Origin of the sequence: Silvimonas amylolytica, from assembly GCF_014645555.1 — a bacterium.
GTDB classification, from domain to species: domain Bacteria; phylum Pseudomonadota; class Gammaproteobacteria; order Burkholderiales; family Chitinibacteraceae; genus Silvimonas; species Silvimonas amylolytica.
Genome location: NZ_BMLY01000004.1, coordinates 1 through 57671 on the forward strand (window position 1 = coordinate 1; position 57671 = coordinate 57671).

Here is a 57671-nt window from a genome sequence, read left to right on the forward strand (position 1 = left end):
CCAGACACCCCATAGAAAGCGCCCGTACAGACACCTGTACGGGCGTTTTGCTTTGTGCGCCCCGGACAACGCGCGTTCCCCGACATCTCCACGCTCTTCCTTGTTAAGCTTGGCAGCAATCAAAACAATATCCGGATTGCTCCGTGACTTTGACTTTTGTTGTTTCTCTCTTGTGGGCAGTCTACCTGGTGGTGTTGTCGGTGATGATCATCTGGCAGCGCCGGGCACCCGTTGCTACGCTGAGCTGGATTTTGTCGCTGGCCGCCTTGCCTTGGGTGGGTTTGATCATCTTTCTGGTGTTCGGTCCGCAGAAAATCAAGCGCAAACGTCTTCGCCGTGCAGCCAGTAAACAGAGACTTGGTATCCGCAAGCAAAGCGGCGTCAACAAGGCGCCGCCCGTTTACGCCGCGCAAATGGCCAAAATGAGCCTGGCCACCACCGAGATGCCGACAGTCACCTGCACACGGTTTGATTTGCTGGTAGACGGCGGTGCGACCTATGAGGCGATCTTTGCCGCCATTGAGGCTGCTACCCATCAAGTTCACCTTGAGTACTACATTTACGAGCCGGATCGCATTGGTACCGCGTTGCGTGATTTATTGATCCGCAAAGCCGGGCAGGGAGTACAAGTGCGCCTGTTGATTGATGCGCTGGGCTCAAAGCGCTGCGGTCGCAAATTTCTGAGGCCACTCATAGCGGCTGGGGCTGAAGTGGCTTTTTTTCACGAAACTTCATTTCGGCGGCTGCGTCCTGTGATCAATATGCGGACTCACCGCAAACTGGTTATTTGCGACGGCAAAGTCGGCTTCACCGGCGGTATAAACATTACGGATGAAGAAGACGAACGCATTAACCCGCATGCTTACCACGACCTTCATTTACAACTGGAAGGCTCTGTCGTGGAGCAGTTGCAGCAGATTTTCCTGGAAGACTGGTTCTACACCACCGGTGAGCGTCCGGAGCCGTTGCCATACGTCGAACCGCCCGAAGGTGAACACATTGTTCAAGTACTGCAGTCAGGTCCGGATAATGACTGGGCACCCATCTACCGATCCTATCTGGCCGCAATCAATGCTGCAGAGGAACGCATACTGCTGACTACGCCGTATTTTGTACCTGATGAAGGTGCGATGGTGGCGTTGACCAGCGCTGCGCTGCGTGGGGTGGATGTGCAGGTTATGGTGCCAAGGCGCAGTGACTCATGGATCGTGACAGAGGCGGCGCGCTCTTATTTCGATGAGCTTGTGATTGCCGGGGTGCAAGTCTGGGAATACACAGGGCGCATGTTGCACTCCAAGACACTGGTCGTCGACAAAAAGTATGCAGCCATTGGCACCGCCAACTTTGATAATCGCAGTTTCCGGCTTAATTTTGAGGTCAGCGTGCTCGCCTATGGTGCCACCCAGGCCGATGTATTGGCCGGCCGGTTTGCCGAAGACCTGAAACGTGCCGAGCGCGTGTTCCGTCCGCGCAAGATCTCGAAGCTCTCTGCTTTTGGCGAAGCCTGGGCGCGATTGTTCTCGCCGCTATTGTGATCCGTTTGTCCGGCTATTTGCGCATCAGCGCCCGCACCCTATAGTTCCTGCATCACAGTTGTATGACGATTACAAATATATTGGTAATGCTTCGCATTCGTGGCCTCTGCGTTTGAAATGCCTTGCCGAAGGTCGCGTCTGCCTGTCTAATTAGGAAGTTTTACTTTCTAACTAGAACTGTCGCCGCAGGAGCCGATTGCATGCTTTACCCCCAACTTTTCGCTGATCTCGAAAAAGCCCGCTGGGACATGGCGGACGATATTGCCTGGGATCAGTTCGACGCGAGCAAGTTGAGCGAAGAGCAGGCAGTCACGATCAAGATGAATGCCATCACGGAGTGGTCCGCACTGCCGGCTACCGAGATGTTCTTGCGCGACAATCGCGACGATTCAGATTTCTCTGCCTTCATGTCCATCTGGTTCTATGAAGAGCAAAAACACTCGCTCGTCCTGCAGGAATACCTGCGCCGTTTCCGCCCCGACCTGGCTCCGACCGAAGAAGAACTGCACGCAGTGCGCTTTGAATTTGATCCGGCCCCGCCGATGGAAACACTGATGCTGCATTTCTGCGGCGAAGTGCGACTGACCCAATGGTATCGCCGTGCCTCGGAATGGCATACCGAACCCGTCATCAAGCAAATCTACAAGACGCTTTCTACAGATGAAGCCCGTCATGGCGGCGCATATCTGAAGTACATGAAGCGTGCCATCGACAAGCTGGGCGACGAAGCGCGTCTGGCCTTCGCCAAGATTGGCATGCTGATGGCATCTTCTGCCCGTAGTGGCAAGCCATTACACCCCACGAACCTGCACGTGAACAAGGATCTGTATCCGATGGACACCGTGCAAAGCCGCTTGCCGGACCCGGAATGGCTGGAGCGCTGGCTGGATACCCAAATCCAGTTTGGCAAAGAATGGGAAGGCCGTGTGGTTGGTGGCATTTTGCGTAATCTGTCCAGCCTGTTCGGTGAAACATTTGATACGGCCGCAGACCTGAACCGCTATCGCAAGCAACTGGTTGCCAATCTCGGTCAGGCTTGATTCATGACCGCACAGCAATATCCGCATCCCGATTTCGAGAAGAAAGTCTGTGCACCAGAACAACTGGCTGCGCGCATTGCCCAACTTCAGAGGCCGCTAGTGTTTACCAACGGCTGCTTTGACATCCTGCATACCGGGCATGTGACCTATCTGGCTCAGGCCCGCGCGCTCGGCGCCAGCATGATCGTGGCGCTGAATACGGATGAGTCGGTGAAGCGTCAAGGCAAGGGCGATGATCGACCGATCAATGATCTTGGCAAGCGCGCCAGCGTGATGGCTGCCCTGGAAAGTGTCAGTCTGGTCACCTGGTTTGATGCGGATACGCCTTATGACCTCATCATGACGGTCAAGCCCGATATTCTCGTCAAAGGGGGTGACTGGCCCATTGAACGCATTGTCGGCAGTCAGGAAGTGCTGGGTTGGGGCGGTCAGGTGCATTCGATTCCCTTTCTGTACCAGACCTCGACCACCGAAACCCTCAAGCGTATTCGCCAGTTACACCCATGACCCGGCGTGAGAACCTCGTCGCCGAACTGATTGGCGATATCAACGAGCATGGTTGGCTGCGTTCAGATATGGTCAGTCAGGCCGGTGTGGTCCTGCTGGCCATCATCATCGGCGTTATCGCGTATTACCTGCTCAAACCGCGTATCACGCGTGACAACTCGCGCTGGCAGTGGTTTGGTCAGGGTGCGATCCGGCTGATTTTCCCGCTGGTCGCGCTGACGGTGACCAAGCTGGGCACGGTACTCGTTGGGTTGTTTTACCCGGATGCGCCGCTGCGTCTGATTGGCGTGGCCGATGTGCTGTTGTTGGCCATGGTCAACATCAGTGTATTGGCGTATCTACTGCGCCATGTGTTCAACGAGGCGCCATGGGTAGGTCGCTGGGAACGGCGTATCGCCGCATTGATCTGGCTGGCCTACGCACTGCACGTCGTCGGCATCCTGCCTGAGATCGCCGATGCGCTTGATGACATCAGTTTTCATTTGGGGCATCAGCGCATTTCTGTGCTGACCATCCTGCAGGGCCTGGCTTCGGTGGGAGCCACACTGCTGATCGCCATGTGGCTGAGCCGTCTGGCTGAGCGTTGGTTGATGCGGGCAGAGATGCTCGATACCAGCCTGCGCGTCATGCTGACCAAAGTGATCCAGTCCCTGCTGGTGGTGGTGGCCATCCTGGTCGCATTGCCACTGGTCGGGATCGACCCCACCGTGCTCTCCGTCTTTGGTGGTGCACTGGGTGTCGGTCTGGGGTTGGGTTTGCAGAAGATTGCCTCCAACTATGTATCAGGCTTCATCATTTTGCTGGACCGCTCAGTGCGGCTGGGAGACCTGGTACAGATCGGTGATCGACAAGGGGTGATTTCCCGGCTGACCTCCCGTTATATCGTGCTCAAGAGCCTGGACGGGACGGAGTCTCTGGTGCCGAACGACACCCTGGTGACGTCGACGGTGGTCAATCAGTCCTATACCGATCGCAAGGTATGGACCAAGCTGCCGTTCACGGTGGGCTACGAGTCTGATCTGGATCAGGTGATGCAATTGCTGGTTCAAGCCACGGAAGGGATTGATCGCGTGGTGCAAGACCCCAAACCCTTCCCGTACCTGGATGGTTTTGGTGACAGCTCGGTCAATGTTTCGGTCGGGTTCTGGATCAAGGATCCAGAGAACGGGCAGGGGAGCCTGAAGTCAGAGATCAACCTGAAGGTGTGGCGCTTGTTCAAAGAGCACGGCATCAATATTCCGTTCAATCGCCTGGATGTGGTGCATTTCACACCATCCAACAAACAGGCGGGCGATGGTAATTTGACAGGTTATGCCTCGCCAAAGCCTGCCGATTAATGTCTGGCGGGTAATTTGCGCAACCGGGCGTACGAACGGTTGCGCATTGCAAGCAATTATTCTGTAATATCTGATCGCCCTTGATCCGTATCAGGAAATCCTGAACAACTTCAAGGGGTTTCTTGTCCTGGAGAGTTTCATAGATGGAATGGCTGAACGGCCTGATCGAAATGCCCTGGTGGGGCTACATCGTGGTGTTGCTGGTGCTGACTCATATCACGATTGCAGGGGTCACAATTTTCCTGCACCGCAATCAGACGCACCGTGGTCTGGATCTGCACCCGATTCCCAGCCATTTCTTCCGTTTCTGGCTCTGGCTGACGACGGGTATGGTCACCAAGGAATGGGTGGCGATTCACCGTAAGCACCACGCGCGTTGCGAAACTGCTGAAGATCCGCACAGCCCGCAAGTGCTGGGCCTGAAAAAGGTGATGTGGGAAGGCGCTGAGCTTTACCGCACGGAATCGAAGAACAAGGAAACGATCGAGAAATTCGGTGTGGGCACGCCCAACGACTGGCTCGAGCGTAACATCTACACCCCGCACAGCGTGATGGGCCCGACCCTGATGGCCATCATCGATATTTCGCTGTTTGGTGCAAACGGCCTGTGGATGTGGGCTGTCCAGATGGCGTGGATCCCGTTCTGGGCCGCCGGCGTGATCAATGGTGTTGGTCACTTCTTTGGCTACCGTAACTTTGAATGCGAAGACGCGTCCACCAACCTGGTGCCGTGGGGCATTATCATCGGCGGCGAAGAACTGCATAACAATCACCATACCTTTGGTACCTCCGCCAAGTTCTCTAACAAGTGGTGGGAGTTTGACCTGGGTTGGGCTTACATCCGTTGCTTGTCTGTGCTGAAGCTGGCCAAAGTGCGCAAGGTTGCACCGCGTATGAAAATGGTCGACGGCCACATGGAACTGGATGAACAAGCGCTGGCCGCGATTATCGCCAACCGCTACACCATTGCGGCCAACTACGCCAAGTCGCTCAAGCACACCGTGGGTGAAGAACTGGACAAGCTGCGCGCTAACGCCAGCCTGCCGCAGCTCGACTTCAACCCGGCGCGCCAGATGAAGGTGTGGCTCAAGCAAGATGCCAAGGACACGCCGGTGGGTGACAAGCCACATCTGGATAGCCTGCTGGCCCAGAGCACGGTGCTGGATCAGGTTTATCAGATGCGCCAGGAACTGACCCGTCTGTGGGAGCGTTCCAGCCTGTCGCGCGCTGAACTCTTGACCCACCTGCAAGACTGGTGCGCTCGTGCAGAGGCCAGCGGTATCGCTGCGCTGCAAGAGTTCTCTCACCGTCTGCGTCGCGTGGCCGCGGTCTGATCCGGATCACGTTGACAGTAAAAAAAGGCGAGCCTGCGGGTTCGCCTTTTTTGTTGTCTTGCAGCCATGCAACATAAATCTGCCTAAAATCACGTTTTCGCATTGCCGCGTCACAGGGGAACATCATGTCCAGCATCCAGCGTTACCACGTCGGGCCACGCATGTCCGAAATCGTGGTTCATAACAACACCGTCTACATGGCCGGGCAGATTGCAGAGTCGCTCGAAAAAGATACGCGCGGGCAGACTGAAGAAGCATTGGCAGCCGTAGACCGCATGCTGGCCGAAGTGGGTTCGGACAAGACCAAAATTCTGACCGTCACCATCTACCTGCCTGATGTCATGAACGAATACGATGCCATGAACGCGGCGTGGACCGAATGGGTCGCACCGGGGCATACACCTGCGCGCACTACCGTCGAAGCGCGTCTCGCGGACCCCCGTTACCGTGTAGAGCTGACGGTGATCGCCGCGCTGTAAGCGCCCGGGTTTGATAAGAATCTGATGTGAAAACATTGCCCTGCGCCTTGTCAGCGCGGGGCAATGTTTTTGGGATGGCGTGATGGACGCGCTCGCGCGTCGGTCCTGATGACAAGTGCGAAGGCGGGAACGAAACTTGATCCGGATTGCTCCATTATGTGGCTGCCTGCATCGCTCACCGCATAATGCACTCCGCCCCGGCCCTGATACGCCGAACATTCTTCTGCCTATATCGTGGAGTTGTTGCCCATGTCGAACATTCTGCTGGCTTATTTTGCTGGATGGCGGGACTGGAACCGCCTGCCCCTGATTCGTGACGCCGAGCGCCTGACCCACATTTGCTATGCCTTTGCCAATATTCATGAAGGCAAAGTCGTGTTGTTGACGTCAAAAGAAGATGCAGATGGCCAGGCCCGCAGCGAAGAAGGGATTGCCCGCTTGCATGAACTACGCAGCGTGAACCCGCAACTCAAGCTGTTGATCTCGATTGGTGGCTGGTCTGCGGACGGGTTCTCAGATGCTGCATTGACCAAGGCATCGCGCGAAGTGTTCGCCCAGTCGGCGCTCGATTTCATGACTCAGCGCGGCCTGGACGGGATTGATCTGGACTGGGAGTATCCATCCAACGACATGGCCAGTATCAAGGCACGGCCGGAAGACAAACACAATTTCACGCTCATGCTTGAAGCTTTGCGCCACAAGCTTGATGCCTTGTCGGATGAGCAAGGCCGGGTGGGGGGTGAGCGTTATTTGCTGACCATTGCCGCCGGTGCGGGTCAGTACTACCTGGATGGCGTCGAGATGGCGGAGGTCGCAAAACTGTGCGATTTCGTCAACCTGATGACCTACGACTATTACAACGGCTGGGCTACGCGCGCTGGCCATCACACCAATTTGTACAACACGCCGGGTGATCCGGAGGGCGATAGCTGTCAGAAGTCGGTCGACCTGTTCATTGCCAACGGCCTGCCAGCCGAGAAGCTGGTCCTGGGTTGTGCGTTCTATGGTCGCGGTCTGGATGGCGTGGGTGAGGCTGGCCTTGGCGCACCGGGAACGCCCAAGAGCAATACGTCTATCGATTACGACGACATTGTGGGCAAGCTGATCCCGGAGGGCGCAACCCGCTTCTGGGATGACGATGCCAAAGCGCCGTGGCTGCTGGCGAACGAGATGTTTGTCAGTTATGAAGACGCAGAATCACTGGGTCACAAACTGGCGTTTATCAAAGAACGCAAACTGGCTGGCGCATTCTTCTGGGAATACAGCCAGGACCATACGGATACATTGCTGTCTACGCTGTGGAAAGGCTTGCGCCCCTGAGCGCCATGCCCCTGGCGCTAATAGAAAAGCCCGCAGATTTGCGGGCTTTTTTTGTTGGTCATCACACCGTGGGGGTGACTGGTTCGCTTGAATCGGCCGGTGCCTTGCTGGTTTTGGGTGGTTTGCCCTGCCAATAACCCGCCAGGAGTGCCCCGGAGATGTTGTGCCAGACTGAGAACAAAGCGCCTGGCAACGCTGCCAATGCGCTGAAATAGGTTTTCCCCAGCTGTGCGGCAAGCCCTGAATTCTGCATGCCCACCTCAATGGCGAGCGTTCGGCAAACCGACTCCTCAAACCCCAGCAGCCTGCCGCCCCAATAACCGCCCAACAAGCCGATGGCGTTGTGCAGCATCACGGCGATGACCACGACCGCACCCACAGAGGCGATGCTTTTTTGGCTGCCGGCCACAATGGCCGCAATGATCGTGACAATGGCGATCATGGAGATCAGTGGCAGAAAGCGCTCAATCTTGCGCACCAGACTGCCAAAGCAACGATAGAGCACCAGCCCTGCCGCAATAGGCAGAATGACGATCTGCACAATAGAGATCAGCATGGCGAGCATGTCGACGTGGATAGATGCATCGACGTACAAACGCGTCAGCAACGGTGTGGCAACGACGCTGACAAGTGTTGAGATGGACGAGATCGTCACCGACAGTGCGACATCTCCGCCAGCCAGATAGATAATCACATTAGATGCCGTGCCGCTGGCCACGCTGCCCACCAGAATCATGCCGGTGGCCAGGTCCGGTGGCATATTGAAGGCCTTGGCCAGGCACCAGGCGGCCAGGGGCATGACCAGATAATGCAGCACGATGCCCGCAGCGACCGGCGCCGGGCGTGTCAGCACGCGCCTGAAGTCATCCAGCGTCAAGGTCAGGCCCATGGTGAACATGATGGTACCCAGCAACAACGCGGTATGGGCCTGGATTGGCGCGAAACTCGTGGGGTTGTGATAGGCGAGCAGGGACAGCAGTATCGCCCACACCGGGAACAGCCGGGTGATTCTGGCAAGCATGAGTCGTATCCGTTTTATTGTGTTTGTTTGATGTACGTCTGGCGCGCCCATCTTTGCTGGTTTGGGCTTATCCCGCAAGCGCCACCGTTCACCACTCCGGCGCAATCTGCTCCGCGTAGTCGTAAAGCGCTTCCAGAATGTTCGCTACGCGCTCGTCGTCGGTATCGGAGAGGGTATCGATGGCTTCGGCGAACTGTTCCAGTGTGCGGTAGCCACCGCGGCCATGAATCAGGCGATCCACGCGCAGTTGCTGCCACTGGGCTTGTTCTTCATCAGTGAGCGTATTGGCAAAGTTGCGCGCACGATAGCGGAACAGCAGATCGTCGAGACGCTGATCATCAAATGCGGGTCGCGCACTTGCCAGTTGCTCAGGTGTGAGCTGGCGCAGTTTTTCCAGCGTGCGGCGGTCGTTGTTGCCCGCAAAACCCCCATAGAGGTCTTCATCGATGTCTTGTTTGCCGAGCGGTTCGCGTTTGTAGATGGCGTCCCAATCCGGGCGCGCCAGTGCCGCCACGGCGGCGGCATGCATCTGGATCACATCCATATCTACACCCCAGCGTGCGGCCATCTCCGGCGAAAGAACCTTGAGGTTGCCGATCACAATGGGAGACTTGTTGATGTGAATGGTTTTGATGGGTAAGCGCGTGACGCCTTCGGGCAGGTCTGCCGTGCGGGTGAACATGCGCTCGCGGATTGCGGCGGTATCCAGCCCGGCCAGTTCTGCCGGATCAAACGCAAGGTCCCACACGATCAGTTCGTTTTTGTTGGTCGGGTGCCAACCCAACGGCCACACTGCGGCAATGCAGCCACGGTCCACACCAAACATGCCGGACACGTGCAAGAACACTTTGGGCTCACTGCCGATCTCTTTCAGAACGGCATCTTTCTTTCTGAGGCTCAAACAAAAATCAAACAGACGTGGCTGGCGATCACGGATCAGCCGCGCCATGCCAATGGTGGCACGTACATCAGAAAGCGCGTCGTGGGCGGATTCATGTGCCAGGCCGTTCGCTTTGGTCAGAAGTTCAAGCCGGAAGCTGACTTTGCCGTCATCCCCGGTGGGCCATTCAATGCCTTCCGGACGCAAGGCCCAGGCGGTGCGCACGGTGTCGAGCAAATCCCAGCGGCCACAATCGTTTTGCCATTCTCGCGCGTAGGGGTCGATCAAATTGCGCCAGAACATAAAGCGCGTCATTTCATCGTCAAAGCGGATTGAGTTGTAACCGACGCCGACCGTGCCGGGCGCAGCCAGTTCATGTTCAATCGCCGCGGCAAAAGCATGTTCGGGAATCCCGCGCTCCAGACAGTCTTGCGGGGTAATGCCCGTGATCAGGCAGGATTGCGGGTCGGGCAGAAAGTCCGGGGAGGGCAAACAGAAGAGCTCGACTGGCGCACCCACCTCATTGAGGTTGGCATCGGTGCGGATACCGGCAAATTGCGCGGGGCGGTCACGGCGCGGTACGGCGCCAAAGGTTTCGTAGTCGTGCCAGAAAAAGGTGAGTTCGGCCATGCCTCTGTCCCGTCAAAAAAGGCGAGGGCGTCACGGTGGTGTGACGCCCTGTGATCATCTGCCCATTGTACCCGGCAAAGGCAGGCTGGCCAGGGGCTGCGCCCTGATGCGGCTCAATCTGCAGTCAGGCGCTTGATGGGCAGTGGCAGGCGATCTGTCTCGTTGGGGATCTGGCCAAAGCGGTCTTCCTGCCAGGCCACTTTGGCGGCTTCAATCAGTTCACGGTCACTGGCGACGAAGTTCCACCACAAGGTGCGCGGGCCATCCAGCGGCGCCCCGCCCAGCAACAAGACTCGCGTGGCCTCGGTGGCGGTGACGTGCGTCTCGCCAGTCTCTGGTAGCAAAACCAGTTCATTGACACCCAGTACGCTGTTATCAGCGTGGGCCTCGCCATGAATCAGCATTAACGCGCGTTCGGCATAGTCAGCGGGGAGAGTGATATGGGCGCCGGGCGCCAGATCAATCACGGCATAAATGGTGGGCGATTCCACCGCCACCGGCGAGATATGTCCGAACAACTGACCAATCAGCAAATGAATCTGCACGCCCTGACGGACAATGCGTGGCAGTTGTTGTTCGGGATAATGCTCGAAATGGGGCGAACACTGTTCCAGCGGGCGGGGCAGGGCAATCCAGGTTTGTACGCCATGCAGTTTGCCGCCGTTGCGTGCATCAGCGGGGGTCCGTTCAGAGTGTGCAATGCCGCGGCCGGCCGTCATCAGGTTAATGTCGCCCGGTTCAATCAGCACCTCGTTGCCCAGGGTGTCCCGATGCAACTGGATACCCTCAAACAGATAGGTCACGGTAGCCAGGCCAATATGCGGGTGGGGCGGTACATCCAGACCCTGACCCGGGACGAGCTCTGCCGGGCCGATATGATCGACAAACACAAACGGCCCGACCGCGCGGCGCTGGATGGCGGGCAACAAGCGTGAGATCGGCAAGCCGCCCACGGTTTCGGCGCAGCCGGAAATATGGATCAACTCGGACATCGGGATCTCCAGACAGGGCAACGCCGGGCGGGCACCCGGCGCTGATGAGGTTTCGTTAAGATCAATATGGCCTGGCGTGCGGGCTAACACCAAGCCCGACCTGTATCGATTTGTCTTGCGATCTGCCACGCAGGCAAGGTGCACCATAGGCACCCGGTTGACGCTGCAGCCGGGTGCCCTATGGAGTCATCATGCATTTTCAGAAGCGGCCAGCCTGATAGTCCAGGATGGCTTGTTCCACTTGCTCACGCGAGTTCATCACAAATGGCCCCCACTGCACGATCGGCTCTGCCAGCGGCTTGCCAGAGAGCGCAATCAGGCGGGTCTCGCTCTCACCGGCCGTGATCGTCACGCCATCTGCATCTGCCGCATTGTTCAACAAACCCATCTGTGCCGACTTCACCGTCCGCCCGCCAATGCTGGCTTCGCCCCGGTAAACATACACAAAGGCGTTGTGACTGGCCTGCAGCGGCAGGCTGACACTTTGCCCGGCCGGAATGACGAGGTCGGCATAGAAGGGCTCGGTATCGTCACGGGTGATGGCACCACTGGCTCCGGCAACAAGGCCCGAGATCAGCTTGAGCGAGGCACCGTTGGCAAGCGCATGCACCGGAATGTCGGCCGCCGGGATGTCGCGGTACCACGGCGCGGTCATCTTGTTCTTGCCAGGCAAATTCACCCACAACTGGAATCCTTCCATCAAGCCGTCTTGTTGCTCCGGGATTTCGCTATGCACGATCCCGCGGCCGGCCGTCATCCATTGCACGCCGCCCTCAGTCAAAAGGCCCTCGTTACCCGCGTTGTCGCGATGACGCATGCGGCCATTCAGCATATAGGTCACGGTCTCGAAACCACGATGCGGGTGTGACGGGAAGCCGGCGATGTAGTCATCCGGGTTGTCCGAACGGAATGCATCAAGCATCAGGAACGGGTCCAGGCGGCGTTGCAGGTCATGGGTCAGAACACGGGTCAGGCGCACGCCGGCACCATCGGTGGTGGGGATGCCGTTCACCAGGCGCTCGACTTCACGTGAGCGGGTCACGGCGGGAAGTTGCAGGGTGTTGCTCATGATGTGTTCTCCTGTTGTCTGGCGCGGTGAGCCTGTGCGATGGCACCGGGTCTTGCACTGCGCAGCCCACACTGTCGGTGTGGCGATGACTGCATCTTAGGCCGCGCTAACCATCGAAGAAACGGGTGATCTTTTTGTGATCTATATCAAAATATTTGATATTGTTTGACACATGAATCTCGAACGCATCTCACTGGAACAACTCCGCGTCTTTGCGGAGGTCGTTCGCGCCGGCAGCTTTCTCGGGGCCGCCAAAGCGATCGGCCGCACGCAGTCCGCCGTCAGCTACACCGTGGCCACGCTGGAGCAGCAACTGGGTATCCAGCTGTTTGACCGTAGCCAGTATCGGCCAAAGCTCACGCCGACCGGTGAAGCGCTACTGGGCGATGCGCATGCCATTCTGGAACGGGTGGACCGCATGCAGGCGCGGGCGAGCGCCATTGAACACGGGCTTGAGGCCGAATTGGCGCTGGCGGTGGATGTGTATTTCCCGCTTTCGCGTTTGCTTGATTGCTTGAATGATTTTCGCGCTACTTTCCCCAGCGTGACCTTCCGGCTGTACGTGGAGGCACTGGGCGCGGTGGCGGAGCGCGTCCTGGCGGGTAGCGCACAACTGGGCATTCTGGCCACATTGCCGGAGTTGCCGTCCGGGCTGGACGGGTTTTCCATGCCGCCCATCCGGGTGCTGGCGGTGGCCTCGCCGGATCATCCACTGGTCAAATACGCCGGTGCGCTTGATCGTGCCACCCTGCAAGAACACGTCCAGCTGGTACTCACGGACCGCAGCGCACTGACCGAAGGGCGTGACTACGGCGTGATTTCGCCAACCACGTGGCGCTTGTCAGACCTGGGCGTCAAACACGCCATGTTGCTGGCATCAATGGGCTGGGGCTATATGCCCATCCACTGGGTTGAGGATGATCTGGCAGCCGGCCGATTGGTGGCATTGCCGCTCGATATGCAGCCCAAAGGGGGGATGCAACTGGCTATGCATGTGGCCACGCGGATCGGTCAGCCGGTGGGGCCGGCTTTGCGCTGGTGGATAGAACGGCTACGACGCGCGGAAGTACCACTGGCCTAATCAAACATACTGGCGCGTAGCGTGGTGATTTCAGCTGGAGCAAGACCAATCAGCGTCAAGTAGCCTACGGCGCCATCGTAATGGCGGCGCAGGTGATCCAGCAGCATTGCCATGTGTTCTGGCTCAGCACCGAGCAAATGGCGTAACGCAGGCGCATTTTGCTCAGAGATCTGCTCGAACGCCTGGTGCAGATTGGTCGCACTTTGTGCGTAATCGGCAATGATGTCTTCATCAGGTACGCCAGCGAGATTCAGCAACAAGGCGGCCACCATGCCGGTCCGATCCTTGCCGGCCGAACAATGAAACAGCACGCATCCTTCCGGTTGCGCCAACATTTGCCGGAAGATGGCCAGGAAACTGGTGCGGCAATAGCGCAATACGTCGATATACAACGTACCCAGACTGGCCGGGACGGCCTCAAGATGCTGGTCGAGCCCTTCCAGCAATGAAATGGGGGCGTACTGGATTTCGGCTACGCGGCTTAGCGCATCGCCCCATTGCCGCCGCTCGCGCTGGCCACGCAGGTCGATATCCATGCGTACGCCATAATCCAGCAAGTGGATGACGTCGATGGCGTGTAACGCCTCCAGACTATCGGCGCGAACAAAACGGTGGGTGCGCAAGGTGCGCCCGGTACGGCTATACAAGCCGCCCAGATCACGAACGTTGCGTGCGCCCTGCAAGGGAATGTCTCTTTGCATATGGTCGCCAGAATGCGATGGTGAACTGCCTATGTCTCAACATAGCATGTGAAGCCTGGCGCGCGCCGCCGCCCTACAGACGGATAGCAACATGAGCATGGAACTGGATAAAGACACCCACAAAGCAGCGCTGGATTCGCTGGAAAAGTATCTGCGTGATGAACTGGACCTGCCGGTGGGCAACCTGGAGATCGCTGGTCTGCTGACCTTCTTCGTTCAGGAAATAGGCCCCAGTTTGTACAACAAGGGCGTGCGCGAGGCACAGGCGCGTATGCAGGCGCGCGTGGCGGATATTGATATGGAAGTGTACGAAGACGAGTTTGGCTACTGGAAGAAATCGCCGCGTCGCCGCTGAATCAGCGACTGGGTTGGGGTTGGGGCTGGCGTGGGGGCGGCAGGGTAGATTCGTGCCGCGGCAAGGTATCGCTTGTGGCTGCGGCGGGCGCGCGTGGGCCGAACAGAAACAGGGCGCGCCAGTCTGGTGCCGCACGAAACTCAATGAACCGGTAGGTCAGCATCGCCAGGAAGAGTGTGGTCAGGAGCGCTGCTGCAATGAAGGCCGGCTGCGTGTTGCCCTTGAAGAGTCCATACGCATTCATGACAGGCAGGTGCCACAGGTAAATGCTGTAGCAGGCCATGCCGGGCAACTGCAGTATCCGCCAGCGCAAAAAGCGCAGCCATGGCGCCCCGTTCAGTAACGTCAACAATAAGAGTGTCAGGCCCAGATCGAACACATTGCATAGCACCGCCATCCACTCAAAGCTGATTGCGCGGCTGATGCATGCGTGAAAACCATACCACCCTGTAAACAGCAATACAGCAGCAAGCAGGCCGGAAGTCGTGGTGGGGATGCGCCAGCACGTGCGATGTACATAGGCGGCGGCCAATGCCATCCCGATCACGAATTCATCCAGTCTGCCCAGTAACAATGCGTCAGCGATCCAGTCCGGCCCTGCCAGGGGCGGATCAAGTGCGCGGATGGCGCGTACTGCCAGGGACAAGAGCAACGCGCAGAGAAGGATGGGCTTGATTCCGCGGCGTGCCGCCAGCAAAGCCAGAATCGGGAATACCACGCTGAATAGTACTTCTGTGCCAATGGACCATAACGCCCAGTTGGAGGGAGGCACAAACGTGCCGTGATGCAAAGGGAAAGTGAAGGTCATTATGGCCACTGCCTCACGCAGGGCGCCGTTTTGATGTGGTTGTGCCAGGTGCCCCCCGAGCACAAGGGTAGTAACGCACACCACGTAATAGAGCGGGATCAACCGGAAAAACCGGTGTTTGTAGAAGATCCAGGCGTCAGACGAGTTCCGGATTTGCCGTTTTTGCGCCGCATAAGGCAGGTAGAGCACGAATCCGGACAACATGAAGAACAGGTTCACGCCCGTCCAGCCATTTAATAGCAATGGGCCCGTAGACACCCCGAATACCACCGGCGGGTGAAATGCGAGTGCGATGGTCAGGTGGTGCCACATCACAGCCACAATCGCCAAGCCACGCAATCCGTTAATTTCCGGGATACGCAAGCTGGGTGGCGCTGGGTTGGCCGGCTGGGTCATTCGGGCTTCCTGATGGGCTGGGAATGAAAGCGGGTAGATTTTGTGCAACGCGCCAAAAATCACGCACAGACCTGCTCTACTTATCGATAGCAACCCTCAGACATTTGCGCGTTGCAACAAGTGATCTCAATCGATGAATGGAGTGGTCAGTTTCGTGTATTGATTTTTCTGCATTCGATGAGCCACGTTTTTTGCTGATGTTGAACGGCAATTGATCAGAAAACGGGGGACGCAGCCGAGGCGGGCAAACCGTTTTGACAGCAACTCATGGCCGGCCGGGTGGCAGCGAACCCAGGCTGGCTGGTCCTTTGGTTGGGTTGGCACCACGGCGGTGCAAGGAAATCGCTACCGGTCAGGTGTTACAGCCGTACGTTTGTCAGCCGGACGGAAGATGCGCAAAAATTGTGCAAACCGGTTGCAAAGCGCGTATTTGCTTGTCAGTGATCAGTAAAGTTTGTGTAGTGTAAGGGAAAGACGTTACTTGATTGGCTGGGCTCATCGCCGGAGCATGAAATCCATTTCAAAACCCGCATAAGCGGGACAGGATGGAGAATGTCATGTCAAATCAACCCCGGTTTCTGATGGGTAAACAACGCACGCTGGCGCTGCTGCTGGCGGGGCTGGTGGCTGCGCCATTGCCACTCATCGCAGCACTGGCGACACCCACCGTCTATGCGGCGTCGGTCAGCACGGGCTATACCGCGCTGGCGGGCGGTTCCGTGCAGTTTTATGCCAATGGCGGTGTCTGGGCCGACCTGCACTACACGGTGAACGGTGGCGCGCAGATGAACATCCGCATGGGCAATAGCGGCACCAACAACAGCTATACCGCAACCGGGATTCCCGCCGGCGCCGTGGTTCGATTCTTCTTTACTGTTGGCCAGAGCGATGGCTCGGCGCAGGACACCGCCTGGGCGCAGTTGACCTACAGTGCGCCAACCCCGACACCCGCGCCGACACCCGCGCCGACACCCGCGCCGACACCCGCGCCGACACCTGCACCGACACCTGCACCGACACCTGCGCCGACACCTGCGCCGACACCTGCGCCGACTCCGGCCGCAACCTATGGTGCCAATGCGTTGAGCGGTGGGGTCGTGGCGTTCTATGCCAATGGTGGCACCTGGGCTGATCTGCATTACAGCGTCAACGGTGGCGGTCAGGCCAATGTGCGCATGAGTAATAACGGGACCACCAATACCTGGCAGATCACCGGCGTGGCCAATGGCGCGACGGTGAGCTACTGGTTCACGATCGGCCAGGCCAACGGTGCTGCTGCGGATACCCCGGCCCAGACGCTGACTTACAGTACCGCTACGCCGACACCAACCCCTGCGCCAACACCCACGCCAACGCCTTCGGGTGGTGGCGCCGTATTTCCACCGGCAGGCACAACCTTCAATCTCGTGAATGGCACCAATGGCGCCTATGCAGATAACCAGGTGTACTGGACCATGGTGGGCAAAGATCCGGCCACCCAAGGTTATGTGCATGTGAACTGCGCCGGCGCGCTGATCCCGATGTCGACAGCAGATAACAACGCGCAGACCAAGGGCGGCCAGAGCTACGCCAATTACTCGATCCCCCTGTCACAGTGCAAATCAGTGACCGTGCCAGCGATCACCTCTGCGCGGATATACCTCAGCGTGGGCAGTCCGATGTTCATGTCCGCCGTAGGTAGCCCGGCCACCGGTTACACCGGCCCCAACATTGATAACCCGACCGACCCCAACAGCAATGTGATCTTTGATTTCATTGAGATGGACGTCAGTGCTGCCAGTTTCTTCGGCAACACCACGCGCGTTGACCAGTTTGGCTTCCCGGTGCGTCTGCGCTTGCAAGGGCAGGGCGGTACCGATCAAACCGTGGGCGAGACAGAAACACGCGCTGCGCTGTTCCAGGCATTTGCCGCGCAAACGCCGGCGCCGTTCTCGCAACTGGCCACGGTGCAAGCACCATACCGGATTGTCGCGCCGGCGCACGGCGGGTTTGGCTCGGGCGGGGCATACGCCAACTATCTGGATAGTTATATTGCGGCGATCTGGAGCCAGTACGCCAGCCAGCCGCTGGTATTCACCGATGCCCAGGGGACGTTCACCGGTCACGTGGTGAATGGCCAGTTTGTGTTCACGGATAGCGCAGGCACGTACTACATCAACCACATGCCGACTACCGCTGAAGTGTTGTTGGGCAACGGGGTGTTCAACGATGCCAGCAATGCGGCGGCGGGCGTGCCGACGGCCAAGCAACTGCAAATTCAGGCGCAACTGGCCGCCGCCATGAACCGTCATGTTGCGGAAAACCCGGCCAATTGGGATAACGCCGGCGCGTTCTACGGTGCTGCGCCGACCAACTACTACGCGCAGTTCTGGCACGCGCACAGTCTTGACCAGCTGTCGTATGGGTTCTCTTACGACGATGTACGTGGCTTCAGTTCTTCATTGATTGGTGCCAACCCGACGGTGGCGACCATCACCGTCGGCTGGTAACGCGCTAGTCTGTTTGCTGTCTTTTTTTCGGGCCGACCTGATCTTTGCTATTGAAAAAGATGGGGCCGGCCCGAAACTATTGCCGGGAACAAAAATTGCATTAGCATGGTCTTGATAGACCCTCCTTGAGGCCGGGCAAGCCAAGGCGGTGTTGCTTTGCAGCATCACTTTTCGATGGTGTTTGCCTGGTTTTTAAGCAAGGGGCGAATCCCGGGTTTGTCAGGAACCCTGCCGTTCGTCGGGCGAAGACGATTTGAAGCGACGAAACAGCCGCGCAGCGGTGAGTGAATCGGGCATATTTTTGCGCAGATGATATCTAAAGGAAGTTGACCGCATATCGATGCATGTTCGATGCATCTGACGATGTCGATCAAAAACGGGATGACTGGATGGCGGGCTTGGCTTTCCTGGTTTTTGCGGCTTCTTTTTCTTTGATGGAAGTGTTGCCGAAAGCTTGAAGAAGGCTTTGTCGGTATGCCAGTGTTTGGCGATCCAGGGCAATATTCCACTTTCTCGGCAACGGTACAAATACCATTTGCTCAAAATCAAGTTTTTTCATCTAATAGTTGCGCCCGTAATACCAGTCGCTTGCTGTGGCATACGCAACTTGACCCGTTCTCCCTTTGGGTTGACGTGCGAAGCATGTGTAAACCCGCGTCTAACCATAAGACGTAGCCGACGTCGCTAAGGCTCATCTGCCTGTCCGTGGCGCAGCTAGTACAATGATCTGCCCGTTGCCTGACCAACCCGCAATCCCCGTACCATCGATTACTCCTGTTTCGTCCTCCATTTTGCACTGGTGGCTTGAACGCTGCCGGACGCGTCACGCAAGTCCGTTTTCCGTAACTCTTTCTGACTAGAACCAGCATGCCAAACTTGATCGGTCGTGCCCGCAACTGGCGGGGACTCTGGGGGGTCTTGCCCATTCTTCTATCCGGATGCCAAGGGGGCATCCTCGATCCGAAAGGCCAGATCGCCGCGGACGAGAAATCCCTCATCATCACGGCAACCATCTTGATGCTGCTGGTCGTTGTGCCGGTCATCATCCTGACCTTTGTGTTCGCGTGGAAATACCGCGCCAGCAACACTGCTGCCGAATACCAGCCCAAGTGGTCGCACTCCGGCAAGATCGAAGCCGTGGTCTGGATCATCCCGATCATCATCGTGACCGGTCTGTCCATTCTGTCGTGGAAATCCACGCACAAGCTGGACCCGTACCGTCCGCTGGAGTCCGCTGTGGCCCCGGTGAATGTCGAAGTGGTCTCGCTGAACTGGAAATGGCTGTTCATCTACCCGGATCTGGGTATCGCAACGGTGAACGAGCTGGCTTTCCCGAAAGACACGCCGGTGAACTTCCGTATTACCTCTGATGCCGCGATGAACTCGTTCTTCATCCCGCAACTGGGCGGCCAGATTTACGCCATGGCCGGCATGGAAACCAAGCTGCACCTGACTGCGCAGGAAGCCGGTACCTATCACGGTATTTCGGCTAACTACTCGGGCGCCGGTTTCTCTGGCATGAAGTTCAATGCCATCGCCACCGAAACGCCTGAGCAGTTCAATGCCTGGGTTGCCCACGTCAAGGCGACGGGCAAGCCGCTGGATGCGCAAGGCTATATCGGCCTGACCGCACCGAGCGAAAACAATCCGGCTGCGTACTACACGCTGGCCGAGCCGCGCCTGTTCCCGGCTGTATTGCACAAGTACATGGCCGGTCGCCAGTCGATGGCGGCATCCGACGAAGAGATCAAGGTGGCCGAGTTGAGCCGTGTTCTCTGTAAGACACCAACCCTGGCCCCCGTGAAGGAGTAACGATAGATGTTGCTGGGCAAACTTACTCTGGACGCCATCCCGTTCCATGAACCCATCGTGATGGGTGCATTGGGTGGCGCCGGTCTGATGGGCCTTATTGTGCTGTCCTTGGTGACCAAGTTCGGCAAGTGGGGCTACCTGTGGCGCGAATGGCTGACTTCGGTTGACCACAAGCGTATTGGCGTAATGTATATCGCCGTTGCATTGGTCATGCTGCTGCGCGGCTTTGCCGATGCACTGATGATGCGTTCGCAACTGGCCATGGCGACCGATGGTGCCATGGGCGTGTTCCCGCCGTCTCACTACGACCAGATCTTTACCGCGCACGGCGTGATCATGATTATTTTCATGGCCATGCCGTTCATGACGGGTCTGATGAACATTGTTGTGCCGCTGCAGATTGGCGCGCGTGACGTGGCGTTCCCGTTCCTGAACTCGCTGTCCTTCTGGCTGCTGGTCGCCGCTGCGATTCTGGTGAACCTGTCGCTGGGCGTGGGTAACTTCGCCCGTACCGGCTGGGTTGCCTATCCGCCGCTGGCTGAACTGGCGTTCAGTCCGGATGTCGGGGTGGATTATTACACCTGGGCGCTACAGATATCAGGGATAGGGACGACGCTAACGGCGGTTAACTTCCTCGTTACCGTGATCAAGATGCGTGCCCCAGGCATGAAGCTGATGCAAATGCCGATCTTCACCTGGACCTGCACCTGGGCCAACGTGCTGATCGTGGCTTCCTTCCCGATCCTGACCGGCGCTCTGGCCATGCTGAGCCTGGACCGTTACATGGACTTCCACTTCTTCACCGCTGAAGCGGGTGGTAACGCCATGATGTATCTGAACCTGTTCTGGGCCTGGGGTCACCCTGAAGTCTATGTGCTGGTTCTGCCTGCCTTCGGTATTTTCTCTGAAGTGGTTTCGACCTACTCGGGCAAGCGCCTGTTTGGTCACACCTCCATGATCGTGGCTTCTGGCGCGATCACCGTGCTGGGCTTCATGGTGTGGCTGCACCACTTCTTCACCATGGGTTCGGGCGCTAACGTCAATGCGTTCTTCGGCATCGCCACCATGGTGATTTCCGTGCCGACCGGCGTGAAGCTGTTCAACTGGTTGTTCACCATCTACAAGGGCCGTCTGCGCTTTGAGCCGCCGATCCTGTGGACGCTGGGCTTCATGGTGACGTTCTCCATCGGTGGTATGACCGGCGTGCTGCTGGCCGTTCCGGGTGCTGACTATGTGCTGCACAACAGCCTGTTCCTGATCGCTCACTTCCACAACACCATCATTGGTGGGGCGGTGTTCGGTTACCTGGCCGGTTTCTCGTTCTGGTTCCCGAAAGTGTTCGGCTTCAAGCTGAACGCCAAGCTGGGCAAGGCTGCATTCTGGTTCTGGCAAGTCGGTTTCTACTTCGCGTTCATGCCGCTGTACGTGCTGGGCTTCATGGGCATGACCCGTCGTCTGAACCACACCGACCATCACGAGTGGAACATCTACCTGTACTTTGCCCTGTTCGGCGCACTGCTGATCGCCGCAGGTATTGGTTGCCAGTTGCTGCAAATTGCCGTGTCGATCTACCAGCGCAAGAAGCTGGAAGACAACACCGGTGATCCGTGGAATGGCCACACCCTGGAATGGTCCACGTCTTCTCCGCCGCCGGCTTATAACTTTGCCGTGCTGCCGCAAGTGCGTGACATCGACGCCTTTACCGACATGAAGGAACAAGGCAAGCCGTACGCCAAGCCGGAACACTACGACCCGATCCACATGCCGCGTAACACCTCGGCCGGTGTGTTCATGGGTGCGTTTGCAACCGCCCTGGGTTTTGCGTTGATCTGGCACATCTGGTGGCTGGCGATTGTCGGTCTGGTTGGCATTGTCGTGACGCTGCTGACGCGCGTTTATGACAACAACAAAGACTTTTACATCATGCCGAACGAGATCGCCCACACCGAGCGCGCTGCTGCTGATAGCCGTGCCAAAGAAGCGGTTGCGGCCTGAGGGATATTGGAAAAATGAGTAATCTTGCTGAACAAACGCTCGACGCCCACGTCGAGCAAGAGCACGGTCACGAACATCATCACGATACAGACAGCCAGGACATTCTGGGCTTCTGGCTGTATCTGATGACCGACTGCATTTTGTTTGCGACCGCGTTTGCGGGCTACGCCGTGCTCTATCGCAATATCGCGACTGGCCCGGCGGGCTTTGAAATTTTTGACCTGAAGTACGTGGCGATTGAAACCGCAGCCCTGCTGCTGTCTTCCATCACCTACGGCTTTGCCATGATCAGCGGCCGCCGCGGTAACAAGTCGGCTGTGCTGGGTTGGCTGGCTGTGACGTTCCTGTTTGGTGCCACCTTTATCGGTATGGAAGTTAACGAATTCCATCACCTGATCTCTGAAGGTCACGGCCCGAACGTCAGCGCATTCCTCTCGGCCTTCTTTGGTCTGGTGGGTCTGCACGGTCTGCACGTCACTGCCGGTCTGATCTGGATGGCTGTGCTGATGTTTGAAGTGGCCAAGCGTGGCCTCTCCAAGCAAAGCGTACTGCGCCTGAGCCTCTTGAGCCTGTTCTGGCACTTTTTGGACGTGGTCTGGATCTGTGTGTTCACCGTTGTGTATCTGAAAGGGGTAGCGTGATGCAACGTATCGAAGGTCATGATTCGCATCAACACGCCGCTGCTGCAGATCACGGCAGCTATGTGGACTACCTGGTCGGCTTTGTGCTGTCGGTCATCCTGACGGTCATCCCGTTCTGGATGGTGATGAGCAAGTCGTTCAGCCGTCAGGGCACGATGATTGGTATCGCCGTGTTCGCCGTGGCTCAGGTGATTGTGCAGCTGAAGTATTTCCTGCACCTGGACTTCACCAAGGAAGGCAAGATCAACACGCTGGCGTTCCTGTTTACCGCTTTGATCATCGTTATGCTGGTGGGTCTGTCGATCTGGATCATCACCACCGCTGACGCGTTGATGATGCGCTAAGGTGGGCGGCTTGAAACTCAAGCGTTACCTGCTGGTCACCAAGCCTGGCATTATCATGGGCAACCTGATCAGCACCGTCGGCGGCTTTTTGCTGGCTAGTCAGGGTCACCCTGACTGGCTGGTGATGGTTGCCACGGTGATTGGTTCGGCACTGGTGGTGGCGTCGGGTTGTGCGATCAATAACTGGATTGATCGTGACATCGATGCCCGCATGGAGCGCACGAAAAAGCGTGTGACGGTGACCGGGGTAATGAGCCCTGCCGCCGCACTTGCACACGGCCTGTTGCTGGGTGTGCTGGGCTTTGCCTGTCTGGCCTGGTTCACCCCGATGGTCACCGTGTATTGCGTGGCTTTTGGCTACTTCATCTACGTGGGCGTTTACAGCCTGTATATGAAGCGCAATTCGGTGCACGGCACGCTGGTGGGTTCGCTCTCCGGGGCCATGCCACCGGTAGCGGGCTTCTGTGCTGCGGCCGGTGAATGGAATACCGGCGCGCTGATCCTGATGCTGATGTTCTGTCTGTGGCAAATGCCGCATTCCTACGCCATTGCCATCTTCCGCCAGGAAGACTACAAGCGTGCAGGGATCCCGGTATTGCCAGTGGTGCGCGGTATTACCGCGGCCCGCCGCCAGATGGTTGCCTACATCATCGCTTTTGCGGTGGCCTGTGTGGCGCTGCAGGTGGCGGGTTACGCCGGTTATGGTTATATGGCCGTTGCAGTGGCGACCTCCCTGTACTGGCTGAAGCTGGCACTGGATGGTCGTCAGACCGACAACCACGTTAAATGGGCGAAGCAGGTGTTTGTGTTCTCCATCATTACCGTGACTGCGTTGTCGGTCTCGATGGCGGTGGATGGCAAGCAGCCAAAGCAGCAACTGGCCAGCCTGACGCAAGTGATTGCGCCTCACGCCTGATCTGTCGCATCAAGCAAAAACGCCCCGCTGATGAAAGTCAGCGGGGCGTTTTGTATTGGGGGTGAGCTAACTGGGTGCTGCACGGCGTGGGTGCCGGTCGAAAGCGATGGGTGATCTGGGCGTTCGTCTTTTTCGTTGGTGCCGAGTCGGCGTTGGTGCGCTAGTGCAACGCACTCACCGATGTCTGAAGCGCTGTGTGTCGGCCCGTGCAGTTGTGTTTTGTCAGTGGGTGAGGGCGCGAGCGCAGAAAAGCAAAAAGCCCGATCAACAGACCGGGCTTTTTGCTTGAATCAAGTGGGGTGGCTGATGGGGCTCGAACCCACGACAACAGGAATCACAATCCTGGACTCTACCAACTGAGCTACAGCCACCACAAAACACACTGGTTTATGCATGGCACAAACCAAAAACTGACCCTGCTGTACATCCTGCCAAGAGATTGGCGCACCCGACAGGAATCGAACCTGTAACCTACGGCTTAGAAGGCCGTTGCTCTATCCGGTTGAGCTACGGGCGCCCGGATCAGGCTACATTTCTTTATGTGTACAGAGCAGATTTAAAACAGGGTCGGGGCGGTGGGATTCGAACTCACGACCACCTGGTCCCAAACCAGGTGCGCTACCAGACTGCGCTACGCCCCGAACGAGACCGAGACTATAGCGAGGTTACGACACTTACGTCAAGCCTGAAGATTGAGTCTATTGCCAGAAAAATGAGACAATGCTGATCTTACTGATAAAACCTCGTGCCGGAGCCCGCCTATGACAGCGCAAATTCTCGACGGAAAAGCCATTTCGCAGGATATCGTTCAGAGCGTGCGCGCAAAGGTAGATGCTCGCACTGCAGCGGGCCACCGCGCGCCGGCACTCGCTGTGGTGCTGGTCGGTAGTGATCCGGCTTCTCAGGTTTACGTCGGGAACAAGAAGCGCCAGTGTGAAAACGCCGGTATTACTTCGCTGGCGTATGACTTGCCAGAAACCACGTCTGAGGCCGAACTGGTTGCGCTGGTCGGCAAGCTCAATGCCGATGACGCAGTTGATGGCATTCTTGTGCAGTTGCCGTTGCCGGCACATATCAACGCAGAAAAGATTATTGAACTGATCGACCCGGTGAAGGATGTCGACGGTTTCCATCCATATAACATTGGTCGTCTGGCACTGAAGATGCCGCTGCTGCGCCCGTGCACGCCACGTGGTGTGATGACGTTGCTGGAGCGCACCGGTATTGATCTGGTGGGCAAGGATGCCGTGATTGTCGGTGCTTCCAACATCGTGGGCCGCCCGCAGGCGCTGGAGTTGCTGCTCGCCCGGGCGACGGTGACGGTTTGCCACAGCAAGACCAAAGATCTGGCTGGCAAGGTGCACGGTGCAGATGTAGTGGTCGCGGGCGTGGGTATTCCCAACTTCGTGAAGGGCGAGTGGATCAAGCCTGGCGCGATTGTGATCGACGTGGGTATCAACCGGTTGCCCGATGGCAAGCTGTGTGGCGATGTTGAGTTCGAAGTGGCCCGTCAGCATGCATCATGGATTACCCCGGTGCCAGGTGGCGTCGGTCTGATGACTGTCGCGACCTTGATGCAGAACACGTTCGACGCCGCAGTGAACCGCAAGCCGTAATTTCAGAAGCAAGACAGGATGGACCGCCCCGGCGGTCCATTTGTTGTGACCGATATCCTTCGGGTCGCAACGTTCGTATGTTGAACCGGACCATAAATACAAGATCGCTCATGCCCTATCCATTAGTTCGCCCGTTTTTGTTCATGCTCGCCCCGGAAACGGCACATCATTTCACGCTCGGTGGCCTGAACTTTGCGCATGACATTGGCCTTTTGCGGGCGTTCATGCCCGCCCCGGTGTCCTGCCCGACGACGGTCATGGGGATGGAGTTTCCCAATCCGGTTGGCCTGGCTGCGGGCCTGGATAAAAATGGCGAGTGCATCGATGCGCTGGCCGATCTGGGTTTCGGATATATCGAGATCGGCACGATCACGCCACGCCCGCAACCCGGTAATCCCAAGCCGCGCATGTTCCGGCTCGTGGATTCAGAAGCCATCATCAATCGCATGGGCTTTAACAACGAAGGCGTCGACAAACTGGTCGAGAATGTCCGCAAGTCGCAATACAAAGGCATTCTGGGCATCAATATCGGCAAGAACTTTGATACGCCGATCGAGCGCGCGGTTGAGGATTACCTGATTTGTCTGGATAAGGTGTACGAGTACGCCAGTTACGTCACGGTGAATATTTCGTCGCCCAACACCAAAAATCTGCGCCAGTTGCAACAGGCCGATGAACTCTCGAGCTTGCTGGGTGCACTCAAGCAACGTCAGCAGCAACTGGCAGACAAGCACGGCCGTTACGTCCCGCTTGCACTCAAGATTGCTCCGGATCTGGATAACCATCAGATTCAGGAAGTGGCCGAACGTCTCGTCAAACATCAGATTGATGCCGTGATTGCCACCAACACAACCTTGTCACGTGTTGGTGTTGAGCATCACGCGCACGGCACAGAAGCGGGCGGTTTGTCGGGCGCACCGGTACGGGCCAAGTCGACTTCTGTCATCCGCGAACTGGCCGAAGCGCTGGATGGTGCGTTGCCGATCATTGGTGTGGGCGGCATTTTGTCGGGTGATGATGCGGTGGAGAAAATCCACGCCGGCGCCTCGCTGGTGCAGGTTTACAGCGGTATGGTGTACCGCGGTCCGGCGCTGGTGGAAGAATGCGCTTCGGCTATTGCTTCAATCCGGTACTAGAGTATGAGGGGAGGGCGCGGGCCCCTCGTGCATCTCTTTGCATCTCTTTGATTATCAAGAAAATCATTGGCAATCCTGATAAGCCATATCTGTTATATGGATAGCAGGATTTAAAGCTTGCCCGGTATATCTGGAGGTTGGATAATCCGGGCCTCAAATGACAGATTTATCGATTCGATCGATATAGCGACGGTTCTGACGATGGGTTTGAATCACTATTTGCTCTTGCTGGTTGGCGCGGTGCTGGTCAACAACGTGGTGCTGGTGCGTATTTTGGGCCTGTGCCCGTTCATGGGTGTTTCCAAAAAGCTGGAAGCCTCGATCGGCATGGGGATTGCCACGGCCTTTGTGCTGACGCTGGGCTCGGGTTCATCATGGCTGATTGATCAGTTGCTGGTGGCCTGGCATCTGGAATACCTGCGCACGCTGTCATTCATTGTGGTGATTGCTGCCATCGTGCAGTTCACCGAAATGTTCATTCATAAAACCAGCCCGGTGCTGTATCAGGTGCTGGGTATTTACCTGCCGCTGATCACCACCAATTGCGCCGTACTGGGCGTGCCGCTGATTAACTCGGTCCAGAAATACAGCTTTACCGAGTCGTTGGTGTTCGGTTTTGGTTCTTCGTTTGGTTTCAGCCTGATCCTGATTCTGTTTGCGGCCATCCGCGAGCGACTGGACGGTGCGGATGTGCCAGCGCCCTTCAAGGGCACCCCGATTGCTTTTATTACCGCCGGCTTCATGAGCCTGGCATTCATGGGCTTTGCCGGCCTGGTGAAGTAACAGACTGATCGTATGCTGACTTTCACGCTTGCCATCGCCATCATGGCGATCCTCGCGATCCTGCTCGGTGCCGTACTGGGTTGGGCCGCTATCAAATACAAAGTCGACGAAGATCCGCTCGTGGACAAAATCGACGCCATCCTGCCGCAAACACAATGCGGCCAGTGTGGTTTTCCTGGTTGCAAACCGTATGCCACGGCCATTGCCAACGAAGAAGCCGATATCAATCGCTGCCCGCCAGGTGGCGAAGATGGCATTCGCAAGCTGGCAGACCTGCTGGGCAAGGAATTCAAGGCACTGAACGCGGAAAACGGCGAAGAAAAAGCCAAAGCCGTGGCCGTGATTGATGAAGACACCTGTATTGGTTGTACCTTGTGCATTCAGGCCTGTCCGGTCGATGCCATTGTGGGTGCAGCCAAGCATCTGCATACCATTGTCTCGAGCGAATGTACCGGTTGCGAGTTGTGTATCGCGCCGTGTCCAGTGGATTGCATCAGCATGCAAACCGTGGGCGAGACCGTGTCCACCTGGAAGTGGCGTTATCCCGTGATCCCGTTGACTGTAAAGGCCGCCGCATGAACGCACGTGCCGCGCTGGCTGTGACTTTCTTCCCGTTTCACGGTGGTGTTCACCCGCCTGAACACAAAGATGAATCTTCCGGCTCGCCCATTGTGGCGGGCCCGATTCCGGCTACATTGGTGGTGCCGTTGCACCAGAGCATTGGCAATATGGCCAAGGCGCTCGTCAATGTCGGTGACCATGTCCTTAAAGGCCAGATGATCGCTGCCGCCGATGGCACGGTCTCTGCTGCCGTGCACGCGCCGACTTCCGGCCGTGTCGTGTCCATCAGCCCGCAGCGCGTGCCGCACCCGTCCGGTCTGCTGGAGTACTGCATCACCATCGAATCTGACGGCGAAGACCGCTGGATCGACCGTAACCGCTTTGACTGGCGCAATGCCGATGGCCGCGCCATTCGTGATTACCTGCGTGATATGGGTGTGGTCGGCCTGGGTGGTGCGGTGTTCCCGTCACACCTGAAGATTGGCGGCGCCAAAGACGGCCTGGATACCCTGGTCATCAACGCCGCTGAGTGCGAGCCCTTCATCACTTGCGATGACCGGCTGATGCGCGAACGCGCCTCGCAAGTCGTCGAAGGCATCAAGATACTGCAAGCGTTGCTGCAAGCGCGTGAAGTGCTGATCGGCGTGGAAGACAACAAGCCGGAAGCCATCGACGCCATGCGCGCCGCTATTGCCGGTTGCGACTTCAAGATTGAAGTTGTGGTTGTGCCAACGCTGTACCCTTCGGGCGGCGCCAAGCAACTAATCAAGTTGCTGACTAATAAAGAAGTGCCGTCTGGCGTCCGTTCGACTGACCTGGGCGTGCAGTGTTTCAACGTCGCCACTGTGTACACCATCTACCGTGCCATTGAGCACGGCGAGCCGGTGATCAGCCGTGTCGTCACGTTGACGGGCAATGTGGATCGCCCAGGCAATGTGGATGCGCTGATCGGCACGCCGATTGCCGATCTGCTGGCCTTTGCCGGTAACAAGGCTGATTCGGATTCCTACATCTACGGCGGCCCGATGATGGGCTTCGAGATTCCGGGCACGGACGTGGGTTTGTCCAAAGCCGGTAACTGCATTATTGCCAAGAGCAGCGGTTTATTCCCGGCCAAGCCGGCCGAAATGCCGTGTATTCGCTGTGGCAAGTGCGCTGACGCTTGCCCGGCAGAATTGCAGCCGATGGACCTTTACTGGTTCGGCAAGAGCAAGAACTTTGGCAAGGCGCAGGAACGCAACCTGTTCGATTGTATTGAATGCGGCGCGTGCGCGTACGTGTGCCCGTCCAACATTCAACTGGTGGATTACTTCCGCTTCTCCAAGTCGGAAATCTGGGCTGCTGAGAAATCCAAAAAAGCCGCCGATCAGGCCCGTGAACGCCACGAATTCCGCCAGTTCCGTGAAGAGCGTGAAAAGCGTGAGAGGGCCGAGCGTCTGGCCGCCAAGGCCGCGCAAAAGCATGACGCAGCTGCAGCATCCAGCGATCCTGCCGACGCCGAACGCGCCGCCAAGATCAAGGCTGCCATGGAACGCGCCGCGGCCAAGAAAGCTGAAGCGGCCGCTGCGCAAGTTGCGGCGGACCCGATCACCCCGCTGGACCCGGATGCTACCGCTGTGCCGGTTGCCGAGGCTGTTTCTGCCCCGGCACCAGAACCTGCGCCCGTGAGCCAGCTTGATCCAGAGAAGGCCGAGCGTATCCGAGCTGCCATGGAAAAACGCGCCGCTGAAAAAGCCGAACTGGAAGCCATGAGCCCGGAAGAAAAAGCCGCGCGTGAGGCAGAAAAGAAAGCCAAAATTGAAGCGGCCATGGCCGCAGCCGCTGCCAAAAAGGCAGCCAAAGCGGCTGAAGCGGCCAAGGCACAGGGCGATCAGGCCGATGGCCCTGGCGCATAACCAGTCACAACAAATATAAAATCGATGAACACGTCTCCGTTCTTTATCAAACCTACGCCACTGCAAGTGGTGATGTTCAAGGTCGCGCTGGCACTGGTGCCGGCGATTGCCGTGTACACCTATTCGTTCGGCATTGGCGTGCTGGTCCAGATTACGCTGGCGACCATCACCGCACTGGCGACTGAAGCCTTCTGCCTGAAGCTGCGTAGCTACCCGATCAAGCCGTTCGTAACCGATGGCTCGGCCATTGTGACTGCGTGGCTGATGGCGCTGTCGTTCCCGCCATTGGCGCCGTGGTGGATGATCGTCGTGGCAGCCGCGATCTCGATTGCGCTGGCCAAGCATATGTACGGTGGCTTGGGTCAGAACACCTTCAACCCGGCCATGGTTGGCTTTGCCATCATGATCGTGTCGTTCCCGGCGCAGATGTCGCGCTGGGCCGCGCCGTTTGGTGTGTTGCCGCAAAGCCTGGATTGGTCCGCCCAACTGTCCTGGATTTTCACCGGCCACCTGCCAGCGGGTCTGGCGTTTGACGCTGTGGCTTCGGCGACGCCGCTGGACACCGTCAAAACCCAACTCATGCAGCACGCCAGCATGAGCCATATTTTCCAGTCTCCGCTGTTTGGTGCTATTGGTGGCATCGGTACTGAATGGATCACTGCTGCTTATTTGCTGGGTGGCTTGTATCTACTCTGGCAAAAGCTGATCCCGTGGCAAATTCCGGTGACCTTCCTGGCTGTGCTGGGTGGCGTAGCGGGCATCTTCCATCTGGTTGATCCAACCCATTACACCTCGCCGCTGTTCCACTGGTTCAGTGGTGCGGCCATGCTGGGTGCATTTTTCATTGTGACCGACCCGGTCACCGGCCCGACCACCCCGCTGGGCCGGGTGATCTTTGCGGCGCTGATTGGTTTGCTGACATATCTGATCCGCGTGTTTGGCGGCTATCCAGATGGCATTGCCTTTGCCGTACTGATCATGAACCTTGCCGCACCGTTCATTGACCAATACACACAGCCCGCGGTGTTCGGCCGCAAGGGCAAGCAGAAGAAAGCAGGGGCCCAGTCATGAAAACCATGGTGGCCAATGGCGTACGTGGTGCGCTGACCCTGCTGGCGTTTTCGTTTGTGTTCACCGCATTGATGGCAGGCACATACGCGCTGACCAAAGACATCGTGGCCAAGAACCAGGAAGACGCAGAGCGAGCCTTGATTGCGCAGGTCTTGCCCGCAGGTTCTTATGACAACAATCTGCTGGCGGATAAAAAACTGGTGCCCAAGGCAGATGCCAAAGCACTGGGCAACGATGACACATCGGCTATTTATCTGGCCAAGAAAACAGGCAAAACCGTCGGTGCGGTAATTGAAGCCACCGCGCCGGATGGTTACGCTGGCAAGATCAAAATGCTGGTGGGTGTCGCGCCCAACGGCCAGGTGCTGGGTGTGCGTGTGGTCGATCACAAAGAAACGCCAGGCCTGGGCGATTACATCGACGCAGCCATTTCTAACTGGATTGACCAGTTCAAGGGCAAAAGCCTGGGGAATCCGGCGCTGGAGCGCTGGAAAGTAAAAAAAGACGGTGGCGAGTTTGACAGCCATGCTGGCGCCACCATCAGCCCGCGCGCCGTGGTCAAGGCACTGGGCAAGACACTGGTTTACGTAGACGCGCACAAAGCGGGTCTGTTTGGAGATGCATCATGATGATTAGCCGCCAGGAAGTTCGCGACATCAGCCATAACGGCGTGTGGAAGCAGAACCCCGGTGTCGTGCAGATTCTGGGTATGTGCCCGACGCTGGCCATGACAACCTCTGTGGTCAACGGTGCCAGTCTCGGTATCGCCACCGCACTGGTGATGGCATGCTCGGGTGCAGCGGTTGCGCTCTTGCGCCAGTTTGTACCGAACGAACTACGCAACCCGATCTACATCCTGATCATTGCCGCCGTGGTGACCATCGTTCAGTTGGCCATGAATGCCTATATGCACGCACTTTATAACGTGCTGGGTATTTTCATCCCGCTGATCGTGACCAACTGCATTGTGCTGGCGCGCGCGGAAGCATTTGCCAGCAAGAATGGTGTCATTCAGTCTGGTCTGGATGGCTTCATGATGGGGATTGGTGGCACCGTGGTGCTGGCAATCCTGGGCGGTATCCGTGAAGTACTGGGCAAAGGCACGCTGCTTTCAGGTATTGATTTGGTGTTTGGTGCTTCGGCCAAATCCTGGGTTATCCACGTGATCCCGGCTGACCTCAACTACCAGTTCCTGTTCATGATTCTGCCTCCGGGCGCGTTTATTGGTCTGGGTCTGCTGGTTGCCGGCAAGGCAGCGCTGGACCGCCGTGCCGCAGAGGCCGCTCGCCGTCGCGAGGCAGAAACCTCCACCCCGCTGGCTGCCTAAGCTCAGGCCGCCGTGCTGTACGGGCTGGCGGTTATTCTGGGTTTTCTCGTTGCCGGCGAGGCAGCGAGTGACTTCCTTCATCTTCCCCTGCCGGGCACTGTTTCCGGCATGGTTCTGCTGCTCATCTGGTGCCTGATCCGCAAAGGCGCGGATGAGCGCACCGCACAGGCCGCTACGGGCCTGTTGCGTTATCTGGGTCTCTTCTTTTTGCCAGCCGGCGCCGGCGTCATGGAACTCTCTGGTCTGTTGCGCCAAGAGGGTGTGGCCATGGTCGCCGTGCTGGTGGTTTCAACCCTGGTCACATTGCTGGTTACTGCATTGATGCTGGTGTGGTTGCTCAAACGCCATCCCGCTCACAAGGACGAAACACCGTGAGTGCATGGCAGAGTCTGCAGAATTTCCCCGCGACCTGGCTAGCGCTGACCTGTGCTGCTTTTCTGCTGGCTGACTACCTCTATCTGAAGTCGGGCCGCTTTGCACTGCTAAATCCGGTTCTGGTGGGTATCGTGATTGTGATTGCCACGCTGCTTGCGTTACACGTGCCGTATGCCACGTATTTCGCTCAGGCCAGGCTTATACACTTCATGCTGGCGCCAGCCACTGTGGCGTTGGCGATCCCGCTTTACATCAATATCCAGCGCATGAAAGCCATTGCCGGGCCGTTATTGATTGCGGTCGCGGTGGGTAGTGTCACCGGTATCGTCAGTGCGGTGCTGCTGGGGCGCTGGCTGGGATTATCCATGCCGGTGCTGCTCTCGTTTGCCCCCAAGTCAGTCACGACGCCCATCGCGATGGCGCTGTCGGCACGTGCGGGGGGCTTGCCATCGCTTACGGCCGGCATTGTGATCGTGACCGGGATTTGCGCGGCCATCATGCTGGTACCGTTGTTGCGCTGGCTGCGTATTGATGATGATCGTGTGGCAGGGGTCGCGGTCGGTGTGTCCGGGCATGGCATTGGTACGGCGCGTGCGTTTCAGGTGTCTGAAATGGCGGGCGCATTTGCCGGGCTGGCGATGGGGCTCAATGGTTTGCTGACATCGCTACTGTTGCCGCTGTTGCTGGCGATCTTGCTGTAGTGCAAGCCTCAGGCCGTCTCTTCAAAATCAGAGACTGCGGGCAAGTCTGGTGGCTGATAGGCACTCAGTTGCCGTGCGGCCACTGTCTGGCGCGCATTGATTTCTTCCATGGCTTCGTCTTCCAGCTTTTGCGCCTCTTCCGCTGCAGAAAGCTCTTCGGGTGACGGGCTTTCTGGCGCCAGTGACGTGGCCATGATAATGCGTGCAGTGCGCAGGGTTTCTTCGGGAGTGCGGCCTTTGCGCAGGTTGACCTTGCGGTGGCCAAAGATGACGGAACGAGCACCGTCGGGTTCGATCATCAAATGGTGGTAAGGGGAGTCACCAGATGCAGGTTCTGAGGCAGTAGAAACGACTTCATCCTGGTTTTGTGCGTATTCCTCTTCAGGTGGAGGTCGCTCGGGGGCATGCGCGTCACGCTGGCCGTGGTGGCCACCACCATCCGGATGCGCGCGCAGTAGCGCTTCTTCCAGTGCCGCACGGGCCTGGTTCGGATTACCTCCGCCATTCTGGTCGGCTGCGTCGGCAGCCAGCGCGCTGCGCACGCTATTGGCCATGATCGGCGAAGAAGCAAAGCTGGAAGAGAGAGGTGAAACCGGCGCGTTGGCCAAGGTGTTTCCTCCTTAAACCATTGATGCAACACAGCAATTCAATTAATGAGGATTGCAGGAGTTGACAGGATGGGCCAGCCGGATCGACGAACGGTCGGTTACACCTTCAGCAAAGCTTCGCGCCCTGGCAGCCAGCGATCAAGGTGAGCCATAGCGGTCGGGCGCTGCCCCGCCAGCAAAATTTCAGCGGCTTCGCGGGCTGCATCAAGCAAGTCGGCATCCCGTTCCAGATCGGCAAACCGCAGCATGGGCACACCCGACTGGCGCACGCCAGCCAGTTCACCGGGTCCGCGCAAGTCCATATCCTGGCGAGCGATCTCGAAACCGTCTGTGTTCTCATAAATAACGCGCAAGCGAGACTTGGCGTTGTCAGATAACGGGCCGGTATAAAGCAGCACACACAAAGAGGCATGTGCGCCACGGCCAACGCGGCCACGCAACTGGTGCAACTGCGCCAGACCCATGCGCTCGGCGTGTTCAATGACCATCAGACTGGCATTGGGGACATCCACACCGACTTCGATGACCGTCGTGGCAACCAGCACCTGAATGTCATTGGTCAGGAATTGCGCCATGACGGCCGCTTTTTCATCCGGCTTCATGCGGCCATGGACCAGGCCGACCGCAATGCCGTTCAACTCCAGCGTCAGTTGTGCATGGGTGTCGACCGCAGTTTGTAGTTGCAGAGCCTCAGACTCTTCAATCAAAGGGCATACCCAGTACACCTGACGACCTTCCAGTACTTTGGCGGCGATGCGAGCGATCACTTCATCGCGGCGTGCGTCAGAAATCAGCTTGGTGACGATCGGCGTGCGACCGGGTGGCAACTCGTCAATCACGCTCACGTCCAGATCGGCATAAAAACTCATGGCCAGCGTGCGCGGGATAGGCGTTGCGGACATCATCAATTGATGCGGGCTCTGACCTTTCTCGCGCAGTGCCAGCCGTTGCGCTACGCCAAAGCGGTGTTGCTCATCAACAATCGCCAGCCCCAGATTGGCAAAGGTCACCTGGTTCTGGAACAGCGCATGGGTGCCGACAATCAGCGGTGCTGTGCCCAGCGCGGCATCTTCGAGTGCTTCACGCTTGGCTTTGGCTTTCAGGCTGCCGGCCAGCCACGCCACGCGAATACCCAAGGGTTCTAACCAGGTGGCTAGCTTGCGATAGTGTTGTTCGGCCAGGATTTCGGTCGGGGCCAGCAACGCCACCTGGTAGCCGCATTCCATGGCCTGGCAGGCTGCCAATGCCGCAACAATGGTTTTGCCGGCACCCACATCACCCTGTAACAAGCGTTGCATGGGGTGGGGCTGGGCCAGATCGTGATTGATTTCCGTCAGCACTTTTTGCTGCGCGCCGGTCAAGCCGAAGGGCAAGCTGGCCAACAGACGTCGCGCCAGATCGCCAGGTGGATTGATCACCGGCGCGTCTTTTTCACGTCGTTCGGCACGGGCCATCCTGAGGCTCAGTTGCTGCGCCAGCAATTCATCAAACTTCAGACGCCGCCATGCCGGGTGGGTGCGTTCGGTCAGTTGAATATTGGGAATATCGGTTGGCGGGTTGTGCAGCAGCAACACGCTACTGCGAAAGTCCGGTAAACCCAGCGGTTCGGTGATGTCGGGCGGCAGGGTGTCCGTGAGGCTACAACCGGATAACGCCTGGTGAACCAGCTTGGTGATCTGGTGCTGTGCCAGCCCGGCGGTAGTGGAATATACCGGTGTCAGCGCCTCATTGAGCCGGGTGCGATCAGACACACTGCGGATCTTGGGGTGCACCATTTCATCGCCCCAAAAACCGTGACGCACTTCGCCATACAAGCGCACGCGTTTGCCCACTTCAAGCTGTTTGGCCTGGCTTGGGTAGAAGTGGATAAGCCGCACCACCAGCACGCCGGTATCATCCACCACGCGTGCAACCAGTTGCCGACGCGGGCGGAACTGGACGTCACAGCTATGAACTTCGCCTTCGACCAACACCGGGCCGCCGCCAAAACCAGACTCGTTGATCGGGACGAGCTGGGTTTCGTCCTCATAACGCAATGGCAAATGCAGGACCAGATCAAACGGACGGGTCAGGCCGAGTTTGATCAGCTTTGATTTGAGGGCGGGGGCGAGTTGCGCAAAGTCCATGCTGAACGGGAAAGTGTGAGAACGCTCGTTCTGTTTGGCGCTACTTTAGCGGCTTTGCGGCAAAAACCCAAATCAGACAAGCAGCGGGACGCCCTTTGCGCAAAAGGCGCCCTTGTTATAGATCAGCCTGCGGGGTGGGCCAGCTGCGTGGCGCGCACGGAGTTCAACTGTTTGTTGATCATCTGCTGACGCTTTTCTTCCAGCTTCTTTTTGATCTCTGGCATGGCCGCCAGGGCGGCGCGTTCACCCTCCAGAATGGCCTGATTTTTCTGGTCAAAATCAGTCGGGCCGATCTGGCCGACCTTGGGACGGATCACGATATCGGCGCGCGTCAGTTCTTGCTCACCCAGCTTCTGGCCCATGATGGCGATAGACTGCGTAACGATACTGACGAGACCGGCAGGATTCTTGCCATTGGCCTTGGCCGAGATATCCACAGCAATGACAAAGTCTGCGCCCAACTGGCGCGCAGCATCGACCGGCACCGGGCTGACGACGCCGCCATCGACATAGTGTTTGCCGCTGATGAGTACTGGCTCGAACACACCTGGCACGCTGCTTGAGGCGCGTACAGCCTGACCGGTATTGCCGCGTACAAACACAATGCGATTACCGGTTTCCAGCTCTGTTGCCACTGCGGCAAACGGTTTGGGCAGTTTCTCGATCGGGCGATTGGCGACGAGCTGGTTCACGTAATCCTGCAGCTTCTGGCCTTTGACAAGACCACCCGAGAGCAAGCTGACGTCACGAACCGAAGATTGATCCAGCGCGAATGCGCGCTCTTGCAGCGCAAACGCATCCAGACCGCTGGCGTACAGGCTGCCCACCACGCTACCCGCGCTGGTGCCAGAGACCTCATCCGGCACAATGCCATTGGCTTCGAGCATCTTGATCACGCCGATATGGGCGAAGCCCTTGGCGGCACCACCGCCCAGTGCCAGCCCGACTTTGACCTTCACCGGCGGGGACGGTGGCAGCGGTGCGGGCGTGGGTGTCACCGCAACCTGCGTGGGCGGGTTGGCAGCACATGCGCCCAATAGCACGGCGGTGGCGATGAGGGCGGGCAAGGACAGGGACTGCAAGCGTTTCATGGGGTATCCAGCGATTCAACAAAAGCGCTGCGGCCATCGCAGCGCCATTTCACATCAAATTCATACAGGCGGATGCCATAAACCCGTTGCGGATCATCGGCATAAGCCGGGCGCGGGTCTTGGGCAAGTACTTCGGTAATGAGTTCAGCCAGATGCGGATGGCTGGTTTGGCACTTTGCACACTGTGTCTGCGCGGCTGGGCTGAAGATGACTTCCAACCGCTCTGGGGCGCCGCCAACAAAGCCGCTTCTGGCATCAGGCCTGCTTTCGGCGTAGGGAATATACGGCTTGATATCCAGAATGGGCGTGCCATCCACAAGGTCTACACCACGGAAGGTCAGTGTGACCTTGTCTGTTGTATCGACACCCACCAGTTCGACCAGCGACAAGCCCAGGGGATTGGGCCGAAATGGGGATCTCGTGGCAAACACGCCCACGCGCTGATTGCCACCAAGGCGCGGCGGACGCACAGTGGGGCTCCACTGGCCAGCCGTCTGGTGGAATACAAAAGTCAGCCAGACATGGCTGAAATCCTCCAGCCCGCGTACGGCTTCCGGGCGGTCATAAGGGGGGAGTAATTGCAGCGTGGCAATTGCGTGTGGGGCCAGACTGGGCTGGCGCGGAATGCCAAACTTGTCGGCAAACGGCGTACGCAGATGGCCTATGGGCGAGAAAGTATGGAGATTGTCGGTCACGGGGGGCGATTTTGCCACTGTGGCCGCGGTTTGCCCATGCGGGTGCGACATCTGGCCATAAAACAAAACAGGCCCGGTTCAGGGCCTGTTTGTTTGTCCAGGGGTAAATCTACCCCGCCTAGCGGGCACCGCCCAATACGCCAACCAGATCGTTGTAGCGGCGGTAGAGCGTTTTCTCAGTCTGTGCCGAAGCAGCAGCGCTGCTGTTTTTGTCCAGCGCCAATTGGAACAGGGCGTAGAACAGTTGCAGATCGGTCACTTCACGCAGTTGGCGGTTGCTGGAGGGCAAAAAACCGGACAGTTCATCGGCGTAGTACAGCTTTTCTTTTTCATGCGTGGCGTTGGCGCCTTTGCGGCCATAGTTCAGAAAGAACTGGCTGATCTTCTGTTGCATGGCGGGCGGCAGATCCTTGCGCATGATCAACGGATCATAGGAGAACGCTGGCGACTCCCAGATCACGCGCAGTTGCTGATAGTCACGTGGATATTTGTCGTGCAGTTTTTCAAGGTCATCGCTGTTGGTGGAGGCGACATCAGCCCGGCGATCAACCAGCGCACGAAAGTTGTCTTCGCTGGCGCCATTGCTGATCTGATTGAAAAACTGCGTAACCAGCACGTTGTTCTTGGCGAAGGCGTAGTACTGAGGGATCAGATAGTTGGCTGTGGAGTCTTGCGTCCCTGTGGCATAACGCCAATGCTTGGGCTGACGCAGTACTTCATCCAGCGAGGCCGGCCCGTCCTTGCGCGTTAACAACACAGAGCGGAACTCGGACACGCCACCGGTGAGTGCCAGCCGGGCAAAGATTTGCCCCTGTTTTTGCTCTACGCTGGTCAGTGCTGCTTGCGTACCCAGTCGCGCAATCTGGATGTGGTTCTGACCAAATTCGGACAAGAGTTCCTGCTCGGTCTTGAGTGCAACCAGTTTGACATTCTGGCCGGTGGCAGCCGACAGATCGTCCACGATAGGTTGCCAGTCTGCTTCGGCTTCTTCCACGCCGCGACTGGCCAGCACGCCCATGACAATTTCCGGGTGGGCGGCGTGCGCAGTGGCGGTCACCAGTGAGAGTACCAGGAAGAGCGCGCGCGGTGACATGACTTTAAGCCTTTGCTTATTTTCTAATAAGTGCGCGAGCTTACAAGCCGATTGTGACGATTGAATGACAAGTGGCGCGCACCGGTAAGGCGGTGTTGCGCGCTAGTCGGATGCTTTTATTTGTGTAATGACCGGAGTCAGATCATGCCGTTTATCAACATCAAGATTGCCGGTGAGCTTTCTCGTGATCAGAAGAAACAGATCGTTGAGGAAATCACCGACACCATGGGACGTGTGGCAAACAAGCCAAAGCAATATGTCATTGTGAATTTTGATGAAACCCCGGAAGAAAACTGGGGGTGGGGTGGGGCGTTGCTGGACGGGAACGGGTGACAGCCTGACCGGCCTTGTCGGTCACGCCTGGTTTTGCTATTCCGCTTGACGTGCCATGTAGAGGCGGAAATCCGGCCAGGACCGTGAAAAGTGGCCTGCGCCGGATTGGACTCTGATCTCGAACCTGACGTACTGCATGCCGGTGGTGCGCCTCACTTCCTGAACGGTACGCCCATCGCGTTTGTCATCGGGCCCTCGATGTAGTCCGCCAGTTCGTTCAAGCGTCGTTGCAGGATGACGATTTCGCCACGGCTGGCACCAGGCTGGGTGGCGTAGTTGCCAGGGAGTGCGGTGAGCGCGAGACGGGTATTGATGAGCCTTTCCTTCAGGCCATCCACAATGTCCTGATGATCCTGGGCGATCAGTACGTCGTCAAACCCCAGGCCTGACGGCGAACCCAGCAACACGTATTCAATGCCATCCACACTGGCAACCACATCTGCTTTGCTGGTCCCGGCACGCCAGCCCGGAAAAAAATCGGGCGTCGGCGATAGCTCACCTGCAGCGAGTTGGTGGGTTGCAATAGTGCGGGCACCTGTAGCGGCGTTCTTCAATGCATCAGTCAGAAAGGGTGTGTGATAGGCCGGGTTGTATTTCATGCCTTCGGCCAGCGAGTTCCACTCAAAAACAAGCGTCTGACCGCGCCGCGCCATACCGCCAGCCACCCAGCGGCCGAACTGGCAGCTTTTGCCTTTCTGTAAAGCCGGCAGCGCCGATGCCTTGCTGTCGGCGAAGAGCAGTTTTTCCAGCGCAGGCAAGCCACTGGCACCGGCCGGAAGCCGGGCAGACTCAAATACTGACTTGGGCGAGACCGGATCATCAGGCGTTGTGGCGATGGTTTTCTTGAGCAGCGCGTCATCTACGGCGGCGGCTTCGAACGTCATCATGACGTCGTGTTGACGATTGGGGCCAAGGTGGAGCGGCGCAATGCGGCTCCAGGTATTGCTCGTATTCTTCCAGGCGCTCTGGGCCGCTGCCAGGGTTGTGTCGTCCGGATTGGCGCACAGCGCATTCATGCTGCTGGCGAGTTGTGCAGTGTTGTCGGCCAGTGCGCGCTGGGCCGGCATGGCGACATCATTGAACAGGCTCTGGCTGAGATCGCTGGTCTGGGCCCCGGTCAGTTCTGCCTGGGCAGGGGAAATCAACAGCATGAGAAGACAAGGCAAGGCGGGAATGCAGTACTTCATGTCTCGATCCATCCATCATGAACCGGCGACCATCCAGTGCTTGTGGTCTATCCGTTTGTTTTATCGGTTATTCCTGCAGACTGCGCCGGCCATCATAACCTGACTGACCGCCCTCGCAAACGTCTTGCGGCTTCCTTGATTTTTGGCGCTTGTCGGGTGACACTGGCGCGCTCATAAAGTGATCTTGATGGATGCAACACCATGGCTTTTTATTTCCGCCCCGATGACGTGCCTGAACTGCAAGGGCTGACCCGCTGGGAACAACGCGTTTTGCTGCGTGGTACTTTCGTCAAAGAGCGGCTGATCTCTACCGTCGTTCTGTTGTTGGCCGTACTGGTATCAGTGCAGTTCGGGATCAACCCGGTGCTGCATGTTGTGGCACCCCAAGTCACCAACAATTCTTTCCCCTATATGGCTGTCTTGCTGGTCTGGCTGTTTGTGCTGATCTGGCTGCGTGACACCGTCATGATGAACTTCTTGCGTGGCAAGATTGCCGCGCGCCGTGCCCAACTGGCAGCCGCTGCGCCGGCCGCACCGGGAAACGAATAATGAACAAGGTTCTTGCCACGCTGGCGCTGGTCTGTGTCGTTGTCGCGCCAGCGGTCATGGCCAAGCCGCGCCCGCTGACGGTGGCGGTCGACGTCGGCCATTACCTTGATGCGCCGGGGGCCACCAGTGCCTATGGCGTCACCGAATTCACCTACAACAGCAAGCTGGCTGATGTATTGACCGAGCGCCTGCTGGCGGCCGGTTACACCGTGCGGCTGATTGGTGATGATGGCCAGAGCAAGGACCTGCAAAAACGTGCCAAAGCCGCAGAAGGCGCCGACGTGTTCGTCTCTTTGCACCACGACTCGACCCAACCCCAATTCATTCAAGAATGGGAAGTCGACGGCCAGAAGCAGAAATATTCTGATCGTACCCACGGTTTTTCCGTGTTCGTGAGCAAGATCAATCCGCAGTACACAAAGAGCCTGGCTTGCGCCAAAGCGCTGGGTGCGCAGATGAAAACCCAGGGCTTTGAGGTCAATGTCAGCCATGCGGAGAAAATCGAAGGCGAAAGCCGCGAGTGGGTCGATCAGGCCGATGGCGTTTATGCTGCGGATTTTGTTGTGTTGCGTGCCACCACCATGCCCGCACTGTTGCTCGAGTCTGGTGTGATCGTGAACCGTGACGAAGCCAAAACACTCGACCAGATCACGACCCGCAACAAGATCGCCGATGCCGTGATTGCGGCTATTGGCGATTGCATGAAGAAGTAAGCGCCCTGCAGCCGGTTTTTTGCGGGTTTTAACCCTCTCGCCGGCCCACACGCCACGCCACCTTCACGCTACAATTGGCGGTTTGCAGATTCCTCTACAGACCGACCAACAATGCGTACCTCCCAGCTTTATCTCAACACCCTGAAAGAAGCGCCTTCCGAGGCCGAACTGACTTCGCACAAGTTGATGGTGCGCGCCGGGCTGATCAAGAAGCTTGGCTCGGGCCTGTATACCTGGATGCCGCTGGGCATGCGCGTATTGCGCAAGGTCGAAGAGATTGTGCGCGACGAAATGAACGCCGCTGGCGCGCAAGAATTGCTGATGCCGACCATCCAGCCCGCTGAACTGTGGCAAGAAACCGGTCGCTGGGCTTTGTTTGGCCCGCAAATGCTCAAGATCAAGGATCGTCATGAGCGCGATTTCTGTTTTGGCCCGACCCACGAAGAAGTCATCACCGACATCGCCCGTTCCGAGCTGCGTTCCTACAAGCAATTGCCGGTGAACATGTACCAGGTGCAGGTGAAGTTCCGTGACGAAATACGCCCGCGCTTTGGCGTGATGCGTGCACGTGAATTCGTGATGAAAGACGCGTACTCGTTCGATGCTGACTTTGCCGGTCTGCAGGTGTCCTACGGCAAGATGTACACCGCGTACTCCAACATCTTTACCCGCCTGGGCCTGAAGTTCCGCGCCGTGGCTGCCGATACCGGTGCCATTGGTGGCGATGGCAGCCATGAGTTCCAGGTGCTGGCCGATGCTGGTGAAGATATCCTGGCCTACGCGCCGGATTCCGATTTTGCCGCCAACGTAGAACTGGCCGAGGCCCTGGCGCCGACCACCCCGCGCGCTGCGCCGGCAGAGGCCATGCGTGATATCGACACGCCCAAACAAACCACCTGCGAAGCCGTGGCTGAGCTGATGGGTGTTGGCATTGAGCGTACCGTGAAGTTGATTGCGCTGGTCGGTGGTGAGGCAGAAGAGTTTTTCGTTGTGCTGCTGCGTGGCGATCACACGCTGAACGAAGTGAAGTTGGCCAAGGCAGTTGGTGGCGAGTTCCGCTTTGCCACGGAGGAAGAAATCCGCGCGGTCTTCAATTGCCCGCCAGGCTTTCTCGGCCCAATTGGGCTCGATACCGACAACATTTCAGTGATCGCGGATCGCTCTGTTGCCGTGATGAGCGACTTTGTTTGCGGCGCCAACAAACCCAAGTTCCACATTGCTGGCGTGAACTTTGGCCGTGATCTGCCAGAACCCAACGCCGTGGCGGACATCCGCAATGTGGTGTCGGGCGACCCATCGCCGGACGGCAAGGGCAAACTGGAACTGTGCCGTGGTATTGAAGTCGGCCATATCTTCCAGTTGCGCACCAAGTATTCCGAAGCCATGAACGCCACTTACGTGGCGGAAGACGGCCAGCCGAAGTTCTTCGAAATGGGCTGCTATGGCATTGGTGTATCACGCATTGTGGCCGCCGCCATTGAACAAAACTACGATGAGCGCGGCATCATCTTCACCCAGGCCATGGCACCGTTTGCACTGGCTGTGGTTGCCGTTGGCTATCACCGTTCCGAGGCCGTCAAGACCGCAGCGGACCAGCTTTACGCTGACTTGAAGGCTGCAGGTGTGGATGTGCTGCTGGATGATCGCAATGAGCGCCCGGGCTCCATGTTTGCGGATATGGAACTCATCGGTATTCCGCACCGGATCACCATTGGCGACAAGGGTCTGGCGGATGGTCTTGTGGAGTATGTGGCGCGCGCGGGTGGCGAGATGCAAAAGATTGCACTGGCTGACGCTGTGAGCTTTGCCCGCAAACAACTGGCCTGATCGACACGGATCTGGCCCGATGTATCCGGCCGGTGGCGCTCAGGCGTCACCGGCCACTGTTTTTTGAGCCTCAGGATGAACAACGCGTATTACGCCGAACCGCTGGTGCTGGTGGATCTGGAAACCACCGGCGCCAATGCCACGCATGACCGGATTACCGAGATCGGCCTTGTGCAGATTGACGAGCACGGCGTGCGGTCGTGGACGTGCCTTGTGAATCCGCAGAAGAGCATCCCGCCGTTTATTCAGAGCCTGACGGGGATCAGCAATGACATGGTGGCTGACGCCCCGACGTTCGCTGAAGTCGCCCATGACCTGTTGGGTAGACTCGCCGGCCGGGTATTCATTGCTCACAATGCGCGCTTTGATTACGGTTTTCTCAAGAACGAATTCAAACGCGTTGGTATTTCGTTCCGGGCCAAAGTGCTGTGTACCGTCAAGCTCTCTCGCAAGTTATACCCGGCCGAGTACAAACACAGCCTGGATGCGCTGGTCGCCCGTCATGGGCTGGCCATGGCGGGTGATCGCCATCGCGCGCTGACTGATGCCGTGTTGCTGCAGCAATTTCTGGACGCTGCGACCCAGGATCTGGGTGCGCAGGCCGTGCAGGCCGCGATGGCGGATATGTTGCGCCAGCCGGCCTTGCCGCCGGGTATCGATCCCGCCATGGTCGATGATCTGCCGGAAACGGTGGGTGTGTATCTGTTTTATGGTGATAACGACGCGCTTTTGTATGTGGGCAAGAGCACCAATATCCGCAAGCGTGTACTGAGCCACTTTGCCGCCGATCACCGTGCCGGCAAAGAAATGCAACTGGCGCACCAACTGCGTCGCATTGACTGGCAAGAAACCGCAGGGGAACTGGGCGCGCTGTTGCTGGAGATGCAGCTGATCAAGACGCGGACACCGCTCATGAACCAGCAGCTGCGCCGCACGCGTGAGTTATGCGTTTGGCGACTGGACGAGACGGCTGCCGGCGCGCTGGTGCCCTGTCTGGTGGCGCTGGAAGAACTTGAGCCGGTGCCCACGGGCACGCGTCCTTTTGTGTTCGGACCCTATCGCAGCAAGCGTGAAGCACAGAACGTGCTAACCAAGATTGTGGAAGGCAACGGTTTGTGCCGGCAAGTGCTGGGGCTGGAAGCCAAACCGCGCTCGGGCAGCGGCCCGTGTTTTGGCGCGCAATTGCATCAGTGCCGGGGCGCTTGTGTTGGCAAAGAGCCGTTATCGGTGCACAACGCGCGGTTGTTGGCGGCGCTGGCCAAACAGACACTGACCGAATGGCCGTTCCCTGGTCCGGTCGGTCTGCGCGAGGGCAAGCATGAAGATGCGCCCATGCAGGTGGTCGATCAGTGGTGCTGGCTGGGGACGGTGAATGAGGCCAGCGAATTGGCTGATGTCCTGGCCAACCCGCGTCCGGCGTTCGATATTGATGTCTTCAAGCTGATCAAGACCGAACTCAAACGGGGTCACTACGCACTGGTCACCTTGTACTGAGTGGGCAATCAAGCGGCGCGGCTGTCGGTGGAAAGATCACTTTGCATCAGCCGGAAGGGCTCAGGCATGGCCAAACCATATCCCTGACCGAAATCCACACCCAGCCGGCGTAACTCTTCGGCGATGGCCTGGTTTTCGACGAACTCGGCCACCGTCTTCTTGCCCATCAGGTGGCCAATTTCATTGATGGCCCCGACCATCGCGCGGTCGATCGGATCATTGAGCATGTCTTTGACAAAGCCACCGTCAATCTTCAGGTAATCCACCGGCAAGTGCTTCAGATAGCCAAATGACGACATACCGGCACCGAAGTCATCCAGTGCAAATTTGCAACCCAGCGCAGAGAGTTGCTGCATGAAATGAGTGGCACGAGTCAGGCTGGCGATTGCGGCGGTCTCGGTCAACTCAAAACAAAGACGCGAGGCGTCGACACCGCTGCGGGTGATCTGGTCTAGCGCGTAGCCCAAAAAGTGTTCATCTCCAATCGATGTGCCGGAGAGATTAATGGCGCACACCGCCAGTGCCTCCAGCCCGGCACGATCGCGTGCGCTGAGTGTTTCCAGCGTATTGCGCAGCACCCAGCGGTCAATCTCGGGCATCAGGCCATAACGCTCGGCTGCCGGAATAAACGCCATGGGCGGGATGATCTCGCCATTGTCAGCGGCCAGTCGCAACAAGACTTCGACATGGCGTGCCGAAGGGCCAGGCTGCAAACGCACGACTTCCTGGGCATACAAACGGAACTGGTTTTTTTCCAGCGCGCGACGCAGCCGGTTTACCCATTCCATTTCGCCATGGCGCAGACTGACTTCGCTATCTTGCGGCGAGTACCGTTGTACCCGGTTGCGACCCTTTTCTTTGGCCATATAACAGGCCGCATCGGCCGCGCGCAGGGCCTCTTCCGGCACCATGGAGGCGTCGGCCAACTCCACCAGACCAATGCTCACGCCGACAGTGAATGACTGATTGCCAAACGAATAGGGGAAGTCCAGCACTGTCTGGCGCAAGGTTTCGCCAATCCGCAACGCAGCGTCAACCTGGCAGTTTTCCAGCAATACGCCAAACTCATCGCCGCCAATGCGCGCCAGGGTATCCGACTGGCGCAGATGCTGTTGCAGCGCGCTGGAGAGTTGGCGCAGCAACTCGTCGCCCGCAGCGTGCCCACAGGTATCGTTCACAATCTTGAATTGGTCCAGATCAAGAAACATCAGCGCATGTTCGCCCGGTCGCTGTACCAGGCGTGCATGCAGGCCCGACAAGCGCCGCTCGAATTCACGCCGGTTCACAAGGCCAGTGAGTGCGTCGTGACTGGCCTGCCAGGACAGGCTGGCGGCGTACTGGCGTTCTCGCGTGACGTCATGGAGCACCAGCACAACCCCCGCCACGCGGCCTTCGCGATCATGCACCGGAGAAATCGCCCGGTTGACCGAAATCTCGGTGCCATCGTTGCGGATGATATTGAGGTCACGCTCCAGCGGCGCAATTTCATAGTTGCGGATCTCGCCCAGCAAAGACACGGCCGCGTTTTCGTGACCTGGGTCCATGGCCTTGAACAAGGTATCAAGCGGCTGGTGCACGGCTTTATCCAGCGCGATGCCGATCATGCGCTCTGCCGCCGGGTTCATGTATTCCACCCGACCGACCGTATCGGTCGTGATCACAGCGTCGACAATGGACGCCAGCGTGACCTGGGCTTTTTCCTTCTCGCGGTGAAGCGCGGCTTCTGCAGTTTTGGCCCGGGTAATATCAGTGAATGAACCCGCCATGCGTACCGGATTGCCGGCGTCGTCAAAAAATGCCCGACCTCGCACCCGGAACCAGCGGTAAGCACTTTCAAACGCCTGGCCAGTCCGTACGCGATATTCAATATCGTGGGGTTCGCCGTCATTGAAGTGACGGCGGTGTGCATTGAGAATGACGTTTTTGTCTTCCGGGTGGACGCGAGCCAGCCAGGCATCAGCCCGGTTGGGCAGTTCTTCATCGGTAACGCCCAGTAAATGCCGGAAGCGTGGGGAGAACCAGGCGTGACCGGTCAGAAGGTCCCAGTCCCAAATGCCATCGTTACTACCGCCCACGGCACGCTGAAAGCGGGCTTCGCTAGCGCGTAAAGCTTCTTCAGCCTGGTTGCGTTGATCCAGAAAACGCGCAGTCCGGCGCAACGCCAGATAAACCAGCAATACAGCGGCTAGCAGATAAGCAATCGCGATCCAGGTGCCTGTCATGCGCAGGCCGATGGCGATGCTCTCAGAGAACTCGCGCTCAATCGGGGTCAGTTTTTTGTTGATGTTCTGGATCGCCGTGCGGATCTGCAAGATTCGGGCAGCTTGCAGATCACCCTGATTGGCGTGGGTATGCAATTCCTCAGCCAATCGTTGTAGCTGGGCCAGGTAGTCGTCGCCTTGGGCCCACAGTTCAATTGACCGGTTTACAAATGGCACATGACGGAAATTGCGGAACAACCGGATCATGCCAGGGATGTCTTCCGGCAGGATGCCACCGGCCAGCAAACCTTCCCGCGCGGTGTAAAGATCAGGCTCGCTGATATCCAGTGCACGGCGGGCGCGTTCGTCCCCTTGTGGAATGGCCAGGGCAGTCAGATAGGCTTGATACTCACGTTCATCCAGCGTGGAGGCGTAGCGATCCAGAAAATAAATCGCATCTTTCTGCCCTTTGGACCACAAGCTTTCCCCGCCGACAAACGCGCGCCCCGCCGAAAGAATATCCAGACACGCCCATTGCAGCAGCACCAGCAGCGAGACAATGAGCATGTAAGGCCAGGCGATCGGCAAAATACGCTTGATGTAGATCCAGCGCGAAACGGGCATGGCGACTTCATTCCTCCACAGCGCTCAGGTTGAGCTGGTGACAGGGCGGCGATTGGACGGGCTTGGCACTATGCTTGCTGCCTACTTACGGTCGCACATAAGAAATCCATTGAATACTAGCCGGTTTTTGATATGCGAAATGCAAATACCCGGTTAGTGGTGCAGTTCCGTAACATTTTGTGGACGGTGATACGGCTCACCCCCTTGTGCATGCTGTTACAAGAGCGGTCGTCGGCGCTTTTTTCACATCCGTTATTGGAGTGTGAATCTCATAAGGAGAGGCCGATGAAAACTGTTCTGATCATGATAGGACTGGTTGCCGGGCTGGCCGGCTGTATGGTGGTGCCCGCAGGGCCGCCGCCGCGCGCCTATGTACGAGCCCCGGTCGTTGTTGAACCGGCTCCGGTGATCGTGGCGCCGGCGCCTTGTTGCTGGCACCGGTACTGAGGGGAGGGTGCATCATGAAATGGCTACTTGCCCTGATGATGGTCGCACTCCTTGCCGGGTGTGTTGTCGTGCCTGCCCCCATTTACGTGCCGGTACATCATGGATACTGGCGTTGATGCTTGGGCTGATGATCCACCCAATAAAAAAGCGGCCTTCGCGGCCGCTTTTTTTATTGGATAGATGCCCGAGCTCAGGCAAACAGTTTTTTGATGTCGTCGCCCGCAGTGACGACAAATTTCTTGTCGGTCGGCTGGATCGCCTTGCCATCGAAATACTCAACCCGATACAGCGTACCGAACGAGAAGCTTGGCGCGGCTTCACCCTGGCCACCGACGACTTCAGCGCCACGGCGTACGTTGTCGGCCATCCAGCCCGGCAGACGCAGGTGGTACGGGTTGCGCTCCACTTCACCCACATGACAAGACAATGCAGTGATCAGATCGGCGGTGTCCTGAATATTGGTTTCGATCAGCGTGTTGGGCTTGTCCATCTGGCGCCAGAACTCACTATTGGCCACGTAGCAGGCATGGCCAATGCTGGCCAGCGCATCCATGGTCAGATAATGCGTACCAATGTGAGCGGAGTGGTAGTCGTTATCGTTCGGGAACACACACACAGCAGGTTTGTACTCCTGGATCAGCGCGGCGATCACGGCGACTTTCTCCGCCCATTCTGCGGGGGCGCCATCACGGGTTTTGGTCGACACATTACCCAGACCGCCTGGAATGGTCTCGCGCAGCGAGAACCCAAGATACTGGCAGGCGTTTGAGAGTTCGACCCAACGCGGTTGCTTGCGGGCAGCGTTAGAACCCTGCGTCACTGCGACGTTAACGACGTGGTAGCCGGCTTCGCGGGCAAGACGCAGCGGCAGTGCGCCGATAATGCATTCGTCATCCGGGTGCGGGGCGAAGATCATGACCACCGGCGCACCGGCTTTGGCGGTAGAGGCCGCCGGGTTCAAGCCATCCAGCGAGCTGTACAGCGGCGCGTCTTTTTTCTGAAGTAGCGCGTCGTGCGCTTTGACGAGTTCGAGGTATGCCTGACTCATTGTTGTTTCCATCCTTTTTTACGTGGTTTCGTGCCGCGTCCCAGTTGCACTGTGGGTGGTGCCTGCGGCGCAACAGGTCGAGTATAGGCGCTCCAGCGCGCCCGCTCAAAGTCCTGTATGACGCTGGCAAAAGGGCATAATGCCGGTTAAACCGCAGAACAGATCAAACAATAAATCTTATGCAGACACTGAAATACTTCCATCATGCCATCTGGGTCAGCGTTGTCGGGCTGGCTATTGCCGCTGCACTGGGCGGTAGTGCCGGTTTGTGGGCGGCGTTCAATCTGGCGTTGCTGGAAACCAGCTTGAGTTTTGACAATGCGGTGGTCAATGCCAGCATTTTGCGCCACTGGGATAAACGCTGGCAGCAGCGTTTTCTGGTGTGGGGCATGATCGTCGCCGTCTTTGGCATGCGCGTGCTGTTCCCTCTGGTCATTGTCGCGATCATCGCGCATGCATCACCGCTGCCTGGGCCGTTCTCTGTGTATGAATGGATTACCAGCGGCCAATGGCCCGCCAACGATGTCCTGACCATGGCCATCGTTGCGCCACACCGTTACGCCGACACCTTGCAGTCAGCACATATTGAGGTCATGGCATTTGGCGGGACGTTCCTCCTGCAGGTGTTCTGGCATTTCTTTTTGAATCAGAACAAGGAAAGCCACTGGCTGCGCCCGCTGGAACGGGCCATGCAGAAGCTGGGGCGACTGGAAATGGCTGGCGTCGTGCTGACCTTGCTGATTTTGCTGGCGCTGGCTGCGTCGCTGCCGTTGCCCGAGGCCTGGCGTTTGTTGCTGGCGGGGATATGGGGCTTGATTGCGTATACGGTCGTCAACGGCATCAGCGCGTTGATGGGTTCAGATAGCAGTGTGGTGCGCGCCGGCTGGGGCGGGTTTATCTACCTGGAACTACTGGACGCATCATTCAGCTTTGATGGCGTGCTGGGCGCTTTCGCGCTGACGCGCAATATCTTCCTGATTGCCATCGGTCTTGGCATTGGCGCCATGTTCGTGCGCAGTTTCACGCTGATGCTGGTGGACAAAGGCACGCTGTCCGAATTGCGCTACCTGGAGCACGGTGCGTTCTGGGCGATTGGTGCCCTGGCCGTCGTGATGTTGATTGCCCCGATTGCAGAAGTACCTGATGCAGCCACCGGCGGGATCGCTGCTGTTTTGATTATTCTGGCAGCACTGCATTCCTGGCATGCCAACCGGCGGGACCGCAAGGCTGGCGCCGCAAAGCCGTGAGGCAACGCGGCGCAACTGTCAGATTCTGATGCTGATGATCAGCCCTGCGCCATCAACGCCTGCACTTCTGCCATCGTCGGTGCATAGGCGCCGTGTTGGCGGCAAACCGTTGCCGCTGCTGCAGCAGCCGTATCAATATGCGTTTGCAATGGTGCATCGGGGTGGTTCAATACACTGGCAATCCACCCGCCCATGCTGGCATCGCCTGCACCGACGGTATCTGCCACCTCTACCTTGTACACCGGCCGGCTGGCTTCCCCGTGCGGGGTCAGTAGCGTCATGCCGTCGCCACCCTTGGTCAGCAATACCCAGGCATCGGGTGCCCAGGCCCGCAGAATATCCAGCGCGCCGTTGACGGTTTTACCGGGGAACAGGTGCTGCAGGTCTTCGTCAGAGACCTTGATGTAATCCGCCAGTTCGCTCATGCGTTGCAGTGTGGCGCGGTAGCCCGGGTCTTCCATCAGGTTGCGATAGTTGGGGTCAAAGCAGATGCGCTTGCCCAGAGCCTTGATCTGTTCTGCCGTGTTGACCAGCTTGCCGGCCAGCGGCTGGCGCACGAGGCTGATGCAACCAAAGTGGGCGATCTCCAGGTCGTTCATCCAGTTATGCGGAAACTGGTCGAAATCCAGATGTTGATCGGCACTGTCATTGCCAATAAAGAAGTAACGTGGCGGGTGCTTGGATGGCACCATGGCCAGGAATGGCGGCCGATCGACTTGCTGCATGAAACGCATGTCCAGCCCCGATTCGCGAGCCAGACGGACCAGATCATCGCCGAAATTATCTGCGCTGACCGAGCCCGCATACGTCGTGGCCAGCCCCAGGCGCGAGGAGACACGCGCCACGTTCCAGCAAGAGCCGCCTGGTACGGCACGCCACAGGCCATCGCCTTCTGAAATGAAGTCGGTCAGTGCTTCGCCAAATACGACAAATTTCGGATTCATTGCCTTTGTTCCAGAAAAATCGATGGGAATGGCCGGCGTGCGCCGGAAATGCTGAGCATTATCCCAGTGCGCGAGCATTTGCGGTGATCGGGTTTATACCGTAGCGTCTGGCAGTGTGCGCTGATGCAGTGCGTCGATGGGGGAGAGCATGGCCCCGAACGCATCGGCGGTGATGGGGCGGCTGAGCAAATAACCCTGTACCGAGTCGATACCGGCCAGTTCCAGGAACGCCAGTTGCTCTGGGGTCTCGACGCCTTCGGCCAGCACCTTCATGCCCAGTGTTTTCCCCAGGCCAATAATGGCCAGGACAATGGCTTCGTCATTCGGGTCAGTGGACAGATCCCGCACAAAACTCTGATCTACCTTGAGTTTGTCGAAGGCGAAACGCTTGAGGTAGGACAGGCTGGAGTACCCGGTACCAAAATCATCAATCGACAATTTGACGCCCAGCTTTTTGAGCCGGTGCAACGCCATTGTCACCTGCTCGCCTTCTTGCATGATGACCGACTCGGTGACCTCCAGCTCCAGGTATTGCGCGTCCAGACCGGCATCGGCCAGCGCCTCCGCGACGATTTCCGGCAGATTGGGCTGATGCAGTTGCAGCGGTGAAAGATTGACCGCAATGGTGATGGGCGGCAAGCCGGCCGCTTGCCAGCGACCCGCCTGGCGTACAGCGCTTTGCAAGACCCAGGTACCCAGTGCAACGATCATGCGTGAGTCTTCGGCAATCGGGATAAAGCGTGAGGGAGAAATCAACCCGTGCTCAGGATGTTGCCAACGGATCAGGGCTTCCGCGCCGATGATCTGATGATCCGGCAGGCTGACCTGTGGCTGGTAATGCAGCTTGAATTGTTCGTTGTGAAGCGCCATGCGCATGCTGCTTTCCAGTTGCAGGCGCTCGGATGCCCGCGCGTTCAGATCGGCGGTGAAGAACTGGAAATTATTGCGGCCATTGGCCTTGGCCTGATACATGGCGACATCGGCATTGCGTACCAGGACGTCCGGGCTTTCGGCATCGGTGGGATAGACGCTGATGCCGATGGAGGTTGAGGTCGCAAAGCTGCCGGCTTCCAGTTCAAACGGATCAGAAAACACGGCCAGAATGTGGGAGGCTACGTCGGTGACTTGTTCCGTGCTCTTTACATCTGTCAGTACCACCACAAATTCATCGCCGCCCAACCGCGCCAGGATGTCGGATCGCCGCACCGTACCGCGCAAGCGCTGCGCGACTTGCTTGAGCACCTCGTCACCTGCAGCGTGCCCCAGCGAATCATTCACCGTTTTGAAACGATCCAGATCAAGGAACAAGACGGCCAGCAGGTGTCCGCGGCGCTCTGCCGAGGCAATCGAAAGCCGGAGTTCGTCACGCAACAGATTGCGGTTGGCAAGACGTGTCACCGGATCAAAATTGGCCAGTTCAGTAATGCGGTCTTGTGCCTGTTTGCGTTCGGTGATGTCCGTGACCGTTCCGATCAGCCGCGTAGGGCTGCCACTTTCGTCGTGTTCGACCAAGCGGCCGCGGCATTGGAACCAGTGGTACTGGCCGTGGCGTGTGCGGCGACGGTATTCGATGGCAAATTGCGCAGCGGCACCATTGTAATAACTGCGCAGTGCGTCGAGCACGTCTTCGCGGTCATCCGGATGGAGCTGGTTTTTCCATTTCTCGAACGTTTCGATCATCTCGCCGGGTTCGTAGCCCAGTAGACGGTCGTATTCCGGGCTGGTTACGGCAGGTGTGCGGCCATCAAGTGGCATGTCAAACAGGCCGGTCGCGGAGGCTTCCAGCGCAAGGCGCAATTGCTGCTCGCTGCGCACAATGGCCTGTTCGGCCAGGCGTCGCTCCGAGATATCCCGCACGACGGCACAGTTGTATTCCTCGCCTTTGAAGACGATGTAATTGGAATACACCTCGATCGGGAACACCTGACCCGTGCGGGTGCGCAGCATGCTTTCTTCCACCAGATGCTTATGGCGTGACAGGCGTTCCCAGAATTTGGGCCAGACATCACCGCGAATGGCCGGGTTAATGTCAGACAACCGCATATTGCGCAGCGTCTGTTCTGTATAACCCAGTCGCTGGCAGGCAATGGTGTTCACGTAACAGATGCGCCCATTGCGATCCAGCCAGACAGCCATGTCGGCACCGCGCTCCACGGCGGCTTTGGTCAGGTAGAGATCAAACTCGGCTTTTTCCAGTCGAGTGAGTTGGCGAAGTACATAAAACAACAACAGTGCACCGGCGGCGATCATCAGCAACACGATCAGACCATTGACCAGAATGGAGCGCTGCCAGGCGGTTAGCACGGTTTGCTGATTCATGCCTACGGCAACACCCAGCGGCCACTTGTCGACACGCTGCCAGCCGTAAATCAATGTCTGGTGATCAACCGGGCTGGTCTCCGTCATGGTGCCACCCGTACCGTGGCTGAAGACCTGATCGAAAAACCGCATGAATGAGATATCGCGCCCGATCTCCGCCTCATTGCGTGGATAGCGCAGCAGCAAAATGCCATCGTTACGGAACAGGCGGATCGTCAGGTGGCTGGTTTGTTCGTTCTGATAAAAACGGTAGAAAAGGTCCGGGCTCAGCGCAGCGACAATCACGGCGGCCGTGACGCCATGCGCGCCTTCCAGATTGCCGACCAGGGGCACCACATTTTGATCGCTGGCCGGATCGGGCTGTTGTTCGGCCACATACCAGGGTAGGCCGGGTTGCACGCTAACCAGCCGGAAATACCGCATTTGTGACACGTTGCGCGGCGGCACGGCCGGCATGGCAGAGGAAGCCAGCAAGTCACCGTTGGGTGCAATCAGGGTCAGGCTGGTAACTTGCGGGAAACGGGAGGCGACGCGCTTGAGTTCATTGTGCAGACAGCTTTGATCGTTGCTGCTCAGGCATGCCTTGATTTGTGGCGTGTCGCGAACCATTTGCAGCGACTCGGCCGCCGCATCGGCAGTGCGCCCGACGTGTTCTTCCAGTGCGCGGGCAAGCGTCAGCATCTGTTGCTGTGCGGCACCGATCCGGTCCAGATAACTCTGGTAAATGGACCAGCCGATGACACAAAGTGTCAGCAACAGAACGAGTAAAAACAAAGAAATCAGGATGCGCCTGATTTGACCAAATGATTGGCCCGCATCCTGCTCTTGCGAAGTTTTGGGCCGCTGCACCAGCAAAATTCTCAAAAACAAGGATGCTCATTTTTGAGTCAATTGCTGTCAGTTGGCAACGCGAAGTCGGATGGAAGAGACACTTCTGACGACCGTTTAGGCCTTTACCTGACAGAAGCCGATTAACGGGCGATGACCGCTTGCAGATTGTGTTCGCCTGTCAGCTTCTCAGCGGCAGCCAGGGCTGTGGCGCGATCCGGATAGGGTCCAAGACGCACCCGGTGGATGCTCCCGGCAGACTGGATATTGAGCCTGGCGATGTCACCATCCAGATCACGCGCCCAGTGATCGCGGAAATTCTCTGCATTGGCGCGGGAGCCAAATGCGCCCAGTTGCAAGTACACGCCGGCTGCCGTCATGGTGACGGGCACCGGTTGCGGTTTCTCTACCTGCATTGGGGCTGGCGCGGGTAAAGGCAGGCTGGTGGCGACCGGCGCTGCATCAGCCAGCGGAGTGGTGACCACTGCGGCTGCAGCTGGCGCAGCGGCCAGTTGCGGCATATCACTGGGAACAGGCTCGCCTGGCGTCAGGCTTTCGACCACGACATCGGTGCTGCCATTCATGGCATAACCCAGACGGCATGCGGCCAGGAATGACAGATCCATCACCCGGCCTTTCTTGAACGGGCCGCGATCATTTACCCGTACCACCACGCTGCGGCCATTTTTCAGGTTGGTGACCCGCGCGTAGCTGGGAATCGGCAGGATGGGGGAGGCGGCGGTCATGGTGTACATGTCGTAGACCTCACCGCTGGATGTTTTCTGGCCGTGAAATTTGCGGCCGTACCAGGACGCAATTCCCTGTTGTTTGAGTCCGCCGGGCGCTTTTAACGGCGTAAAACTCTGCCCCAGCACGGTATACGGGTTATTGGCGAAGCGATTCAGCGCTTCGGCGCGCGGGACAGGCTCGGGGACATAATCCACCCAGGCGGGCAAGGTCTCATGGGGACCATCGTCCAGATAAAACTGGCCAGAACCTGGCGCGCCGGCCGTATAGGCGCAATGGTAGGGCGAGGCGGTGCTGGATAGCTGCGCTGGCGCTGCTTCAGTCGATTGCGGCAGATTGCCGCCCGTACCCTGAACCGGGGCTGGCGAACGCGGTGCGGTGCTACATGCGGCCAGCACAGCCGCAGTGGCGGCCAGTGTGATGCGTTTAAGCCAGGTAAGGGTATTCGGGGTAAAGCGCACGCCAGACTCCAGATATTCGTGTTGTATGCGGGCCTGTCGATCAGGCTTTCATGAGCTTGCGATCTTTGCCGACGCTCATCAGGATGCCGAACGCAGCCATCAAGGACACCATCGACGTGCCGCCGTAAGAAACCAGCGGCAACGGCACACCCACCACGGGCAGAATGCCGGATACCATGCCCATGTTCACAAAGGCATAAGTAAAGAAAGTCAGGGTTAGTGCGCCGGCGAGCAAACGGCCAAACAGCGTGGCGGCGTTGTTGGCGATCGTCAGGCCGCGAATGATCAGCATCAGGTACAGCAGCACCAGCACCACATTGCCCGCAAGGCCGAACTCTTCGCCGAACACGGCAAAGATAAAGTCAGTGGTCCGTTCAGGAATAAAGTCCAGGTGCGTCTGCGTGCCATTGAGCCAACCCTTGCCCAACAGACCACCCGACCCAATCGCAATCGTGCCCTGGATGATGTGATAGCCAGCACCCAGCGGATCTTGCATCGGGTCCAGCATGGTTGCCACGCGCTGGCACTGGTATTCCCGCAAGATGTGTATGCACAGATTCCAGTGTGTCACCACATAAGCCAGCCCACCGCCGGCCATGACCATCAGGCCAATCAGTTTCCAGGACAGACCCGCGAAAAACAACACGTAAAAACCGGCCGCTGCGATCAGCAAGCTGGTGCCCAGGTCGGGCTGCTTCATGATCAGGCCCACCGGAATCACCATCAGAATCGCGGCGACGATGAAGTGCTTCCAGTTGAGCGTGGCTTCAAAGTGATGGAAGTACCAGGCCAGCATCAGTGGCAACGCCAGTTTCATCAGTTCGGATGGCTGGATTTTGGTCACGCCAATATTGAGCCAGCGCTTGGCCCCGTGACTGCTTGAGCCAACCAGGGCCACTGCAATCAGCAGTAACACGCCAATGACATACATGGGTAACGCCAGCCGCATCAAGACTTGCAGCGGCATGCTGGCCAGCACCCACATTACACATAGCGCCACGCCCAGAAAGGTGAACTTGTCGCTGATCTTGTCCATATCCTGATTGGATGCCGAATACAGCACGATGCAGGACAAGAGGAATACCAGAAACGTGAACAGCAAGAGCCAGGGGTCGATCGGGCGGGTAAAGCGCCGCAGGAAATCCTTAATCACTATCACTGCTCTCCACGTCCGACGCTGCCTGCGCCGGTTGCTTGCCGGTCAGGTAGTAGTCCAGCACCTGGCGGGCGATCGGCGCTGCCGCTGCTGCACCCCAGCCCCCGTTTTCTACCAGCACGGCCAGTGCAATCTTCGGATGATCGGCCGGTGCATAGGCAATAAACCAGGCATGATCGCGCAGGTGTGCCTTGGTGCCACTTTCTGAATACTTGCTGCCCTTCAAGCTGAAGACCTGGGCCGTACCTGTTTTACCGGCCGCCGTGTAGGCCGCACCCGCAAAGGCTTTGGCGCCTGTACCTTCCTTGATTACGCCTTCCATGGCGTGCTGGACGACCGCGATATTGGCCGGTTTCCACGGCAGTACGCGCTCTGGCTTGGGCTCGACCACCGTCTTGTTCCCGTTGGTACCATCGACAATGTACTGTACCAGGTGTGGGTGGAACATGACACCGGAATTGGCAATGGCGGCCGTAGCGTGGGCCATTTGCAGCGGGGTATAGGCGTTGTAACCCTGGCCAATACCGATAGAGACCGTTTCACCGGCGTACCATTTTTGTGTGGCTGGCGTGCGGAACCGCTTGCGCTTCCACTCTTGCGAAGGCAATACGCCGCTCTGTTCACCATCAATATCGATGCCAGTCGGGCTACCAAAATCCAGCGTGCCCATGAATCGGGAGATCGCATCAATCCCCATGGTGTTGGCCAGCGAGTAGTAATACACGTCGCAAGAAACCACGATGGATTTGTACATATCTACCGCGCCGTGACCACCCACTTTATCGT

General features: G+C 57.9%; 52 protein-coding genes and 3 tRNA genes (1 of these 55 running past the window's edge). 32 read left to right on the forward strand and 23 right to left on the reverse strand.

Translation table 11 applies throughout. The features are described 5' to 3' along the window. The first annotated feature begins 143 nt into the window (after positions 1-143). The 7 genes from cls to IEX44_RS12365 all read left to right on the forward strand — a co-directional run bounded on the left by cls (position 144) and on the right by IEX44_RS12365 (position 7552). The gene (gene cls / locus IEX44_RS12335; RefSeq protein WP_188694051.1) at positions 144-1535 is read left to right on the forward strand and encodes a cardiolipin synthase; all 1392 of its coding nucleotides are present in this window, start codon (positions 144-146) and stop codon (positions 1533-1535) included. Positions 1536-1735: 200 nt separating this feature from the next. Beyond that, the gene (locus IEX44_RS12340; RefSeq protein ID WP_188694053.1) at positions 1736-2575 is read left to right on the forward strand and encodes a ferritin family protein; all 840 of its coding nucleotides are present in this window, start codon (positions 1736-1738) and stop codon (positions 2573-2575) included. A 3-nt stretch (positions 2576-2578) separates the two neighbouring features. Further along, a complete protein-coding gene (gene rfaE2 / locus IEX44_RS12345; protein ID WP_188694055.1) occupies positions 2579-3082 on the forward strand; it encodes a D-glycero-beta-D-manno-heptose 1-phosphate adenylyltransferase in 504 nt (167 codons plus the stop codon). Further along, positions 3079-4419, forward strand: a complete 1341-nt coding sequence (locus tag IEX44_RS12350; RefSeq protein ID WP_188694059.1) for a mechanosensitive ion channel family protein — start codon at positions 3079-3081, stop codon at positions 4417-4419. The genes rfaE2 and IEX44_RS12350 overlap by 4 nt, the downstream gene beginning before the upstream one ends. A 143-nt stretch (positions 4420-4562) precedes the next feature. Beyond that, the gene (locus IEX44_RS12355; protein WP_188694062.1) at positions 4563-5753 is read left to right on the forward strand and encodes a DesA family fatty acid desaturase; all 1191 of its coding nucleotides are present in this window, start codon (positions 4563-4565) and stop codon (positions 5751-5753) included. 125 nt (positions 5754-5878) lie between these two features. Continuing rightward, the gene (locus IEX44_RS12360; protein WP_188694064.1) at positions 5879-6232 is read left to right on the forward strand and encodes a RidA family protein; all 354 of its coding nucleotides are present in this window, start codon (positions 5879-5881) and stop codon (positions 6230-6232) included. A gap of 249 nt (positions 6233-6481) precedes the next feature. Then, positions 6482-7552, forward strand: coding sequence for a glycoside hydrolase family 18 protein (locus IEX44_RS12365; RefSeq protein ID WP_188694067.1), 1071 nt, complete (start codon positions 6482-6484; stop codon positions 7550-7552). A gap of 61 nt (positions 7553-7613) precedes the next feature. On the opposite strand, the gene panS is transcribed toward IEX44_RS12365, so the two are convergent. The 4 genes from panS to IEX44_RS12385 form a co-directional block, all read right to left on the reverse strand. Then, positions 7614-8573, reverse strand: coding sequence for a ketopantoate/pantoate/pantothenate transporter PanS (gene panS / locus IEX44_RS12370; protein WP_188694070.1), 960 nt, complete (start codon positions 8571-8573; stop codon positions 7614-7616). Between the two features lie 88 nt (positions 8574-8661). Then, complete coding sequence (gene sbcB, locus IEX44_RS12375) at positions 8662-10083, reverse strand: exodeoxyribonuclease I (RefSeq protein ID WP_188694073.1); 1422 nt, start codon at positions 10081-10083, stop codon at positions 8662-8664. A 113-nt stretch (positions 10084-10196) separates the two neighbouring features. Further along, complete coding sequence (locus tag IEX44_RS12380) at positions 10197-11075, reverse strand: pirin family protein (protein ID WP_188694076.1); 879 nt, start codon at positions 11073-11075, stop codon at positions 10197-10199. A gap of 199 nt (positions 11076-11274) precedes the next feature. Then, complete coding sequence (locus IEX44_RS12385) at positions 11275-12144, reverse strand: pirin family protein (RefSeq protein ID WP_188694079.1); 870 nt, start codon at positions 12142-12144, stop codon at positions 11275-11277. Positions 12145-12316: 172 nt separating this feature from the next. On the opposite strand from IEX44_RS12385, the gene IEX44_RS12390 reads away from it, so the two are divergent. Further along, a complete protein-coding gene (locus IEX44_RS12390) occupies positions 12317-13225 on the forward strand; it encodes a LysR family transcriptional regulator (RefSeq protein WP_188694083.1) in 909 nt (302 codons plus the stop codon). Here IEX44_RS12390 and IEX44_RS12395 read toward each other — a convergent pair. After that, the gene (locus IEX44_RS12395) at positions 13222-13926 is read right to left on the reverse strand and encodes a tyrosine-protein phosphatase (protein ID WP_188694085.1); all 705 of its coding nucleotides are present in this window, start codon (positions 13924-13926) and stop codon (positions 13222-13224) included. The two genes, IEX44_RS12390 and IEX44_RS12395, sit on opposite strands and share 4 nt — an antisense overlap. A gap of 91 nt (positions 13927-14017) precedes the next feature. Between IEX44_RS12395 and IEX44_RS12400 the strand changes: the two genes are divergently transcribed. Beyond that, a complete protein-coding gene (locus IEX44_RS12400) occupies positions 14018-14281 on the forward strand; it encodes a DUF2164 domain-containing protein (protein WP_188694088.1) in 264 nt (87 codons plus the stop codon). 1 nt (position 14282) lies between these two features. On the opposite strand, the gene IEX44_RS12405 is transcribed toward IEX44_RS12400, so the two are convergent. After that, positions 14283-15485: an acyltransferase family protein gene (locus tag IEX44_RS12405; protein WP_188694091.1), complete on the reverse strand. Its 1203-nt coding sequence runs from the start codon at positions 15483-15485 to the stop codon at positions 14283-14285. A 557-nt stretch (positions 15486-16042) separates the two neighbouring features. On the opposite strand from IEX44_RS12405, the gene IEX44_RS12410 reads away from it, so the two are divergent. Next, entirely contained in the window at positions 16043-17974 is a 1932-nt protein-coding gene (locus IEX44_RS12410) for a glycoside hydrolase family 64 protein (protein ID WP_229679035.1), read from the forward strand. A gap of 370 nt (positions 17975-18344) precedes the next feature. Here the strand turns inward: IEX44_RS12410 and IEX44_RS12415 are convergent, their stop codons facing one another. Continuing rightward, positions 18345-18533: a hypothetical protein gene (locus IEX44_RS12415; RefSeq protein WP_188694093.1), complete on the reverse strand. Its 189-nt coding sequence runs from the start codon at positions 18531-18533 to the stop codon at positions 18345-18347. Positions 18534-18841: 308 nt separating this feature from the next. Here IEX44_RS12415 and cyoA point away from each other — a divergent pair, with 308 nt between their 5' ends. From cyoA to cyoE, 5 genes are read left to right on the forward strand one after another with little or no spacing between them, the layout of a single operon-like run. Next, positions 18842-19786, forward strand: a complete 945-nt coding sequence (gene cyoA, locus IEX44_RS12420; protein WP_188694096.1) for a ubiquinol oxidase subunit II — start codon at positions 18842-18844, stop codon at positions 19784-19786. A gap of 6 nt (positions 19787-19792) precedes the next feature. Further along, positions 19793-21781 (forward strand): cytochrome o ubiquinol oxidase subunit I, encoded by a 1989-nt coding sequence (gene cyoB / locus IEX44_RS12425; protein ID WP_188694099.1) that lies wholly within the window; start codon positions 19793-19795, stop codon positions 21779-21781. Between the two features lie 14 nt (positions 21782-21795). Continuing rightward, positions 21796-22422: a cytochrome o ubiquinol oxidase subunit III gene (cyoC, locus tag IEX44_RS12430; protein WP_188694108.1), complete on the forward strand. Its 627-nt coding sequence runs from the start codon at positions 21796-21798 to the stop codon at positions 22420-22422. Further along, positions 22422-22766 (forward strand): cytochrome o ubiquinol oxidase subunit IV, encoded by a 345-nt coding sequence (cyoD, locus tag IEX44_RS12435; RefSeq protein WP_184103585.1) that lies wholly within the window; start codon positions 22422-22424, stop codon positions 22764-22766. The genes cyoC and cyoD overlap by 1 nt, the downstream gene beginning before the upstream one ends. Before the next feature lie 10 nt (positions 22767-22776). Continuing rightward, positions 22777-23682, forward strand: a complete 906-nt coding sequence (gene cyoE, locus IEX44_RS12440) for a heme o synthase (protein WP_188694111.1) — start codon at positions 22777-22779, stop codon at positions 23680-23682. A gap of 295 nt (positions 23683-23977) precedes the next feature. Here the strand turns inward: cyoE and IEX44_RS12445 are convergent. From IEX44_RS12445 to IEX44_RS12455, 3 genes are all read right to left on the reverse strand, one after another. Continuing rightward, positions 23978-24053 (reverse strand) — tRNA-His (locus tag IEX44_RS12445). Between the two features lie 69 nt (positions 24054-24122). Then, a tRNA-Arg gene (locus tag IEX44_RS12450) sits at positions 24123-24199 on the reverse strand. A gap of 50 nt (positions 24200-24249) precedes the next feature. Beyond that, positions 24250-24323, reverse strand: a tRNA-Pro gene (locus IEX44_RS12455). Between the two features lie 120 nt (positions 24324-24443). Here IEX44_RS12455 and folD point away from each other — a divergent pair. From folD to IEX44_RS12505, 10 genes are all read left to right on the forward strand, one after another. Then, positions 24444-25298: a bifunctional methylenetetrahydrofolate dehydrogenase/methenyltetrahydrofolate cyclohydrolase FolD gene (folD, locus tag IEX44_RS12460; protein WP_188694113.1), complete on the forward strand. Its 855-nt coding sequence runs from the start codon at positions 24444-24446 to the stop codon at positions 25296-25298. A 110-nt stretch (positions 25299-25408) separates the two neighbouring features. Then, positions 25409-26434 (forward strand): quinone-dependent dihydroorotate dehydrogenase, encoded by a 1026-nt coding sequence (locus tag IEX44_RS12465; protein WP_188694115.1) that lies wholly within the window; start codon positions 25409-25411, stop codon positions 26432-26434. A gap of 201 nt (positions 26435-26635) precedes the next feature. Beyond that, on the forward strand, positions 26636-27217 hold the full coding sequence (gene rsxA / locus IEX44_RS12470; protein ID WP_229679037.1) for an electron transport complex subunit RsxA: 582 nt from the start codon (positions 26636-26638) through the stop codon (positions 27215-27217). Between the two features lie 12 nt (positions 27218-27229). Continuing rightward, on the forward strand, positions 27230-27796 hold the full coding sequence (gene rsxB, locus IEX44_RS12475) for an electron transport complex subunit RsxB (protein WP_188694117.1): 567 nt from the start codon (positions 27230-27232) through the stop codon (positions 27794-27796). Beyond that, complete coding sequence (gene rsxC / locus IEX44_RS12480; RefSeq protein ID WP_188694119.1) at positions 27793-29673, forward strand: electron transport complex subunit RsxC; 1881 nt, start codon at positions 27793-27795, stop codon at positions 29671-29673. The genes rsxB and rsxC overlap by 4 nt, the downstream gene beginning before the upstream one ends. 24 nt (positions 29674-29697) lie before the next feature. Further along, positions 29698-30744, forward strand: coding sequence for an RnfABCDGE type electron transport complex subunit D (locus IEX44_RS12485; protein WP_188694121.1), 1047 nt, complete (start codon positions 29698-29700; stop codon positions 30742-30744). Next, the gene (rsxG, locus tag IEX44_RS12490) at positions 30741-31373 is read left to right on the forward strand and encodes an electron transport complex subunit RsxG (RefSeq protein ID WP_188694127.1); all 633 of its coding nucleotides are present in this window, start codon (positions 30741-30743) and stop codon (positions 31371-31373) included. Before IEX44_RS12485 ends, rsxG begins: the two co-directional genes overlap by 4 nt. Next, entirely contained in the window at positions 31370-32071 is a 702-nt protein-coding gene (locus IEX44_RS12495; protein ID WP_229679039.1) for an electron transport complex subunit E, read from the forward strand. The genes rsxG and IEX44_RS12495 overlap by 4 nt, the downstream gene beginning before the upstream one ends. A gap of 12 nt (positions 32072-32083) precedes the next feature. After that, a complete protein-coding gene (locus IEX44_RS12500) occupies positions 32084-32446 on the forward strand; it encodes a CidA/LrgA family protein (protein WP_188694130.1) in 363 nt (120 codons plus the stop codon). Further along, positions 32443-33147, forward strand: coding sequence for an LrgB family protein (locus IEX44_RS12505; RefSeq protein ID WP_188694134.1), 705 nt, complete (start codon positions 32443-32445; stop codon positions 33145-33147). The genes IEX44_RS12500 and IEX44_RS12505 overlap by 4 nt, the downstream gene beginning before the upstream one ends. Positions 33148-33155: 8 nt before the next feature. Here the strand turns inward: IEX44_RS12505 and IEX44_RS12510 are convergent, their stop codons facing one another. From IEX44_RS12510 to phnD, 5 genes are all read right to left on the reverse strand, one after another. Continuing rightward, positions 33156-33755, reverse strand: coding sequence for a hypothetical protein (locus IEX44_RS12510; protein ID WP_188694136.1), 600 nt, complete (start codon positions 33753-33755; stop codon positions 33156-33158). A 98-nt stretch (positions 33756-33853) separates the two neighbouring features. Beyond that, the gene (recG, locus tag IEX44_RS12515; RefSeq protein ID WP_188694139.1) at positions 33854-35881 is read right to left on the reverse strand and encodes an ATP-dependent DNA helicase RecG; all 2028 of its coding nucleotides are present in this window, start codon (positions 35879-35881) and stop codon (positions 33854-33856) included. A 122-nt stretch (positions 35882-36003) separates the two neighbouring features. After that, positions 36004-36972 carry a patatin-like phospholipase family protein gene (locus IEX44_RS12520; RefSeq protein WP_188694142.1) on the reverse strand — a complete coding sequence of 323 codons (969 nt, stop codon included), beginning with the start codon at positions 36970-36972 and terminating at the stop codon, positions 36004-36006. Continuing rightward, positions 36969-37667 (reverse strand): tRNA (N6-threonylcarbamoyladenosine(37)-N6)-methyltransferase TrmO, encoded by a 699-nt coding sequence (gene tsaA / locus IEX44_RS12525; protein WP_229679040.1) that lies wholly within the window; start codon positions 37665-37667, stop codon positions 36969-36971. Before tsaA ends, IEX44_RS12520 begins: the two co-directional genes overlap by 4 nt. A gap of 118 nt (positions 37668-37785) precedes the next feature. After that, positions 37786-38760, reverse strand: a complete 975-nt coding sequence (phnD, locus tag IEX44_RS12530; RefSeq protein ID WP_188694150.1) for a phosphate/phosphite/phosphonate ABC transporter substrate-binding protein — start codon at positions 38758-38760, stop codon at positions 37786-37788. A 144-nt stretch (positions 38761-38904) separates the two neighbouring features. Between phnD and IEX44_RS12535 the strand changes: the two genes are divergently transcribed. Beyond that, entirely contained in the window at positions 38905-39093 is a 189-nt protein-coding gene (locus IEX44_RS12535) for a tautomerase family protein (RefSeq protein WP_188694154.1), read from the forward strand. Positions 39094-39245: 152 nt separating this feature from the next. On the opposite strand, the gene IEX44_RS12540 is transcribed toward IEX44_RS12535, so the two are convergent. After that, positions 39246-40244, reverse strand: coding sequence for an imelysin family protein (locus tag IEX44_RS12540; RefSeq protein ID WP_229679042.1), 999 nt, complete (start codon positions 40242-40244; stop codon positions 39246-39248). A gap of 237 nt (positions 40245-40481) precedes the next feature. Here IEX44_RS12540 and IEX44_RS12545 point away from each other — a divergent pair, with 237 nt between their 5' ends. From IEX44_RS12545 to IEX44_RS12560, 4 genes are all read left to right on the forward strand, one after another. Further along, positions 40482-40829 carry a hypothetical protein gene (locus IEX44_RS12545; protein WP_188694161.1) on the forward strand — a complete coding sequence of 116 codons (348 nt, stop codon included), beginning with the start codon at positions 40482-40484 and terminating at the stop codon, positions 40827-40829. After that, positions 40829-41542 carry an N-acetylmuramoyl-L-alanine amidase family protein gene (locus IEX44_RS12550; RefSeq protein WP_188694164.1) on the forward strand — a complete coding sequence of 238 codons (714 nt, stop codon included), beginning with the start codon at positions 40829-40831 and terminating at the stop codon, positions 41540-41542. The genes IEX44_RS12545 and IEX44_RS12550 overlap by 1 nt, the downstream gene beginning before the upstream one ends. Before the next feature lie 111 nt (positions 41543-41653). Continuing rightward, entirely contained in the window at positions 41654-43369 is a 1716-nt protein-coding gene (locus tag IEX44_RS12555) for a proline--tRNA ligase (RefSeq protein WP_188694167.1), read from the forward strand. A gap of 75 nt (positions 43370-43444) precedes the next feature. Next, on the forward strand, positions 43445-44863 hold the full coding sequence (locus IEX44_RS12560; RefSeq protein WP_188694169.1) for a 3'-5' exonuclease family protein: 1419 nt from the start codon (positions 43445-43447) through the stop codon (positions 44861-44863). An 8-nt stretch (positions 44864-44871) separates the two neighbouring features. Here IEX44_RS12560 and IEX44_RS12565 read toward each other — a convergent pair whose 3' ends face one another. Further along, positions 44872-47688, reverse strand: a complete 2817-nt coding sequence (locus tag IEX44_RS12565; protein WP_188694172.1) for an EAL domain-containing protein — start codon at positions 47686-47688, stop codon at positions 44872-44874. Positions 47689-48024: 336 nt separating this feature from the next. Between IEX44_RS12565 and IEX44_RS21325 the strand changes: the two genes are divergently transcribed. Continuing rightward, a complete protein-coding gene (locus IEX44_RS21325) occupies positions 48025-48135 on the forward strand; it encodes a hypothetical protein (protein WP_373287794.1) in 111 nt (36 codons plus the stop codon). Positions 48136-48325: 190 nt separating this feature from the next. On the opposite strand, the gene IEX44_RS12570 is transcribed toward IEX44_RS21325, so the two are convergent. Continuing rightward, positions 48326-49183 carry a PIG-L deacetylase family protein gene (locus IEX44_RS12570; protein WP_188694175.1) on the reverse strand — a complete coding sequence of 286 codons (858 nt, stop codon included), beginning with the start codon at positions 49181-49183 and terminating at the stop codon, positions 48326-48328. Positions 49184-49362: 179 nt separating this feature from the next. On the opposite strand from IEX44_RS12570, the gene IEX44_RS12575 reads away from it, so the two are divergent. After that, the gene (locus tag IEX44_RS12575; RefSeq protein WP_188694177.1) at positions 49363-50430 is read left to right on the forward strand and encodes a DUF475 domain-containing protein; all 1068 of its coding nucleotides are present in this window, start codon (positions 49363-49365) and stop codon (positions 50428-50430) included. Between the two features lie 38 nt (positions 50431-50468). Here the strand turns inward: IEX44_RS12575 and IEX44_RS12580 are convergent, their stop codons facing one another. The 5 genes from IEX44_RS12580 to mrdA all read right to left on the reverse strand — a co-directional run. Further along, complete coding sequence (locus IEX44_RS12580) at positions 50469-51374, reverse strand: carbohydrate kinase family protein (protein WP_188694180.1); 906 nt, start codon at positions 51372-51374, stop codon at positions 50469-50471. A 93-nt stretch (positions 51375-51467) separates the two neighbouring features. Continuing rightward, entirely contained in the window at positions 51468-54449 is a 2982-nt protein-coding gene (locus IEX44_RS12585) for a bifunctional diguanylate cyclase/phosphodiesterase (RefSeq protein WP_229679044.1), read from the reverse strand. Between the two features lie 215 nt (positions 54450-54664). Continuing rightward, complete coding sequence (locus tag IEX44_RS12590; protein ID WP_188694186.1) at positions 54665-55729, reverse strand: septal ring lytic transglycosylase RlpA family protein; 1065 nt, start codon at positions 55727-55729, stop codon at positions 54665-54667. Positions 55730-55769: 40 nt separating this feature from the next. Next, a complete protein-coding gene (gene rodA, locus IEX44_RS12595) occupies positions 55770-56882 on the reverse strand; it encodes a rod shape-determining protein RodA (RefSeq protein ID WP_188694189.1) in 1113 nt (370 codons plus the stop codon). Beyond that, a protein-coding gene (mrdA, locus tag IEX44_RS12600) for a penicillin-binding protein 2 (RefSeq protein WP_188694194.1) crosses the window boundary here: on the reverse strand, positions 56875-57671 show its 3' end. 1096 nt of this gene lie beyond the right edge of the window; only the last 797 of its 1893 coding nucleotides appear in the window; its start codon lies off the right edge, out of view; the stop codon is at positions 56875-56877. Before mrdA ends, rodA begins: the two co-directional genes overlap by 8 nt.

Coding starts and splice junctions, on each gene's coding strand:
- IEX44_RS12340 (WP_188694053.1), top strand. CDS start 1,736: ATGCTTTACCCCCAACTTTTCGCTGATCTCGAAAAAGCCCGCTGGGAC.
- rfaE2 (WP_188694055.1), top strand. CDS start 2,579: ATGACCGCACAGCAATATCCGCATCCCGATTTCGAGAAGAAAGTCTGT.
- IEX44_RS12350 (WP_188694059.1), top strand. CDS start 3,079: ATGACCCGGCGTGAGAACCTCGTCGCCGAACTGATTGGCGATATCAAC.
- IEX44_RS12355 (WP_188694062.1), top strand. CDS start 4,563: ATGGAATGGCTGAACGGCCTGATCGAAATGCCCTGGTGGGGCTACATC.
- IEX44_RS12360 (WP_188694064.1), top strand. CDS start 5,879: ATGTCCAGCATCCAGCGTTACCACGTCGGGCCACGCATGTCCGAAATC.
- IEX44_RS12365 (WP_188694067.1), top strand. CDS start 6,482: ATGTCGAACATTCTGCTGGCTTATTTTGCTGGATGGCGGGACTGGAAC.
- panS (WP_188694070.1), bottom strand. CDS start 8,573: ATGCTTGCCAGAATCACCCGGCTGTTCCCGGTGTGGGCGATACTGCTG.
- sbcB (WP_188694073.1), bottom strand. CDS start 10,083: ATGGCCGAACTCACCTTTTTCTGGCACGACTACGAAACCTTTGGCGCC.
- IEX44_RS12380 (WP_188694076.1), bottom strand. CDS start 11,075: ATGTCCGAGTTGATCCATATTTCCGGCTGCGCCGAAACCGTGGGCGGC.
- IEX44_RS12385 (WP_188694079.1), bottom strand. CDS start 12,144: ATGAGCAACACCCTGCAACTTCCCGCCGTGACCCGCTCACGTGAAGTC.
- IEX44_RS12390 (WP_188694083.1), top strand. CDS start 12,317: ATGAATCTCGAACGCATCTCACTGGAACAACTCCGCGTCTTTGCGGAG.
- IEX44_RS12395 (WP_188694085.1), bottom strand. CDS start 13,926: ATGCAAAGAGACATTCCCTTGCAGGGCGCACGCAACGTTCGTGATCTG.
- IEX44_RS12400 (WP_188694088.1), top strand. CDS start 14,018: ATGAGCATGGAACTGGATAAAGACACCCACAAAGCAGCGCTGGATTCG.
- IEX44_RS12405 (WP_188694091.1), bottom strand. CDS start 15,485: ATGACCCAGCCGGCCAACCCAGCGCCACCCAGCTTGCGTATCCCGGAA.
- IEX44_RS12410 (WP_229679035.1), top strand. CDS start 16,043: ATGTCAAATCAACCCCGGTTTCTGATGGGTAAACAACGCACGCTGGCG.
- IEX44_RS12415 (WP_188694093.1), bottom strand. CDS start 18,533: ATGAAAAAACTTGATTTTGAGCAAATGGTATTTGTACCGTTGCCGAGA.
- cyoA (WP_188694096.1), top strand. CDS start 18,842: ATGCCAAACTTGATCGGTCGTGCCCGCAACTGGCGGGGACTCTGGGGG.
- cyoB (WP_188694099.1), top strand. CDS start 19,793: ATGTTGCTGGGCAAACTTACTCTGGACGCCATCCCGTTCCATGAACCC.
- cyoC (WP_188694108.1), top strand. CDS start 21,796: ATGAGTAATCTTGCTGAACAAACGCTCGACGCCCACGTCGAGCAAGAG.
- cyoD (WP_184103585.1), top strand. CDS start 22,422: ATGCAACGTATCGAAGGTCATGATTCGCATCAACACGCCGCTGCTGCA.
- folD (WP_188694113.1), top strand. CDS start 24,444: ATGACAGCGCAAATTCTCGACGGAAAAGCCATTTCGCAGGATATCGTT.
- IEX44_RS12465 (WP_188694115.1), top strand. CDS start 25,409: ATGCCCTATCCATTAGTTCGCCCGTTTTTGTTCATGCTCGCCCCGGAA.
- rsxA (WP_229679037.1), top strand. CDS start 26,636: ATGGGTTTGAATCACTATTTGCTCTTGCTGGTTGGCGCGGTGCTGGTC.
- rsxB (WP_188694117.1), top strand. CDS start 27,230: ATGCTGACTTTCACGCTTGCCATCGCCATCATGGCGATCCTCGCGATC.
- rsxC (WP_188694119.1), top strand. CDS start 27,793: ATGAACGCACGTGCCGCGCTGGCTGTGACTTTCTTCCCGTTTCACGGT.
- IEX44_RS12485 (WP_188694121.1), top strand. CDS start 29,698: ATGAACACGTCTCCGTTCTTTATCAAACCTACGCCACTGCAAGTGGTG.
- rsxG (WP_188694127.1), top strand. CDS start 30,741: ATGAAAACCATGGTGGCCAATGGCGTACGTGGTGCGCTGACCCTGCTG.
- IEX44_RS12495 (WP_229679039.1), top strand. CDS start 31,370: ATGATGATTAGCCGCCAGGAAGTTCGCGACATCAGCCATAACGGCGTG.
- recG (WP_188694139.1), bottom strand. CDS start 35,881: ATGGACTTTGCGCAACTCGCCCCCGCCCTCAAATCAAAGCTGATCAAA.
- IEX44_RS12520 (WP_188694142.1), bottom strand. CDS start 36,972: ATGAAACGCTTGCAGTCCCTGTCCTTGCCCGCCCTCATCGCCACCGCC.
- phnD (WP_188694150.1), bottom strand. CDS start 38,760: ATGTCACCGCGCGCGCTCTTCCTGGTACTCTCACTGGTGACCGCCACT.
- IEX44_RS12535 (WP_188694154.1), top strand. CDS start 38,905: ATGCCGTTTATCAACATCAAGATTGCCGGTGAGCTTTCTCGTGATCAG.
- IEX44_RS12540 (WP_229679042.1), bottom strand. CDS start 40,244: ATGCTGTTGATTTCCCCTGCCCAGGCAGAACTGACCGGGGCCCAGACC.
- IEX44_RS12545 (WP_188694161.1), top strand. CDS start 40,482: ATGGCTTTTTATTTCCGCCCCGATGACGTGCCTGAACTGCAAGGGCTG.
- IEX44_RS12550 (WP_188694164.1), top strand. CDS start 40,829: ATGAACAAGGTTCTTGCCACGCTGGCGCTGGTCTGTGTCGTTGTCGCG.
- IEX44_RS12555 (WP_188694167.1), top strand. CDS start 41,654: ATGCGTACCTCCCAGCTTTATCTCAACACCCTGAAAGAAGCGCCTTCC.
- IEX44_RS12560 (WP_188694169.1), top strand. CDS start 43,445: ATGAACAACGCGTATTACGCCGAACCGCTGGTGCTGGTGGATCTGGAA.
- IEX44_RS12565 (WP_188694172.1), bottom strand. CDS start 47,688: ATGCCCGTTTCGCGCTGGATCTACATCAAGCGTATTTTGCCGATCGCC.
- IEX44_RS21325 (WP_373287794.1), top strand. CDS start 48,025: ATGGTGGTGCCCGCAGGGCCGCCGCCGCGCGCCTATGTACGAGCCCCG.
- IEX44_RS12570 (WP_188694175.1), bottom strand. CDS start 49,183: ATGAGTCAGGCATACCTCGAACTCGTCAAAGCGCACGACGCGCTACTT.
- IEX44_RS12575 (WP_188694177.1), top strand. CDS start 49,363: ATGCAGACACTGAAATACTTCCATCATGCCATCTGGGTCAGCGTTGTC.
- IEX44_RS12580 (WP_188694180.1), bottom strand. CDS start 51,374: ATGAATCCGAAATTTGTCGTATTTGGCGAAGCACTGACCGACTTCATT.